The following is a 51262-nucleotide window of genomic DNA, read 5'->3' as shown; positions in this document are numbered from 1 at the left end:
CCGCGAGCTACAGACACTCCTCGCCCTCTGGGCCGGCGCCTGCCCCACCTGCCACCGCGACATACCCACACACATACGAACCTGACCAAGCACTACTAGCACGCCGTACCTGATCGCCGTGCTGGCGATCGTCTTCACCATCACCCTCGCCCTGCGCGCCGTGCCGTTCGCGGTGCTCGGCGGGCTGCGCGGTTCGGCCGTCGTACGGCAGCTGTCGGTGTGGATGCCGGTGGGCATCCTCGCCATCCTGGCCATCACCGCGCTGCACGGCACCATCACCAAGGACGGGCACGGCGCCCGTTACGCCCTGCTCGCCACCGCGGTCACCATCGGCGTCCACCTCTGTCTCGGGCGGCGCACCATCCTCAGCGTCGGCATCGGCACCGGTGTCTACGTCCTGCTGCTCAACACCCTGTGAACCGCAGCGAGGCATCCAACAGCAGCGCCATTTACGGAGCCTGAGCGGTCATGGATATCGCATCATCTGACTTTTCAGGGCTTCCTCGGCCACTACAGAAACAACCCGACTTGTCAGCCGCCGACACTCCGTAAGGTCCGGGGCATCCGCGGGGAGGGCGAAACCCGAGCCTCGCAGCGACATGGAGGAGATGCCCGGTATGAGCAATGTGGAGATCTGCCTGAAGGAGATCATGACGTCGGTGGAGGGCTCATTGGGTACCGCCCTGGTCGACTACACCAGCGGAATGGCGCTGGGAACTCTGGGCGGCGGCAAGGACCTCGACCTGACCGTCGCAGCGGCGGGCAACACGGACGTGATCCGAGCGAAGACGCGCACCATGGAACACCTCGGGCTCAAGGGCGAGATCGAGGACGTACTGATCACACTCGGCAGCCAGTACCACATCCTTCGGCCACTCAAAAGCCGTAGCGGCAACGGCTTGTTCCTCTACCTGGTTCTCGACCGGAGGAAGTCGAACCTCGCGATGGCCCGCCACCAGCTCAAGAGTATTGAGACCCAGCTGGACGTATAGAAGACCGCGTGCTTCCTGGCTCCGCATGCCCACGACTTGAAGATTTCTTCAACTGGGCACATCCGGATCAGCTCAATCCCATGGGCGTGCGGGGCCGGATGCACAAGGATCGGTGGACAAGACCGCCCGCGGTGGCACAGACAGGGCCGCCGGGCCCGGATGCAGCCCGTCCAATGCGGCAGGGAGCGAGCGATTCACCATGCAGGTCCCCCTTTACCAGGCCAAGGCCGAGTTCTTCCGCATGCTCGGACACCCGGTACGCATCCGGGTCCTGGAACTCCTGCAGAACGGCCCTGTGCCCGTACGCGAGTTGCTCAGCGAGATCGAGATCGAGCCGTCCAACCTCTCCCAGCAACTCGCCGTACTGCGCCGCTCGGGGATCGTGGTGTCCATCCGGGAGGGCTCCACCGTCAGCTACGCCCTGGCGGGCGGCGATGTGGCCGAGCTGCTGCGGGCGGCCCGGCGCATCCTGACCGAACTGATCACCGGCCAGAGCGAGTTGCTCGCCGAACTCCAGCAGGCGGATCCCCAGCCTGCCCTGCAGTCGGGGCCGTCATGACATAGGGCATGGCTGTGCGCACCCGTACTATCTCTACGCGGGGAACAGCCAGCGACAGTTGCGACTCGCCCATGACTCCATCGTGGCCGGCCAGTTCACCGCCCGGCCCCGACGCCCGTACCGCGTCACGTCATGGTCCGTGGCCCCGCCCCGAAGAAAGGCCGGCATCATGTCCGACGCCCAGAGCCCCGCCACCGAACTGACCTCGCACTACGCGGCCCAGGTGGCAGGCGACCTCGAGCGCAACGCCAAGGAACAGGACCGCGTCACCGCGGAGATCGACGCACTGCACGAACAACTGCGCGCCCTGCGACACGACCACACCGTGCTGACCAGCATGCAGCAGGCGCTCGGCGCCACGGGCACCACCCCCGAGCCCGCCGCCGACGCGACCGCGTCGCCCTCGGTACCGCAGCAGAAGACCGCCTCGAAGCCCCGCGCGGTCAAGCCGGTGCGCGCCGCGAAGAAGACCGCCGCCGCACAGGGTGGTGACGTGGTCGAGAAGCCCGCTGCCAAGAACCCCGAGGCCGCGACCAAGGCGAAGGCCGCGAAGACAAAGGCGAAGGCGAACCAGCCCACCCTCGTCGAGCTGATCCGCCGCCACCTCGTCGCGCAGAAGGAACCCCGCTCCGCGGCCGAGATCGCCGACGCGCTCGGCCAGGCGCACCCGGAACGCGGCATCAAGGCCACCGTCGTACGCACCACAGTCGAAGGGCTCGTCGCCAAGAGCCATGCCCAGCGCACCAAGCAGGGCAGCTCCGTCTACTACACCACCACCGACACGCCGGCACCGACCGCACCCGCGGCACCCCCGGCCGACGACCTGCCCGCCACGAACTGAGCACCGGGGAAAGGCTGTTGCGGACCGCACAGCGGCCGGGAACGGGCGCGCCCGCCGGGACGGAGTCCGTGGCGGGCGCGCTCGGCCGTGCGTGGCCGGTGGGGCCGGGGATCAGCCGAAGAGGTTGAAGGAGTTGAGGCCGGTGGCGCCCTTCGCCGGTGCCGCGAAGGTGCCGTTGCCGTTGCCCTTGTAGAGCCACAGCGTGCCGGAACCGGTCCGGGTGACGAGGTCGGCCCGGCCGTCCCCGTTGACGTCACCGACGGCCGCGAGAGCCGTGGCGGCCTTGAACACCGTGGTGCTCACCAGTTTGCGGCCGCCGAAGGTGTACGTACCCGTCGTGCTGCTCGGGTGGATGTACAGAGCTCCTGCCGAAGTACGGCCCACGAGGTCGGGCCGCCCGTCGCCGGTGAGGTCGCCGTGCGCGACGACCTGGGCGTAGGCGTTCCAGCCCGTGCCGAGCCCGGCTCGGCTGCCGAAGCCGCCCTTGCCGTTGCCGGGGTAGCGCCACAGGGTGCCGCCCGAGTCCACCGCCACCAGGTCGGGCAGGCCGTCGCCATTGACGTCACCGGGCGCGAGGATCTGCCGGACGCCCTGCCAGCCGGTGGCGACACGGGTGTTGACCCACTGGCCCGAGACCTTGTGCCGCCAGAACAGCGTGCCCGCGGTGGTCCGCACGACGTAGTCGAGGACGCCGTCGCGGTTCAGATCGCTCTGCAGCACCTTGTTGTAGCCGGCCCAGCCGGTCCCGGCCGAGCTGTGGGTCGTCAGCGTCGAGCCGTTGTACGTCGACGCGGCACCGCCGCTCGACTTCCTGGCGAACAGGTCGGCCCGCCCGTCGCCGGAGGCGTCCGTGTCGAAGGTCTGCGCCTGGGTCATCCCGGCGTAGGCGCTGGTCTGGGTGAACACCGGATACGTGCCCTTCACCCCGCACCACTTCTCGGTGTTGGTCACTCCCCAGGCGAAGACGCCCACGACACGGCCGCTCACGACCAGCGGAGCTCCGGCGTCACTCACGCAGGGTGTCGTGGTGCTGGTGTCGTCGTCGGTGGCGGGCTCGCCCGCGCAGGTCATCGCCGACTCCACGAAGGCGTCCTGGCCGCCGAGCGCGGTCTTCAGCGCGCTGTCACAGGTGGAGTCCGCCTGCATGGGCAGGGTCGCGGTCTTCAGTACGTCCGACTCACCGGACCCGCCGCGGGCGGTGCCGGTCACGCCCCAGCCCTGGATCGTGGCCTTGGTCCCGGCCGCGTAGAGCGCGCTGTCGCTCGCGGCGGCAAGCTTGATGGTGGTGTACGGCAGCGTGCCGTTGAGGGTGAGTACGGCGAGGTCGTGGACGACGCCCGACGGTCTGTAGGAGGGCTGCACCCACTGACGCTTGACGCCGATCTCGGTGCTGCCGTCGAGGTCGCCTCGGTAGGTCGAACCGGCCAGGATCACGGCCCTGTCCCGGTTGGTGAAGTTGCGGCCGTAGACGCACTGGGCGGCCGTCAGCACCTTGTTGGGTGCGATCAGCGCGCCGTTGCAGAACCACAGCTGGTCCGAGCCGTCCAGGTAGAAGAGCTGGACCAGGTACGGAGCCTTGCTGATGGTGGTCTCCGAGCCACCCACGATCCGTGGTGTGCCTACGCCGCTCGGGGACTTTCCGGTGCCGTTCTCGGCGGTGAGGCGGCGGATGCTGTTGTCCACCGCCCTGTCACTCACCCTGTCACTTGCGGCTGACGCGGAGTGCGTGGTCAGACCGGTGCCCACCAGTCCGAGCACGACCGCGGTCACGGTGAGGAGCCTGCGTATCCGGTGCGTCCATGGATCCCTGCCGTGCTGAGCGTGAACCACTCGACCTCCAGGCGAAGAAGACGTGCGTCTCGGAACATGACTTTCCATCAGATCACCGAAGATTTCCGATCATCGGCAGCACATGGTAACCGCACGGATTTCGCCGCTGGGGCCTCAACCAGTGGGCGGGGGCGGCGTGTTGGGCGCGGTGGAGCACGGCTTGTCACCGTCGTGGGAGCCCTGCGGGCGTGGGGGGCGCGAAGCGGGACAGCGATGATGCGGGTCCGGCCGGCCCGGACGCCGCCACGGGCCGAGCAGCCGATGCCGGAGCCGGAGGGCGTGGGCGGGCTTGAAGGTCCCCTCGCTATTGCGACGGGCGGCCGCGTGATCCGGCCCGGACGCGCTCCTCCGTCTCGTCCATCATCATGGGTCTGTAGGCGCCTCGAAGCGGTAGTCGGCCGTCCACGGCCAGGCCAGGCCGACAGGTGGGACCATCCCCCCGACCCGAGGCGAACGGCCCGCTCCGCCGCCCGCGGCAGCTACACAGGCGGCCGGGCCCCGCGCTCCCGGCGCCGGACGGGCCCCGGCCCCGGTCCGCCCCAGGAGATCCCCACGCCGATACCCCGTCTCCCCCGGCTGCGGTTCAGCGCCGTACTGGCCTGCGCCTGTCTCACAGCGCTGGTGTCCGCACCCGCCGACGCCGACCCGCCGGGCTCCGCCCCGGACCCGGCACTGCAGAGCCAACTGGAACAGCTGGTCCGCGCGCCGGGTGGCCCGCCCGGCGTCATCGCCGTCCTCCGGCGGGGGTCGACACGCGAGATCATCCGGGCCGAAGCCGCCGACCTCGACACCGACAGGCCGGTCCAACCGACCGACCACATGCGTATCGCCAGTACGGCGAAGGCGTTCAGCGGCGCGGTGGCGCTGCGGCTCGTGGACCGGGCACACTCGGGCTGGACGACACCATCGGGCGACGACTTCCCGCGCTCCCACGGGCCTGGCACGCGGTGACCCTGGCGAGTTCCTGACCAGGGCCGATCTGCATCATCGGTTCGACTCCCGGCGGCTGCTGGACTTCGTGGCCGGTGAGGATCTGCTGTTCCGCCCCGGTTCGCGCTACCAGTACTCCGACTCGGACAACATCGCCGTGGCGCTGATGGCCGAGGCTGCGACCGGGCAGCGCTACGAGGAGTTGCTGCGGCGGCTGGTCCACCGTCCGCTCGGCCTGCGCGAAACGCGCCTCCCGCAGGGCTTCGAGCTGCCCGAGCCGTATATGCGCGGCTACGACGTCCCGGTCAAGCGGTCGGCCGAGCTGGAGGACGTCAGCGAGCTGGTTGGTGCCTCGGGCGGGTGGGCGTCGGGCGGAATCGTCTCCACACCGCTGGACATGACCCGGCTTCATTCGCGGCTACGCGGGCGGTGCGCTGGTCTCCCGGAGGACGCTGGGCGAGCAGCGCCGCTGGGTCGAGGGCGCCTCGGAGCCGGCCGGGTGAACGGTCACTGACGTTGTCGCTCACCACCCAGGTGAACGAGGCCACGAAGCCGCAGCTGCTGAAGAAGCTGCGCGAGGGCGAGGGGAACCTCGTGTGCGCGCTGCTCAGAAAGTGACCAGCGCGAAGTCCGGGCGGACCCTGCCCGGCACGACGGGCGCGGTCGGTGCCACGGACGCCTGACGGCACGACGGGCACCTCGGGCCGCCCGGCGTTGCGCACGCGCGTCGGGCGTCGGGCGCCACGGATACCCGGCGGCGCGCCAAGCGCCAAAGACACCCGGCGACACGACAGCCACGTCTGACATCCGGCGACACCACAGGAGCCTCGGACGCCCGGCGGGGCGTCGGGCGTCCAGCGGGGCGTCGGGCGTCCAGCGGGGCGTCGGGCGTCCAGCGGGGCGTCGGGCGCCTCTGGCATCCGGCGGCGTGGCAGCCACGACGGACATCCGGCGGCACGGTAAACGCCTCAGGCGCCCGGCGGCACGGCAAGCGCCTCGGGCGTCCTGAGGGGCGGCAAGCGCCTCGGGCGTCCTGAGGGGCGGCAAGCGCCTCGGGCGTCCTGAGGGGTGGGACGTGTGTCAGAAAGGCATGCGGCCTCGGGTGCGGCGGCCCGCCGAGCCGCTGCGGCCCACGGCTCGGGAGCTCGATCGGAACGGCTCGCTGAACAGCCTGCCCAGGACTCCGGGGGCCTTGCTGCCGGCCCGGGAGCCGGCGCCGAGCGAACGCTGGGCGCCGCGTTCGGGGTGGCGGGACAGACGCGGGACGAAGAAGGCCAGCACGGCCAGGACCACACACAGTCCGACAACTGCGGCAATGATCATGAGTCGCCTCCGTTGACTCTCGACTGGTCGGGAGGACACGAATGCCCCGCCTCGTTCTCCCTATGTGTCCGCGTCCCGGGCGGCTTCCGCGCTCGACGACGCCGGACACACTTCGTTCCGAGTTCCCCGTTTCAGTCGGCGGACGGAGGGCAACTCGCACAAATGGGTGCATATGACGCACCTCGTCAGGAGGTCTGCCCGATGTCAGCAGGGACTCTTCTGGCGATCATCATTCCGATCGTGGTGGTGATCGCTTTGGCGGCCGTGGCGGCCTGGCTGCTCATGCGCCGTCGGCAACTGCGCGAACGCTTCGGCCCGGAGTACGGGCGAACGGTCGAGGACGCCGACAGCCGCATGGCCGCGGAACGCGAGCTGAGGGCACGTGAGAAGCGGCACGACTCACTCGACATCAAGCCGCTGGACAGCAGGACCAGGGATCGGTACGCCCAGGACTGGACCGGCGTCCAGGACGAGTTCGTGGACCGTCCGGAGGATGCCGTGCACGACGCGGACCGCCTGGTGACCTCCTTGATGCACGAGCGCGGCTACCCGACCCAGGATTTCGAGCACACCTCAAGGACCTGTCGGTCGAGCACGGCCGCACGCTCGAGCACTACCAGGCCGCCCACGACGTGAATGTCATGAGCACCCGTCACGAGGCGACCACCGAGCAACTGCGGGGTGCCATGGTGCACTACCGGAGCCTGTTCGACGAGTTGCTGTCCGACGACGGCGAATCCCGTCGCACCCCGGCCTGAACAACTCGGCGGCCAACCCGTCTCCCCCGACATCGGGAGGCCCGGGCATCCGGGAACGGAGAAGACATGCAACACGAAGACACACCGGACCACGCCGCCGCGAGCGGCCTGTCCACCGACGACCTCGCCCACCCTCGCGGCACGCACACACCGCAGGACCCGCCGAGCACCTCGGCCGACGTACCCACCTTCCCCGGCGAGAGCACGGACACGCCGGACAGGGCCTTCGAGGACGAGTCCACGGAGGCCGGTCCGGGCACGCGGGACGAGACGATGGAGGCCGAGGCCGACCCGAGCACCCCTGGGCACCGGGAAACGGAGTCGGGTGCACAGACCGACGACGAGATCCCCCAGCTCCTCACCCCGGAGGACGAGGAAGGATTCCGTGCACGCTGGCAGGAGGTGCAGAACGAGTTCGTGGACGACCCCAGGGACGCCGTGCACACCGCCGACGCCCTCGTCGCCGACGTGATGCAGAAGCTGGCCGCCACCTTCGCCGACCACAAGGAAGAGCTGGAAGGCCAGTGGAACCGGGGCGAACAGGCGGACACGGAGGACCTGCGGCTGGCGCTGCGCCACTACCGTTCGTTCTTCAATCGTCTGCTGGTCAGCTGACGCTGGCGCGGCACACCCACAGGCCCGGTCTCGGAGTCGTCTCTACCGCCGCCGGGCCTTCTTCACCTCGCGGTCGAGGGCCCAGGCGTCGGCAACCGGCCCGAGGTGGCCCAGTTTTTCGGGGTTGATCACCGAGCGGATGGTCTGGATCCGCCCCTCGAGCACGTCGAGAGCCAGGATGTGCAGCACCCTGCCGTCCCGGTCGCGGAAGATCGCTCCGGGCTGGGCGTTGATCTCGTGCGGCTCGAAGGTGATGTCGACACTGGCCATCCGGGGGAAGACAGAGGCGAGCAGCCGGGCCACGTTCTCGGCACCCATGACGGCCCGGGCCAGCTGCGGAGCCTTTCCGCCGCCGTCACCGACCATCGACACGTCGGCGGCGAGCAGCTCTTGCAGGCCGAGTACGTCGCCGTCGCGGAGGGCGTCGAAGAAGCGCGTCGCCAGTTCCTGCCGCTCCTGACGGTCCGCCGCGAACCGTGGGCGCCCGGCCCGCATGTGCCGCCTCGCCCGTACCAGTAGTTGCCGGCACGCCGACTCCGAGCGCCCCACCGCCTCGGCGACCTCGTCGAAGCCGAAGCCGAACACCTCCCGCAGCACGAACACCGACCGCTCGAGCGGGCTGAGCCGCTCCAGGAGCAGCAGCGCCGCCATCGACACCGAGTCGGCCAGTTCGGCGGCGCGTGCCGGATCCTGATAGGGATCGGCGAGCAGCGGCTCGGGGAACCACGGTCCCGCGTACTCCTCCCGCCGCACGCGTGCGGAGCGCAGTACGTCGATCGCGATCCGGGTGACCGTGGCGGACAGGAAGGCCTTGGTCGACGTCGGCCGGGTGGCCGAGCCGTCGAAGCGCAGCCAGGTCTCCTGGACCGCGTCCTCCGCCTCACCCACGCTGCCCAGGATCCGGTAGGCGATCGAGAACAACAGCGGCCGTAACTCCTCGAACTCGTCGACCTTGCTCAAAACCGACTTCCCCCTTCTGGTGATCGTCCGGCGGGCGTTCAGTGGTACTGCCCGGCCACGTAGTCGCCGGCCGGCTGCTCGGTGATGATGTTCAGCCGGTTGGCCGTGTTCATGAAGGACACCAGGAACACCAGTGCGGTGAGCTGTTCCTCGTCGTAGTGCTCGACGGCACGCGCCCACACCTCGTCACTGACCCCACCCGCCGCGTCCGCGATCCGGGTCCCCTGCTCCGCGAGTTCCAGCGCGACGCGTTCGGCCTCGGTGAATACCGTGGCCTCCCGCCACGCCGCCACCAGGTGCAGCCGTACCGACGCCTCCCCGGCAGCGGCGGCGTCCTTGGTGTGCATGTCGATGCAGGCGGCGCAGCCGTTGATCTGGCTCACGCGCAGCGCCACCAACTCCTGCGTCGTGGCCGGCAGCGGGGACTCCTTGAGCGCCCTGCCCGCCGCCATGAAGTGCTTGAGCGCCTTGCTGGGGTTCGGGCCGGCGAAGTAGTTCAGTCGCGCGTCCATCGTGTGCTCCTTGGTGGTCGTCAGGGCTTGTCGGTGGCTACACCCCTGAGACGAGGTAGCCCGACGCCCTGTGACACGCACACGTGTGACTCAGGTCTCGCTGCTGCCGTGCTCGTGGTGCGGGGCCGCGACGCCGGCCCCGCACGCACTCCCACGTCAGTTGGCGAGTGCCGAGAGCACGACCGACTTGGCTTCCTCCTGGATCCGGCGCAGATGGTCCGGGCCTTGGAAGGACTCGGCGTAGATCTTGTACACGTCCTCGGTGCCCGAAGGGCGGGCCGCGAACCAGGCGTTGGCGGTGGCGACCTTGATGCCGCCGAGGGCGGCGCCGTTGCCGGGGGCCTCGGTGAGAACCGTGGTGACCGGCTCACCGGCGAGAGTGTCGGCGGTGACCTGCTGGGGGGAGAGCTTGGCGAGCAGCGCCTTCTCCTCACGGGAGGCGGGGGCGTCGACGCGCGCGTAGGCGGGGGCGCCGAAGCGGTCGGTGAGCTCGGCGTAGTGCTGCGAGGGGGTCCTGCCGGTGACCGCGGTGATCTCGGAGGCGAGCAGGGCGAGGATGATGCCGTCCTTGTCGGTGGTCCACACCGAGCCGTCGCGGCGCAGGAAGGAGGCGCCGGCCGATTCCTCGCCGCCGAAGCCGAGCGTTCCGTCGGACAGGCCGTCGACGAACCACTTGAATCCGACGGGGACTTCGACGAGTTGCCGGTCGACGTCCGCCGCGACGCGGTCGATCATCGAGGACGACACCAGGGTCTTGCCGATCCCGGCGCCCGCCGGCCACTGCTCCCGGTGCGAGAAGAGGTAGGAGATCGCCACGGCCAGATAGTGGTTGGGGTTCATCAGGCCGCCGTCCGGGGTGACGATGCCGTGCCGGTCGGCGTCGGCGTCGTTGCCGGTGGAGATGTCGAAGCGGTCGCGCTGCTCGATGAGCGAGGCCATGGCGTACGGCGAGGAGCAGTCCATGCGGATCTTGCCGTCCCAGTCCAGCGTCATGAAGCGCCAGGTGGGGTCGGTGAGCGGGTTGACCACGGTGAGGTCGAGCCGGTGCTGTTCGGCGATCCGGCCCCAGTAGGCGATCGAGGCGCCGCCGAGCGGGTCGGCACCGATGCGTACTCCGGCGGCCCGGATCGCGTCCAGGTCGAGGACGTTCGGCAGGTCGGCCACGTAGGCGCCGAGGAAGTCGTGGCGGCCGGTGCCGGGGGCGGCCAGGGCGCGGGTGCAGGGGATGCGCCGTACGTCCTTCAGGCCGCCGGTGATGATCTCGTTGGCGCGGTCCTGGATCCAGGAGGTCGCCTCGGAGCCTGCGGGGCCCCCGTTCGGCGGGTTGTACTTGAAGCCGCCGTCGGCGGGCGGGTTGTGCGAGGGGGTGACCACCACGCCGTCGGCGAGGCCGGACGTACGGCCGCGGTTGTGGGTGAGGATGGCGTGCGAGACCGCCGGGGTGGGGGTGTAGCCGTCGGCCTGGTCGATGAGCACGGTCACGTCGTTGGCGGCGAACACCTCCAGTGCGGTGATCCGCGCGGGCTCGGACAGGGCATGGGTGTCGGCGCCGAGGAAGAGGGGGCCGTCGGTGCCCTGGGCGGTGCGGTACTCGCAGATGGCCTGGCTGGTGGCCGCGATGTGGTCCTCGTTGAAGGCCGCGGCGAGGGACGACCCCCGGTGTCCCGAGGTGCCGAAAGCCACCCGTTGCCCGGGCTCCGCCGGGTCGGGGTGCAGTGCGTAGTACGCCGTGACCAGGCGGGCCACATCGATGAGGTCCTCGGGTCCGGCGACCTGCCCCGCTCGCGCGTCCTGCATTTCCCGCTCCTCCGCAAAACCGTTGGGTACGGCCCTCATTCTCCCCCGCCCGACGCCCGGGGACGCGCACCGGGCGGCCGTTGTGGCGGGCGTGCGGCGGATGCGACGATGCGGGTCGGCCGACGAGGGGACACAGACATGAGGCACGAGGACCAACGGCCGCCCGCCGCCGTGCTGTTCGACGCACTGGGCGCCGACTACGAGAGGGCGTTCGCAGGCGCCCCCGCGCACCGACAGGCTCTGGACTGGCTCATCGAGCGGCTGCCGTCCGGCGCGCGCACGCTGGACGTGGGCAGCGGCACCGGGCGCCCCACCGCTGCCGCGCTGGTCGAGGCGGGGCACTCGGTGCTGGGCGTCGACATCTCGCCCGTCATGGTCGAACTCGCCGTACGGCAGGTCCCCGAGGCCGAGTTCCGCCATGCCGACGTCCGGGAACTCCCCCTCGAGCCTGCCTCGTTGGACGGCGTCTGCGTGTTCTTCTCGCTGCTGCAGATGACCCGCGCCGAACAGTCGGCCGTGCTGCGGCGCCTGACCCTGGCCCTGAAGCCCGGCGGCCATCTGGTGCTGGCCACAGTGCCGGCCGACGTGGAGGACGTCGAGGTGGTGTTCATGGGCCGGCCGGTCCGCGCGACGAGCTTCGCCGAGGAGGACTTCACCGGCATGGTGGAGGCCGCGGGGCTGACGGTACTGGCCCGGCACAGCATCGTGTTCACCCCGGACCACCCCAGCGCCGAGCCCGAACCCCACCTGTTCCTGCACTGCCGCCGCGCCGAATCCGGGCGCTGACGACTACTTCGCCGCCTTGGCGATCGATCTCGCCCTGCGGTCGAACTCCCGGTTGAGCAGCGGCGTCAACACACTGCCGAACCTGGCCGGCGCCCGTGTGCCCGTGTCCGGGCAGATCACGAACCGTCTGCGTTCGACACCCGCGACGATCGCCGCCGCCACCTTCTCGGCGGTCAACGGTGCACCCCACGCCGGTGTCAGTTCGGCCCGCACCTCCTCCATCAGTCCGCGTACGGCGAACTTGGCGGGCCCGTACGCGCTGTACCCGAAGACGCCGATCAGCCCCGCGGCGGAGGACACGGCGACCACGCTGCCCCGCCCTCCCGCCACCATCCCGGGGGCCACCGCCGGGCCACGAGCGATCAGCGACACCTTCGCGCCCCGCTGCGCGAGCAGCCGGGCGGTGGCCAGGCCGATGCCGCTCGACCCGCCGGTGACGATCGCATGGGCCGAACCGACGTCCAGGGAGCGCGACTTCCTCATCGTCATGCGCTGAACAGGAACGGCGCGGACGCAGTGGAGGTGTCTCCGCGCGTCGTTACCCCCCTCTCGTGGTCACCGTCTCGGTCCCGCGACGGCGTAGGCCAGGGTGCCGGTGACCGCGAGGACGGTGGCCGTCCAGGTGCCCGCCGGCGTGCCGGAGGGCAGCAGCATCCAGGTGGCCACACGCATCGGCGTACTCGTCGGGGGCGGGGCGAAGCCCGCGAACGACAGCCAGGCGAAGGGCAGGGTCCAGGCGTACGGGGCGCCCCAGAGCGCGGCACCCAGGGCGGCCAGGCCCATCAGGCCCGCGCTGTCCCGGACGGCCGACGCGGTGCCGGCCGTGTCCCCGCCCGCGGTCTGCGCGATCAGCAGCACGGTGGCGACGAGCGCGCCGGCGAGCAGTACGTGTGCCCCTCTGCGGGGCACCCAGCGGATCGCGGCGGTCCGGTCCAGCGCGAGATCCTGCCCGCTGAGCCCGACCGACGCCGCCATCACCCCCGCGGTGATGACGAGCACGGGCAGCCACGGATCGCCGGCTCTCCCGCCCGCATGGGGGGCGAGGGCCCACACCGCCACCGCGCTGATCACCATCGCGGCGAGCGACGCGGGTACCTGACGTGAGCGCGCGTACAACGTCAGCCATCTCACCGGGCCGCGCCGCCGGACAGCGCGTCGAACGGGTCGCCCTTGCAGGAGAGAGCGGCGGTGCGCATCGCGTTGATCCGCGAGAGCTGTTCGGCCGGTGGCAGCGCCCTCAGGTTCTTCCACGCCGGGCGGGCGAGGGCGCGCACCTCACTCGAAGCGGCGGAGGGACTGTCGATCGGTTCATCCTCCCCGAGGACCCAGGCCACCGCGATGCTCTGCGCGGCGACCTCCTTGAGATCGAACGACTCCCAGCCCACGGGGGCGCACCCCGGCACCATGCCCTTGACGATCAGTGCCCGGGTCAGCTCCTCGTCCTTCGCCGAGGCCACGGTGTGGTCGTCGAAGTCGAAGAGCACCGCCTCGCGGGACCAGCGCGGTGTGGAGCCGTCCGGCAGTACGGCGTGGTCCTCGCGAACGGAGACCGGCGCCTGGCCGCCCAGGGCGCCCCGCATCAGGCTCAGCGCCTTCCTGCCGGGGTCCGCGAGGTCGGCGAGTCGCGCCTGCTGCGTTCTGGTCACGCAGACCGGGCCCTCGCACACCAGCTCGGCGGCGGTCTCGTCCATGACGTAGATCCGGCGCGGGTCGGAGGGGAGGACGAGCAGTGCGATGATCCCGCCCGCCAGGACGGGCGCCAGGGCGATCACCTTGGTGCGCGGTGCTGTGGCCACCAGCAGGGCGAAGCCGGTCACGGCCATGCCGAGCAGCCAGATCGTCTGCCCCGCGTGCACGGCGGCGGAGAGGGTGAGGAGCGCGTCGCGCACCTCCTGCACCGCCGGTGACAGCAGCGAGATCCGGGTCGGCTCGGTGATCGGGAACCCCGGCGCCGTACTCGTCTCCGTCCGGCTGTGCGACTGGGACATGAGAACCGTGAACACGAAGGCGCCCATGGCCATGGCGGGCGGGGTGAGCGCGGACGGAAGTGCTCGCGCGACTCCCATGCCCAGCACGGCCCCCGCGACGAGAGAGAGTGCCCCCACCAGCGAGATCGGCAGCCAACCGAGGTGTGTGTACTCGGTGTTGGCGAGCACTTGGACCCCGCCCACCAGGACGAGGAGTGCGAAGGCCGAGGCGAGCGTGAGCGCCGTCGTGCCCGCCGACGTGGCCGCGCGATGCCAGGCCGGACGTGGCGTACTGGTCAGCAGCTCGACCGTCTTCGAGCGGTGGTCGCGCAGACCCTGCAGGGACCCGAGCCCCACGACGATCGGCCACAGGTAGAACAGGAGGGAGCGGGTCCACAGCGCCAGGGTCGTCCACTGGGCCGTCCACGCCGTTGTACCCCTCCACCACTCCGCGTCGACCAGGTACAGGAAGGCCAGCGCGGCCGTCAGGACCACGGCGCCGGCCCACGGCGCGACGGAGCGCTTCAGCTCGATGCGCAGGATTCGGATGTTCACCAAGTCCCCCTTGCCTGCTCGGGGTTGAGCAGCAGAGCGGAGTAGCCGCGCTCCAGCGGGCTGTCGCCCACGTGCTCCGGGCCGCCCATCGAGGCCAGTTCGTCCGGAGGGCCCTGGAAGACCAGCCGTCCGTCGGCGAAGAGCACCACGTCTGTGCAGGCGGCGGCGACGTCCTCGACCAGATGGGTCGAGACGAGCACGCAGGTGTCCGTGCCCAACTCCTGCAGCAGCTCGCGCAGGCGCAGCCGCTGCGCCGGATCCAGGCCGACCGTCGGTTCGTCGAGGAGGAGGATCGTCGGGTCGTTGACGATGGCCTGGGCGATACCGGCTCTGCGCACCATGCCGCCCGACAGCGCCTTCATCCTCTCGTCGGCGCGGTCCGCCAGGCCCACCCGCTCGACGGCGCGCTGCACCGCCGCGGGGATGTCCGCCTTGGGCACCTCCTTCAGCCACGCCATGTACTCGACGAACTCGCGTACCGTGAAGCGCTTGTAGTAGCCGAAGTCCTGCGGCAGGTAGCCGATCCGGCGCCGCACCGCACGGTGCTCGCCCATACCGCCCACGGACTCGCCGAGCAGCTCCAGGGTGCCTTCGGTGGGGCGCAGCACGGTGGCCAGCGCCCGGATGAGGGTGGTCTTGCCCGCGCCGTTCGGTCCGAGGAGACCGTGCACGCCGATGCCCAGCTTCAGATCGAGCCCGTCGACGGCCATCCGTTTCCTGCCGACCCTCACTTTCAGCCCGGTTGCCTGGATCTCCCAGGCGTAGGCCGTCGGTGCGATGTCGGCCGCGCTCACCGCGGACTTCATGTGGTGTCCCTCTCTGGTGGTCATTGATGGGCTCCGAGTACGGAGTACGCACCTCTGCGGGCGATCACGACACCGATGCCGAGTGCGAGGACCAGCCCCCACGCGGGCAGACCGTCCGTCCGCAGAACGAAGGTCGTACGGCTGGTGGCCAGGGTCGGTGCCACGACCACCGCGGCCCACACGGCGGCCAGGACGACGGCGGCGCGGGTGACACCGACGACGCCGCCCAGTGCCAGCGTCGTCGCCGTGAAGGCCAGACAGGGCAGCAGCCACTGGGCGACCATCACGCCCGTCGCCCAGCCGCCCACCAGCAGCGTGGGAACGACCACGACGAGTACGGAAGCGGTACGCCGCAGCACCAGTTGGAGCCCTGCCCTGGGCACCGAGGCCGTCAGTTCGTACGCGGGGTCGAGACCGCGCGCCCAGGACGCCGCGACGCCGAGCACGGGCAGGACCGGCGCGAGCAGCAGCACCCACGACACCCCGCCGGAGCCGGAGTCGGAACCCGTGTAGGCAAGGTCGAGCAGCAGTGCCAGCAGGGTCACGCCCACGGCCATGGCCAGCCACGGCAGCATCGTGGGCGTCATCCACCTCGACAGCCGGGCCGACCAACGCCTCCGGGGCGGCATCGGGGGCACCACCGCCAACTGGGGTTCGAGGGCCGACCAGACGGTGTCGACCAGCGACGCCACGGCGGGCACCTCGGCACCGACAGCGGCGGCCAGCCGGTCACGGCACACCCGGCACACCTCCAGATGTGCCTCCACGGCCCAGATCTCGTCGGCGGCGAGGTCGGTGCCGCCGCGCGCGTACCCCTCGATCATCCGCGTCGACGCGTGTTCCACCCTCATGTCAGTGCCCTCCGCATCGCGATCCGGGCCCGCCGGGCACGGGTCTTGACCGTGCCTTCGGGCAGCCCGAGCAGGACCGCGGTCTCCCGGACGGACAGTCCGTCGAGCACCATGGCCTGCAGTACCTGTCTCAACTCCGGTGCCAGGCAGCGCAGCGCGTCCCCGACATCACCACCGACGGTGGTCGCGAGCGCCTCCTCCTCGGCGGCGGGCGCCGCGTCGGGCACGGCGGCGGCCGGCGGTGGGTCGGCGTGATGCGCTCTGCGCCGGAAGGCGTCGACCAGACGGCGCGCCGCGATGGTCCACAGCCAACCGGTGGCCGACCCGCCGACCGCGGCACCGGCGAACGCGCCCGCCGCGCGCCACACCGCCAGGTAGGTCTCCTGCATGACCTCGGCGACGATCTGCTCGTCCGCACACCGGCGGCGCAGCCGCACCGCCATCCACGGCGACGTACGCCGGTACAACTCCTCGAACGCGGCACGGTCGCCTTTCGCCACGAGCCGGACGAGACCTTCCTCGTCCAGCTCGTGGGGCGGTGCCTTGACTGATCTCACACCCGATAGACGCCCGGCCCGGGACGCGGGTTTTCCCCCGGACGTGATCCCCGCCACATCCACGCCCGGCGCCGCGTACGGCTACGGGGCGCTGTTCGTCAACCCGGGCCTACTGCCCGACGATGTTCAGGTCGGTGTACAGCGCATGGTGGTCCGAGTTGGGACTGGGCTGCACCCGGTGGCTGATCGGGGCGACGCCCCGCAGGAAGACGTAGTCGAACTTGCTGTTCCAGTCGGTGGTCGCTTCACAGTTGCCGCTGAGCGAGGGGCGGCACCGGGAGTCCGTGTCGGTGGCCAGCGCCCACATCGGGGCGAGTTCGGGGGAGTCGGGCACCGCGTTGAAGTCGCCGAGAACGATGGCACGGTCGTACCGGGCGACTTCGGCGGCGAGGACCTTCACCTGGCCGGTCCGGACGTCTTCCTGGCGTCGCTGGGCGAGATGCGTGTTGAAGACCCGGACGGTCCGGCCGTCCACCGTGGTCGTGACGGCCAGGTACCCGCGGTCCTCTGACCCGCCGTCGGGGTATTCGACCCTGACGCGGTCCGTCATCGGCGCGGCCGACAGGATCGCCTGGCCGAACCCTCCGGGGTTCCACGGCACTCCTCCGCACCGGTTCCAGTTCTGGAGAACCGACCCGTACTCGACGTGGTAGACGAGCCCGTGGAGGGTTTCCAGATACTCCCGGATCCTCTCGACGTCCCGCACGCATGCTTCCTGCATGCCGATGACCTGGGGCGCGGCCTCGGCGATGTCCGCCGCCCGGTCGACGTCGCTCACATCGCAGGGGTTGCAGATGTTCCACGTCATGACCCGGTTCGGTACGACGTCCCTGACGGCGCTCACGGGCAGCGACCGGCCGAAGAGGGCATCGCCCGGTGCGCTGGGCCCGACCAGCACCAGGCAGGCCACAGTCATGGCGCCCGCGAGCAACCGCGTGACCTTTCCGAGCACTGTCGCCTCCTCACCATGGATCCGCAGGACGTCCGGCGTCTCCATGTCCGAGGTTATGGGACGGGAGTGTCGGCATCGCACACAAGGGGGGCACCGTCAGGTCCCCTACGCCGGCTCCCAGGCGAAGAGCAGGTCGAACAGCCCGCGATCGCCCTCCACCTGCAAGGCGTCCACAGGGATACGGCCGTACAGGAACAGGACCAGGTCACCGGCCGTGCCGCGGGCGGAGACGTCGGCCGCGTCCTGGTCGGCTGCGGCGGCCGGCGCGGGAAGTGGCGTGGTCCGGGCGCCGTCCGGGGAGAGCGTGAGACGCCAGGAGGGGCCCTCGGTGGCGTGGTAGTCGACGACCGCCGCCTTGTGCGGCCAGGGGGACGTCGTCGCGCAACAGGTGGACAGGAACTCGTCGACACCGTCGAGCGCCACCTCCTCCGGCAGCGGCTCCTGGGCGCCTACGGTGATCTGCGCGTCGTACGTGTGCACCGCCAGCTGCTGGAGCTGGTGCCGGGCTACGGCACCGCAGGTCTCCGGCGACTGCGACGCCTCCCACCATGTCCAGCAACCGCGATCCGGGCCGGCCTTCCGCAAGGCGTCCAGCAGTTGCTCCGTGGACTCCGCCAACCAGGCCAGCAGGGCCTCGCGCTCCCGAGGCGCAGCCGGGGCGCCCTCCGCCGCCGACTTGGCCGGAGCGGGTCCTGCGGCGACGGTGACGGCCCAGTCGCGGCGCCCCTCGCCGATGTGCTGCGCGAGATCGAACAGCGTCCACTCGGGGCAGGTCGGCACCTGTACGTCGAGGCTGGGCGCGGAGGCGACCGCGGCACGGAAGGCGTTCGAGCGGTCGTCGATCAGCCGCAGGAGATCGGGGAACTTGAGAGTCTTTTCCACTCCGGGTGTCTATCACCGCGCCCCCACGCTCGAACAGCGATTTTCCCGCGCGAACGTTTTGCCGTCTCCAGGACAAGAGCCTGATTCCTCTTGGTATTTCCTGTGAAATTTTTGTACCGAAGCGAAGATCCTCTGAAGGACCATCATGAGACGCAGCACCCTCCTGGCGGCGGCCACGGCGACCGCGCTGTCCGCCTCCCTGTTCTCGGGCCTCTTCCCGGCCCGGGCGGACAGCGCCGACGGCGGTCCCGTGCTTGTCGGGGCGGACGGCTGGACCAGCCAGCCGGGGATGTTGTTCGTCACCGCGCACTCGGACAGTCCCCTCACGCGCATCACGGCACACTTCTACCCGCTCGACGCACCGGCCGGGGACCCGGAAGCCGGGTCGACCGAGGACTTCACCCAGTACTCCGGACAGGACGCACGCTCCGGTACCTGGCGGGCGCCCGTGCACCTGGCGGATCTCGGCGACTACCGGGTGACGGTCGACCTGCAGGACGTCTCCGGGGCCACGGTGACCGGGGCCCTGTCCCCGTACACCCTGGAGTACCGGACAGTCGTCACGATCCCCGACCTGACCGCGACCCCCGGCGTGCCGGACTACCTCCACCAGAAGGTCTCCGTCAGCGGCACGGTTCTCGCCGAGGATCCCCGTCGGCCCGACGCCCCCGTCCTCGCCGCGGGCCTGCCCGTCGCCATCGAGACCGGTCGAGTCCGGCTGACGGCCACCACCGCCGCCGACGGCCGCTTCTCCACCGCCTTCGTCCCCACCGAGACGTCCGTCGAGCTGTCCGCGTCCCCTCTGGCCGCGCCCGCCTACCCCGGCGCGATCGACGTGATGACGCCCAAGCAGAACCTGCACACCGTCCAGGCGCCGGTCCGTTTCTCGGCCAGTACGCACGCCCTGGACCTCAGGCAGGGCACGACCGGCACCGTCACCGGCCGCGCGGAGATCCAGACCGCGGCCGGCTGGCAGCCGCTGCCGCACACCACGATCGCGCTCTTCGGTCTCGGCCCGGACGGTCTCGCCGCATTCCTGGTCGGCAGAACCACCACCGACAGCACCGGCTCCTACAGCCTTCGCGTCTCCTCGGAGAACGCCGCGCCGACCGCCCAACTCATGGCCGGCACCGACGGCATGCCCTTCCAGCAGCTCGCCACCGAGCCCTTCAGCCTCCACGTCGCCCACACCACCTGGACCGCGATGAGCGCGATCCTCAACGACAACGCGTCCCTCAAGGTCTCCGGCTCCGTGCACTACGAGGACGCACGCGCGCACTGGCCGACCAGACCGACCGTCACCCTGCAGTACTCCAGGGACGGCAGAAGCGGCTGGAAGGACGCCGTCACTCTCCCCGTCAGCATCCGCTACAACAAGCCCGGCTTCCCGGAGACGTTCGCCCGCACCTTCACCACACCGACCGACGACGCCTACTGGCGCGCCCGTTTCAACGGCAACCCCGACCTTGCGTCCAGCACCACCTCACCCACGCACCTCCGCCGCTACGCGACCCGCGTCACCGGCTTCCACGCCTCCCCCGACCCGGTGCGCACGTCGCGCCCGATCACCTTCTCGGGGCTGCTCCAGTACAAGGACGGCGCCACCTGGAAGCCGCTCGGCAACAGCTCGCCGGCCCTCTACTTCCGGCCCCGCGGGTCCACCATGTACCGCTTCGTCAGCGACCTCGGCACCGACGGACACGGTCACCTCGTCGGTAGGGCGACCGCCCGGCAGGACGGCACCTGGGCCGTCGCCTTCGACCGCCAGACCGGCGACCGGTACCTGCGGAGCGCCCGGGTCACCGACTACGTCGATGTCAGGTGATCACCGCCGCCGACGCCACATGTGCGAAGGCACGTTGATCGCAGGGAACCGGACGAAGCCGCCCTGCGACCACATTGAGACAGGGCGGCGCTTGGAACGCGCCAGTATGAGCGCCTCGGCTCCGCGCTGTACCGTAGATTCACTTCGATACAGAACACCCCTGAGCCACGACCCAGGAGCCGAGGAAGGTGGTGGTAGTGGACTCCCCAGTTGCTGCCTCCTACGACGAGTTGCAGTCGTTGCCGGCCCTCTTCAAGGCGGCGACCGAAGAACCCACGCCCGCACGGGGCAGTACATGGCAGGCCCTGCAGGCGCTGTTTCAGGCCATGGAAGTCGGCCTGAACAACCTCGCGGCACTCGCGGCCGAAACGGTCGACAGGCTGCGGCGCGAGCGGGAGGCGGAAGCCGTCCGCTCGCTGGAATGGATGGTCGGATTCGGTACCCTCTGGAACGAACTGGCCTGGCTGGTGCGCGAGTTGGCTCCCCTGGACGAGGATGCCGAAGGACACGCCCTCGCTGTCACAGACTCGCCCGCTTGGCGGCACCTGGCAGCCGAGGAGCGCATCCTCGCCCAGGAGTTGAAACCGCTGGCCGACCACTCCGAGGCGTCCGAGTGGAAGCAGCTCGTGCTGCGCTACGTGATGCTGCAGCGGGTGGCACTGGAGCATTCATGCGTCGGCGGAGCACCGTACGGGTATCAGGAGTTCGTGCGTCCAGAAGTCGTTCGAGCGGCTGTACGGGAGAGGCAGCTGCCGGGGGAGACGGTGTTCATGCAGTTCCGTGCCGCTCATCAGATGCCTGAGCTGCTGACACGGGCTGTCAACGACCACATCGAACGCGCTGTCGCGGAGCTGGAAGCGGGCCGGACGCAGACCGTGCCCCCTCTTCTGCTGCGCGCGGAGCGGCTTCTGGGTGTGGTGGCGCGGATGACGGATCTGCTCGTGGACACCATGGAGACCGCGGAGTACCACCGCATCCGGGACGCACTGGGCCTCACGAGCGGCAGCCATTCGGTGGGCCTGCACTTCGAACTCATGCGGGATCTGTTCCCGGCGCTGGCCCGCGCCTCCGAAGGCAAGCCCGAGGACATCAGACGGCTCACCCGGACGATCGGTCTGCACATCGACCGGTGGCGGCTCGGTCACATCAATCTGCCGCGGACGAATCTCGGTGGCGCCGGCACCGGAACACGAAGCCTGACCGGGTCACCGGACGCGCTGCGGACCGTGGCGAAGATGCGGGAAGCCGGCCGGGCGCGCGATCCGTACGCGAACGACGGCCGGGCGTTCCGGGCGACCGAATGGGATTCGGACACCCCACCCCTGGCAGAGGTCGAGAGACGGCTGTTGCGGGAGATCTCGCGCGAAACCCAGGAGCGTTTCCAGGACGTCCAGGAACGCACCGGGCGATACTCCGATCCGTCAGTTTTCACAGCACCAGCAAAGAGGTGTCCGACTCGGCCGATGTAAAGGGGGAAGGCCGTGTCAGAGTCCGACTTTCGGCGGTTTCTGAGGCGTCATTTTACAGCTGTCGATCTCTTGAAGATCATTCTTTCGCTGGCGTCCGGCTACGGCATCGCGATCCTGGTGCAGGACACCAGGATCGGTGTGGGGCTGCTGGCGCTGTGCCTGCTGGCGTCCGCGGGGGCCTTCGCCATCGACCGGCTGCGGCTGGCGACCGAGGACGAGATCACGGGCGCGCTGCAGGCGACCAAGGATCAGGTGCACGCCGATCTGGGCGTCCTCAACGACCAGGTCTCGACCCATCTCACCCGGCTGCGCGACGAGTTGGACCGGCACATCGACCGGGTCCACGCGGGCGTACGGTTCGTGCCCGACAACCAGGGCGACGACGCCTCGGGAACCGGATACAACGTGGCCACGTCGGCGGTGCGGAAGGCCCAACGCCGTATCTACGTCGTCGGTGACTACAGCCCTCCCGAGGGCGAGGGAGCCACACTCCTCGACCCGCCGGACAACCGCTCGGAATATCTCGACGCCATAGAGGAATGCCTCACCACCCGGCTTTCCCAGAACGGGGCAGCGGCACAAAACTCTCCTACCACCGGTTGATCCAAAGGCCGCCGGAGGTCTATGCCGAAATCTTCCGGCGCTCTTTCAACGGGGTCGAACTACGGCGTGACGACATGGAAGGCGATTTACAGGCGTACGAGCATCTCGCACGGGTGATGGAGATCTCCCGGCGTGCGGGGGCGAGCAGTCGGATCGACATCCAGGTACGCCTGATTCCCTTTCTCCCCAATTGCCCGTCGATTCTGCTGGTGGACAGCGAGGAGATCCAGTTCACGATTCCCACCCGGATCGATCAGCCCGGTGACCAGTTCGCCCTGCTGGGGCTGCACGGCGTGATGGTGATGGAGGACCGGGCGTCCGGCAGCCAGCTGTGCGACCACTTCGAAACCCTGTTCACGCGTCTGAAGTCGAAGTCGCTGCCCATAGTGAAGGTTCTGCCCTGAGCCGGGGTCAGAGGCCGGAGGCAGCGAGGTAGGCCAGAGCCTGTGCCCTGGCCACCTGGCCGACGGCGTCCTCCGGGGGAAGGAAGAGCGGGCTGTGCAGCGGTACGGGTTCAAAGCCCGGCGCGCCGTCCAGCCCCACGAAGGCCATCAGGGAGGGCCACCTGGTCCCGTAGCGCGCGAAGTCGTCGCCGCCGCAGGAACGCCAGGGGCGGGCGAGTGGCACGCCCGCCTGTTCGGCGATCACGCGGACGGCCCGGGTCAGGGGAGGGTCGTTGACCAGCGCCGGCTCGTCGCGCGTGGTGCGCACGGTCCCGACGCAGCCGTGGGCCGCGGCTGTCCGTTCCACCGTGGTCGCGACGATCTCCCTCAACCGTGCGTGGTCGTCCGTGTGCATGGTGCGCAGGGTGCCCAGAGCCCGCGCCGTGGAGGGGATCACGTTCTCTCCCGTGCCTGCCTGCAGCGCGCAGACGCTGAGCACCGCGGGATGCACGGGATCGACCCTGCGCCCGGTGACGGTGTGCAGTGCGACCACGACTTGCGCCAGGGCCAGTACCGGATCGTCGGTGGTGTGCGGGTAGGCGCCATGACCGGCTTTCCCCTCGACCAGGATCTCGAATCCGTAGGTGGCGGCGTTGACCGTGCCGGCGTCCGCGCCGAGGGCACCCCACGGGATTCCGGGATGGACGTGGACCCCGACGGCGGCGCGCACGGCGTGGGCCAGCCCGGCGTCGGCCAGTACCGTCCCGGCACCCGAGGGGGCCCGTTCCTCGCTGGCCTGGAACACAGCGATCAGCGGGCCGGGCAGTTCGCCGGAGAGGCGGTGTGCCGCGCGGGTCAGCGCCACCAGCGCCGCGCAGTGCACGTCGTGGCCGCAGGCGTGCATCCTGCCGTTCGCCGAGGCGTAGGGGACCTCGGTGTTCTCCGTCACCTCGATGCCGTCCAGCTCCGCCCGTACCAGGACGCCCGGTCCGTCACCGCCCACGGTGGCGACCAGGTTGGTCGTACCGGCGAGGGGGCGGGCACGGACCGGCAGGGCGGCGGCGATGAGGCGCGCGGTGGCGGTCTCCACTCCGCCCAGCTCGGGTTTCGTGTGCAGGCGCCGCCTCAGGGACACCGCGAACGCGAGTTCGCCCTCCACGGCCGACAGCAGCTTTCGCAGCACGACGCCTCCGCTCCCCCACCGTGTTTCTCCGATCGTGGCAAACTGCCGTCGGTCCGAACAGGTGGCGGCAAGAGGCCTCGGGGTCGGTTCACACCCTTCGGCGGCCGTATCGTTCGTATCGCGCGTACCCTTCGTAGGGTCTACGGCGTCACATAGCGGGCGCCAAACCACTGGAGGCAACACCCCGTGCTGATCGCTCAGCGTCCGTCCCTGACCGAAGAAGTCGTCGACGAGTTCCGCTCCCGGTTCGTCATCGAGCCGCTGGAGCCGGGCTTCGGCTACACCCTTGGCAATTCACTTCGTCGGACTCTTCTGTCCTCGATCCCGGGTGCGGCGGTCACGTCCATCCGTGTCGATGGCGTTCTGCACGAGTTCACCACCGTGCCGGGCGTCAAGGAAGACGTCACCGACCTCATCCTCAACATCAAGCAGCTGGTCGTTTCCAGCGAGCACGACGAGCCCGTCGTGATGTACCTGCGCAAGCAGGGCCCCGGGCTCGTCACCGCCGCCGACATCGCGCCGCCGGCCGGTGTCGAGGTGCACAACCCCGACCTCGTCCTCGCCACCCTCAACGGCAAGGGCAAGCTGGAGATCGAGCTGACCGTCGAGCGCGGTCGCGGTTACGTCTCCGCCGTGCAGAACAAGCAGGTCGGCCAAGAGATCGGCCGTATCCCGGTCGACTCGATCTACTCGCCGGTCCTCAAGGTCACGTACAAGGTCGAGGCCACGCGTGTCGAGCAGCGCACCGACTTCGACAAGCTGATCGTCGACGTCGAGACCAAGCAGGCGATGCGTCCCCGTGACGCCATGGCCTCCGCCGGTAAGACGCTCGTCGAGCTGTTCGGGCTCGCCCGTGAGCTCAACATCGACGCCGAGGGCATCGACATGGGCCCGTCCCCCACGGACGCCGCCCTTGCCGCCGACCTGGTGCTGCCGATCGAGGAGCTCGACCTCACCGTCCGGTCGTACAACTGCCTGAAGCGTGAGGGCGTGCACTCCGTGGGTGAGCTCGTCGCCCGCTCCGAGGCCGACCTGCTCGACATCCGCAACTTCGGTGCGAAGTCGATCGACGAGGTCAAGGCGAAGCTCGCCGACATGGGCCTGGCCCTGAAGGACAGCCCGCCCGGATTCAACCCGACCGCCGCCGCGGACGCCTTCGGCGCCGACAGCGACGCGGACGGCAGCTTCGTGGAGACCGAGCAGTACTGACGCCGCGCAGTGGCCGGTTCCCCGGGGAGCCGGCCATGCGGAGCAGCCGACGATCAAGGAGACGCCGCCGAAGGTGACGGGCGCGGTCGTGTTCCTGTGGCCCGCCACGCCATCTGTGGCACGGCGGGCCCGTGGTCGTCGGCTGCGGTGTTTCCGAGGGGGTGCGGCGCGGTACGAGAGCGTCCACGCCATGCGCTGTCGCACCTCGCCGGCATCATCCCGGACATGGCGAGACACGACAGCGACGAGGCGTACGTCCTCGATCTGTGCGACGAAGCACTCGGGGAGACCGGCCTGCGTCAGCACGGGTTCGACTGGCTGCTGGGCGATCCGGGGAGAAACGGGCGGCAGGTGAAACTGCCGGTCGACTCGTACTGGCCGGGCCTGCGCCTGGTGGTCGAGTACCGGGAGCTCCAGCACGACCGGCCGATGCCGCACTTCGACAAGCCCGACCGGCTCACCATCAGTGGCGTGCACCGGGGCGAGCAGCGGGCACGGTACGACGCCCGTCGCGACACGCTCATCCCGCGGAACGGGATACGCCTGGTGGCCATCCGCCCCGCCGAACTCGACGCCGACAGCCGGGGCCGTCTGCGCCGCAGCAGAGTGGCGGACCTGGAGGCGGTGCGCGGGCTGCTGGCGCCGACAACGCCTGCGGCCGACTCCCGCGACGCCTGACCAGCGCCCTTCGGACATGGCTGCCGGTCCGTCAATTCCCGACGCACCGGCCCCACTTGAGCGCACACCCAAGAGATTCCCCCGAAGCCGCCAAAAGTACTTCAACTTTCGATCATGATTCGGCAACCGGAGCGGAGGAACGTCGAGCCGGACATACGTTCCCCTCTGTGAACTCTGACCCCACACCTCACAGAGCCGTCCCCTCGCAGCGGACAGCATCTCCCGCCCGGCGCTCCCTCCTGCGCGCCGCGCTCACCGGGACCGCGGCAGTCGGCGCCGGCCTGACCCTCGGCGCCGAACCCGCGCTCGCCGCACCGCACATCGCCGCCCAGCGAAAGCACCCGACCACCGCCGAGGAGGCGCTGCGGGAGCTGTCGGAGGGCAACCGCCGCTGGCGTACCTTCCGGCAGCAGCACCCCGACCAGTCCCCCGAGGTCCGGCAGACGCTGACGACCGGCCAGCACCCCTTCGCCCTCATTCTCGGCTGCATCGACTCCCGGGTACCTCCGGAGCTTGTCTTCGACCAGGGCCTCGGCGATCTGATGACGATACGCAGCGCGGGCCAGGTCCTCGACGAGGCCGTGCTCGGCAGCCTCGCGTACGGCGTGCTCGAGCTGGGTATCCCGCTGCTCATGGTGCTGGGCCACCAGTCGTGCGGAGCCGTGAAGGCCACGGTCCAGGCGGACCAGTCGGGCGAGAGACTGCCCGCCCACATCCAGTATCTGGCCGACCAGATCACCCCGGCCATCGACCGCAGCAGGAACGGCGACGCGCGCATCGACGCGACGATCGACGCCAACGTGCGGCTCATACGCTCGCGCCTGGCCGCGGAACCCGACCTAGCCGCCAAGGTGGACTCGGGCGCGCTGGCCATCGTGGGCACCCGCTACGAGCTGAACACCCAGCGAGTGCACCGCATCTGCTGACCTCGCACTCCCCTCGGGCGGCCGTCGTGGACCACCACGGCGGCCGCCTTCGCGTGCCGTCCAGTCGGCGTCCCGATTGACAGCTACCGAACATGCGTCCGGAATGGTCATGGCGGATCGTCGTACGGATGAGTTTTTCCGTACATTCGGCGGCCCCGAGCCTGCCCGGATCGGCCGGACGGTAGCAAGGACAAGATCACGGGTGAACGGCGGCGACCCGCACGCGCACGACGGTTGAACCCCGCGCGTTCCCCCTGTCGGCAAGTCCGCAATCCGCATGTCCGCAACGCGCACGTCCGCACACCGCACTCCGCACGTCCTCATGTCCGCGCATTCCGAATGTCCGCGCATTCCGATCACAGGGGGCTTCATGAGATCCAGACGATTACGTGCCCGCGTCGCAGCAGCCGCAGTCACCCTCGCACTGCTCGCACTCGGCTCCGGGCAGGCGTCCGCGCACACCTCCGAGCCACCGCAGTACACCGCCGTCGACCTAGGCACCCTCGGCGGGACCGGCAGCTACGGGGTCGCACTCGACCGCGACACGGTGGTCGGCAACGCGGCCACCGCCGACGACAACGTGTGGCACGCCTTCGCGTACGACCGCTCCACGCGGGTCATGACCGACCTCGGCACCCTCGGGGGCACTTCGAGCGACGCCGTCGACGTCCAGGGCCGCTACGTCATCGGCAACTCCACGCTGGCCGACGGCGACCGGCGTGGATTCGTCTACGACCTGCGTACCGGTCACATGCAGGCACTGGGCACCTTCGACGGCACCGACAGCCAGGTCAGGGCCATCAGCGGCCACCTCGTGGTGGGCAACGCCAGGACACCGGGCAACCTCCGCAGCCACGCCTTCGTGTACGACATCCGCACGGGCGTCATGACGGATCTCGGTACCCCGGCCGGCCCGGACGGCGGCAGCGTCCCGGTCGCAATCTCCCAGGGCCGCTACGTCGTAGGGACCTGGGGCGCCCCCGGTTCGATGTACGACGGAGGCCAGCCCTTCGTCTACGACCTGCGCACCCACGTCATGACGGACGTCGGCCTCCACGGCGGCGTCTACAGCAAGGTCACCTCGGTCAGCGGCCACACGATCGTCGGCATCACCCAGCCGCAACCGACCGGCGGCACCGGCGAGTTGCCGCCCACCCACGGCTTCGCCTACGACATCCGCACCGGAGTCTGGACCGACCTCGGCGCGCAGATGTCGTACCAGCCGCGCGTCACCGGGCACACCGTCGTCGCGAGCAACCGGCCCGCCGCGTACGCCTTCGACCTCACCACCGGGACCATGACGCCCTTCGGTCCGGGCCCCCTCAGAACCGCGATCAACGGTGTCGGCGGACCCTTCGTCGTCGGGGAAGTCTTCCCCGGCTTCACCGCCTACGTCTACCGCATCGACATCCGCCGGTTCACCCAACTGCACTCCCTGGGCGGTCGCCAGGCCGCGGCGAACGACGTCGACCGGCACGGCTCCGCCACCGGCAGCAGCGCCACGGCACCGACCGACCCTTCGTCTCCCGACGGCGAGTACCACGCCACGCTCTGGACCCTCTCCGCCGACTGACACCCGAGGCTGGAAGGTTCGGCGGGCCGCGCAGAGTAGTGCCGACTCGAACGGGCACTCGTATGCCACCAGTCAACCGAGGGACGGCATACCGCTCATGGAGATATCAGGCGTCATCAGCGCGATCGTCATCGGCATCGTGATCGGTGTCCTGGGTCGATTCGTCGTACCCGGCCGCCAGCGCATCGGCATTCTCTGGACGATCGCGATCGGCATCATCGCCGCGTTCGTCGGAACCGGCATCGCCGCCGGCCTCGGCGTCGCCGACACGGACGGCGTCGACTGGGTCGAGTGGCTCGTCCAGATCGCCCTCGCCGCCCTCGGCGTAGCCGCGCTCAGCAAGGTCAAACTGCGCCACTGAACGGAGTTCACGGATACCGGGAGGCGCCCATGGGACGTCTCCCGGTTCTCGGGTGCGGGCGCGGTCAGCCCCCGCGCGTTCGGTGCGGCCGAGGCCGTGCACAGTGGCCTGCGGGAGGGGATCAGCCCCGAGAGCGCGGGGATGCTCTTCCACGCCGTACCTCGACGGGGAATCAGTCCTAGGCGGGCGACACGTCGGTCACTTTGCCCTGGGGGTCCGCCTCCAGGAAGCCGGCTCCGTAGTCGTCCGTCAGGTAGAGCGCCATCCCGAGCGGTTCGTCGCTGAGTGTGTTGGGCTGCCTCACCATCAGATAGCGGTATTTCGGGTCGGCGACGTTGAGCTTCTTGTCCGCCTCCTCTAGGAGCGCCGGAACCCGGTCCCAGTTGAAGCCGTCGAGGCGGAAGGGCTGGTTGCCGCCCGACAGGGAATTGCTGATGATGCCCCTCTCCACGCCCTTCCCCGGGCGGTAGGTGTAGGAGTCGAACTTGGTGTCGCTGCCGTTGAGCATCACATCGGCGATCGCGTAGTCCTCGTACACGGTGAAGTCGCCGAACCTGTCGCGGCCGGTGTCCTTCTTGAACGCGTCGATGACCGTGCGGATGCCGGCCGGGGTGAGCAGCGTGTCGGTTCGGGCGTCGTCGGACTTCTGGGCCGCAGGGGCGGGTGTGGACGGCGTGGACTGGGACGTGCTCGGCTGCGGGGAGAGGTTGGCGGAGGAGGTGGTGGAGGGGGTGGTGGAGGGGGTGGTGGACGTCGAGGGGCCCGCGTTTCCGTCGCCCGAGTCGCCGCCGAGCGGCAGCAGCCACCACAGCAGGACGGCGGCGAGCGTGATTCCCGGGACGCCCCAGAGGATCTTCGGACCAGGTCCGCCCCGCCGTGCCCCCGGTACGGGTGCGGTCACCGGCTGGGGCGTGATGTGTACCGGCCCCGGGAGGACTGGGGGCGGGCCGAACCCGGCCGGAACGGCAGTGCTGGGCAAGCCGGGAGCGCCGGCCCCGACGGGAGTGTCCGGCGTGGCGGGAGCGGCCGGGGGCCATGAAGCCGGCGGTGCGGTGGACGGGGACGGAGGGTTCAGCGGGTAGGAGGTGGGTTCGTCCCGCCAGGTCGTCGTGCCGGGCGGGGCCGACTCGATCTCGGCGAGCCGCCGGTCCAGCACCTCCGCGGAGAGCCGCGCCGACGGGTCCCGTACGAGCACGCTCATCAGCACCTCGCCGAGGGCTCCGGACCGCACCGGCGGCGGCACGTCGTCGTGGAGGACCGCGGCGAGGGTGGCCAGGGTGGTGCCTCGGCGCAGCGGGTGGTGGCCCTCCACGGCGGCGTACAGCATCATCGCCAGCGACCACAGGTCGGAGGCCGCTCCGCCCTCGTGCCCCGAGATGCGCTCGGGTGCCATGAAGTCGGGGGTGCCGATGATGGAGCCTGTGGCGGTGAGGCTGGTCGCCTCGCGGATCGCGGCGATGCCGAAGTCGGTCAGCACCGGTCGCCCGTCGGGCCGCAGGAGCACGTTGGCGGGCTTGACGTCCCGGTGCTGGATGCCCGCGGCGTGCGCCGCGATCAGCGCGGCCAGCACACCCCGGCCGGTCCGCGCCGCCTCGGACGGTGTCATCGGCGCGCCGGCCAGCCGGTCGGCCAGCGAGCCGCCGCTGACCAGCTCCATCACGATCCACGGGTAGGTGCCCTCACCGCCGTCGACGATGTGGTGGACGGTGACGACGTTCGGGTGGTCGATCCGGGCCAGGGCCCTGGCCTCGCGCAGCACGCGCTCGCGCAGCATCCGCGCGCCCTCGGGGTCGTACTCGGCGAGATCCCGGTCGGGCGGGCGGACCTCCTTGACGGCCACCAGCCGGTGCAGCACCAGGTCCCTGGCCCGCCAGACGGTCCCCATGCCGCCTCCACCGAGACGGGCCTCCAACTCGAAGCGCCCGTCGACGACCCGGTGTCCGGTGCCTCTGTCTGCCTCACTCATGGACGGGAGCCTAAACGGAGCCACCGACACCGCTCGCCCCACCCCGTCCGGGCGGTCGGCGAAACGCATCCCCTTGTGATGCGCCCGCTGTGGAGCGGCAGTTGGCGGCAGCGGTCCACACGCACGGCCTTGTGGCCGCCTGGCACGAGGTGATGGTGCCCACGCTGCACGCCGTGGGCGGCAAGTGGGCCTCATCCGGGGACCGTTACGTCGAGGTGGAGCATCTGCTGTCCGGGCACGTCTCCACCACCCTGCGCCGCCGTGTCCGCCCGGCGGCGGCCGATTCTGGCAGCGTGGCGGCGCCCGGGCCCGTCGTGCTGGCCTGTATGCCCGGGGAGCAGCGCACCCTGGCGTTTGGAAGCGCTCCATGCCGGGCTGAGCGAACTGGGCCTGCCCAGCCGGAGGTTCGGGGCCGCCGTCCCCGCCGAGGCGCTGACCTCGGTGGTCGACCGGCTCGGACCGGCGGCCGTCGTCCTGTGGCGCAGGCCCGCTCCACGGCCGCCCTGCCGCTGGCCCGGCGGGTCGCCGGCGCCCGGTGGGGGGGGTGAAGGGTGCGCGCCGCAACCCCTTGGTGATGCTGGGCGGCCCCGGCCGGCTCGGCCGGTCGGATGCCGGGATGCCCAGGCCCACGTCATTGGAGGACGCCCTGGTGACCCTGGGGGCGCTGTACGGCGGTGAGGCGGCGTCGGGGCGGGGGCTCAGTCGAGGCCACGCGCCCGTTTGAAGCGGGCGAGGCCGTCGGGCAGGTCGACGACGGGATCCGGGTAGTCGATGGTGGCGCGGTCCAGGCCTCGCAGTTTCCAGGGCTCGTGGACCGACGGCCCTGTCAGCGACCGCAGTTCGGGCACCCAGCGGCGTACATACGTGCCGTCGGGGTCGTATCGCTTGGACTGGGTGACGGGGTTGAGGACCCGGTTGGGCCGGGTGTCGGTTCCGGTGCCCGCCGTCCACTGCCAGTTGAGTTGGTTGTTGGCGATGTCGCCGTCCACCAGGAGGTCCAGGAAGTGCCGGGCGCCGATTCGCCAGTCGATGTACAGCGTCTTGGTGAGGAAGCTCGCGGTCAGCAGACGTCCCCGGTTGTGCATCCAGCCCTCGTGCCGCAGCTGACGCATCGCCGCGTCGATGATCGGGTAGCCGGTGCGGCCCTCCTTCCACGCCTCGACGTCCTTCCGCGCCTGTGCTCCTGAGCGCCAACTGTCGTGCCGGGTGCGGTAGTCGGAGGCGGCGACGGCCGGGCGGGCCGCGAGGACCTGGCGGTTGAAGTCGCGCCAGGCGAGCTGCCGTACGAAGGCGTCGGCGCCCGGTCCGCCCGCACGGCGGGCCCGCTGGACGAGTTCGACGGAGGACAGCGTGCCGAAGTGGAGATGCGTGGAGAGCCGGGAGGTCGCGTCGCCCGCGAGGTCGTCATGGCGGTCCTCGTACGATGCCACCCCGTCGCGCAGCCACGCGGCGACCCGTGCGCGGCCCTCGGCCTCACCGCCCGCCGCGAGGCCCGCCGAGAGGCCCGGCATGCCGCTCCGTGCGGGCAGGGGCTCGGAGCCGACACCGTCCGGAACCCGCACCTCCCGGGGCGCCCCGAGCGGATCCCGCAGCGGCTGCCGCGACCACTGCCGGAAGTACGGCGTGAACACGGCGAAGTGGTCCGAGCCGGCCGGCACCACCGCCCCGGGGGCGACGGCGACGGTCACCGTGTCGTGCACGTGCAGTCGTACGCCGTCCGCCTCCAGGGCGCGGCGCAGCCTGTCCTCCCGTCGGCGCGCGTGCCGGCTGACGTCGGCCGCCATGTGCACCTCGTCGGCCTCGGCCTCGGCGGCGACCCGGCACACCTCGCGGACGAGGTCGCCGTGGCGCACGACGAGCCGGCCGCCCCGCTCTCGCAGCCCGGTGTCGAGGTCGCGCAGACAGTCGGCGAGGAAGGCCAGCCGGTTCGGTACGGCGAACCCGGCACCGTCCACCGCCGGGTCCCGCACGAACAGCGGGACGACGGGGCGTCCGCCGTCCAGGGCGGCCCGCAGCGGCGGATGGTCGTGCAGTCGCAGGTCGGAGGTGAACAGGACGACGGAGACGTTCATGGTGCGCACTCCAGGAGCATGGAGAGGAACTGACGGGCGGTGCCCGCCGATGATCACTTACAGGCGCGGGCCCGCTGTGGATGCGCCCCGAGCATGCCGCGTTCCCAGAAAATTGCGCAAATCACCACATAGGCGGTGACAGTCATGAGGTCGCCTCCGCGACGTCACCGCTCTCTGCCTTGCGGGGCCCCCGGGTCGCACCCTCCCCCTTCCTCGCCCTCCCTACGCCTCCTCAGTGAGCCTGATCAGCAGAACAGCCGGTGTGCGCGGCAGCGACACCCGCAGCCCCTCCCCGTCCCAGACCGCCGAGCCGGCTGTCGGAGCCGAGGGGTGCAGGATCTCCGTACGGACCTCCCGGCCCGCCAAGTGCCGTATCGGGAGGTTGAGTTCGGACTCGCCGCCACGTCGCCAGACCGAGAGGTAGGAGGTACGGCCGTCCAGCGCTCGCATGCCCAGGGCCAGCCACTCGTCCGTCCATCCCGGCAGACCTGGCGGCCAGAAGGGCACGGCCTCCGCGAGATCGCCGCGGAGTGTCTTGTACACGGCCACCGCGTTCTGGACGAGTCCGAGCTGGTGCTCCGACATCCGGTCCAGATGGCCCGACAGATGGATCCGGCCCAGCAGGGCGCCGCCCAGGGTGAAGGTGATCAGGTCGTCGTCGAACGCGGGCTGCGGGTAGGCCCAGACGGCGCCCTGCTCGGGCGGGACCGCCGTCGGCGCGGCGGCGGCGATCGGGGGGCAGTTCAGCGGGTCCTGCTGGTCGCTGGTGGACTGGAGCTGGGTGACGGCCAGCGTGGCCCCGTCCATCCGCATCCCGCCCGAGGCGCAGTTCTCGATCACGAGCCCGGGGTGCCGGTCCAGCACCTCGGAGAGCCAGTCCAGGTACGCCTGGGCGTGGCCGAGGAGGCCGGCGCCCGGTGCGATGTCCCCGGGAGCGGTGGTTCCCGGGTCGACCACGATGTTGTAGTCCAGCTTGAGATAGCCGACGCCCCAGTCGCCGACGATGCGGTCCACCGTCTTGTCGAGGTGCGCCCGGGCGGCCGGGTGCCGCAGATCCAGCTGGTGGCGGCCCTGTTCGGCGATGCGTACGCCGTCCCGCTGGAAGAATGCCTCCGGGGGAAGTTCGGCCGCGACCGGGCTGCGTACGCCCACGACCTCCGGTTCCAGCCACAGGCCGGGCACCATGCCGCGTTCCCTGATCCGGTTCAGGACCGCCTGGATTCCGCCGTCGGGGAAGCGGCGCGGTGAGGGCAGCCACTCGCCGACGCTGTCCCACCAGCCCTCGGTGCTGTCGTCGTACCAGCCGGAGTCGACGCAGAAGTACTCGGCGCCGGCCTCGGCGGCCGCGTCGATCAGCGGCAGCAGTTTCTCCGTCGTCGGATCGCCCATCAGGGTGTTCATGTAGTCGTTGAAGACGACCGGCAGGGTGGTGTGGTCCGGGTGCGGGCGGCGCACGGCACGGCGGTACGAGGTCAGGGCGGCGAAGGTGTCGTCCAGGTCGGAACCCAGGGCCAGGACGCCCGGCACGGTGGTGAACTCGGCGCCGGGCGCCAGTCGGACCCGCCACTGGTGTTCCGCGTCCGTGGGTCCGTTCAGCGCCAGATACGTGCCGTGGTCGCGCTCGCCCAGGTCCCAGCGCCAGGCGGCCGGGGACTCGATCTGCCACAGCCAGGCCCGGTCGCCGCCTCGTTCGGTGAGGACGCCCATCGGAAGGTGCCCGTCGGTGGACCAACTGCCACGTCCGGTCAGGGTGAGGGCCGCCCGGCTGTCGTGCTGGTGGACGTCCACGTGGATGTCGGCGACGGTGTCGCGCAGCGGTTCGGTGTGCCAACGGCACTCCGCCAGCCAGTCGTTGCGGGCGCGGTGGACGTCGAGACGGTCCGGAGAAGGGAGGGCGCCCAGCACCAGACTGCTGACTGACTGGAGCACGAGAGGTTCCTCCCCCTCGTTGCGCAGGCGGACGCGCGAGCGCAGCACGGGCAGTCCGACGGGCGAGGACAGCTCGACGAAGGCGGTCAACGCGCTGACGGGGTCATGGAGTTCGACGGTCAGGTATGTCCAGCCGTCGGCTTCCCGGCTGCTGTGTCCCCGGTGCCGCAGTCGGGCGCCGAGGGCCGTACCGGTGAAGCGGGGGCCCGACCAGCCGCTGCCGTGACCGAGCGCGGTCAGTTCGACAAGGTGGAGGGGGGCGTCCGGGCCGCATCCGGGCCCCGGGGCGTCTGCGTCCGCTTCCCCGATGGGGAGGGTTTCGGGGTCGGGGCGGGACAGGCGTAGCAACCGCAGGGCGCCGTCGGCACCGGTGGCGAACTCGGCCTCCAGGGCGCGATGACCCCAGAGAAAGTGCTGGTCAGTGGTGGTGTGGGGGGCCGTGCCCGCCGAATCGGACGTACCGGTCAACGTCTTCCCCTCCCGATGCCGCCTGGGCCGACGGTCTGCTTCTGCCGCGTGAATTGATGGTTACGGTCTCTTGACGGCCCTCATGTGACCGGTCACAATCCTGGCATGAATGTGACCGGTCACACAAGACGCTCAGTGAGCATCCGGGATGTCGCCACCGCGGCCGGAGTCTCCTACCAGACCGTCTCCCGGGTGATCAACAACCACCCCAGCGTCAAGCCGTCGACCCGCGACAGGGTGCTCGCCGCCATCGACGAACTGGGGTTCCGGCGCAACTCCACCGCGCTCGCCCTCGCCAGCGGACGCACCCGTGCCGTGACCGTGCTCACCTCCAACACCACCCACTACGGCTACGCCTCGATCCTCCAGGGCATCGAGGAGGCCGCCCGCGCCGCCGCGTACACCGTCGGTGTCGGGGTGCTCGAATCGACCGACGTGGCCGACGAGGCCGCCATCGACGCCCAGGTACGACGGGCGGCGGACGCGGGCGGCGGACTGATCGTGATCGCATACGATCCGGCCGGTGTACGGGCCCTGGGCGCCGTTCCCGCCGAACTCCCCGTCGTCGGTGTGGTCGAGACCCCCGCGACCCCGCCCGGCGGCGACCGCCCGTGGGTGTGGGCCGACGACCGCGAGGCCGCCTACGAGGCGACCCGGCATCTGCTCTCCCTCGGCCACGAGACCGTGCACTACGTCGCCATCCCGTCCAGCACCCGCCGTACCAGCGCCCGAACGACCGGCTGGCGGCAGGCTCTCCGGGAGGCTGGAGCGCCGGAAACCCGTCCCCTACAGGGGAGTTGGGGCCCGGCGGGCGGTCATACGGCGGGCCTGAAGCTCGCGAAGGACACCGGCGTCACCGCGATCCTGTGCGGAAACGACGACCTCGCCCTCGGCGTGATCCGCGCCCTCCACGAGGCGGGGCGCGCGGTCCCGGGCGAGGTGAGCGTCGCCGGATTCGACGACGCCCCGCACTCCGCGTATCTCACCCCGTCGCTGACGACCGTACGCCTGGACTTCACCGGCCTCGGACGGTCCGCGTTCGCCCTGCTGCACGGCGTCCTGGAGGAGTCGGCGCAGATCGCCCCGCACCCCGTCTCCGTACCGGAACTGGTGGTGCGGGAGAGCTCGGGGCCGCCGCCCGGACGCGGCTGAAGCCGCGTCCGCTCGATCTGAGCCGCGCGCCGTCCGTCCACCGCCTGCTCTGCATCCACCCCCTGCCCCGCTCCCCTGGGCTCCGCTCCCCAGCTTGCTCCGCCCGTTCGCCGCTCCCCCCGTCAGCTCCGCCCCACCCGCCTCTCCACTGCCCGCCCACTCCGACCCACTCACCTCGCCACTGCCCGTCAGCTCCAGCCCACCCGCCTCGCCACTCCCCCATCAACTCCCCCACGTCACCCCTCCCTCATCTACTCCGCCTCCTCCTCTCTGCTCCGCCCGAGCCGGCCACCCGCGCCCCTCAGCCCGACCACTTCACGATCCGCCGCCTGTCTGAGCCCGTTCGCGAAAGGCACGTCATGACGAGAAGAGTCCTCCCCGCGCTGGCGTTCATATGCGCCGCCGCCCTGTCCGTCACCGCCTGCAGTGACCCGACCGCCGGCGGCTCCGATTCCTCCTCCGACTCGGGGGCCAAGCAGACGAAGGTCGACCCGACCGCCCGCCTGGACGGCGTGAAGCTGACCATGTGGACCGCGCAGAACACCCTCAACGCGCCCAAGCAGGTCATCGACGCCTTCGAGAAGGCCACCGGAGCCAAGGTCGAGACACAGGCGATCCCCGACCTGTACGAGCAGAACGTGCCGACCAAGCTCGCCTCGGGCGACAAGCCGGACCTGATGTTCTGGCAGCCGTCCATCTCCACGCTGCCCTTCATCCAGCCGAAGCAGAACCTCCTCACCCTCGACGGGGAGGAGTGGGTGTCCAAGCTGGGCGACACCGAGAAGTCGCTCGGCGTCATCGACGGCAAGCGGTACGCGGCGATCGTCACCAGCCCCGCCATGCTCGGCGTCTACTACAGCAAGGACGTCTTCAAGAAGGCCGGATTGAACGAGGCCGACTTCCCCAAGTCGTACGACCAGCTGCTGGCCCTCGGCAAGACCGTCACCGACAAGACCGACGCGGCCGGCTTCTACGAGGCAGGCGGCGACAAGTGGCCGCTCCAGTGGCAGATGCAGGTCCAGCTCACCGACCTCGACAAGCAGTGGTGGGCCGACCTCAACCAGAACAAGGTGAAGTGGACCGACCCGGTCGTGGTCGGCGCCATCAAGAAGTACAAGGAGAAGCTGCTCGACGCCGGGCTCGCGCAGAAGAACTACAAGACCGGCACCTTCACCGGCCAGGCCGACTCCCTGTGGAAGGGCGAGTCGGGCATGGTCCTCAACGTCACCTCGTTCCAGAGCCAGTTGCAGGCCAAGTACTCCACGGCCGAGATCGACAAGAAGATCGGCTGGTTCCCCATCGCCAACTCCTCCGCGACCGGCATGTACTCCCCCGACCAGACCAACGGCGTCGTCGCCTTCAAGACCGGTGACGAGAAGCGGCAGAACGCCGCCCGGCAGTTCCTGGCCTTCTGGCTCGGCCCGGACTACGCCGACTACATCAAGACGATGAAGATCCCCTCCGTCGAGCCGTCCGTGCCCACCCCCGCCGGCCTTCCCGAGGCGTCGATGGCACAGGTCAAGGCGCTGCCCACGGCCATCGGCGTCTTCCAGGCGAAGGCGATCGTCGCGCCCGACACGCACCTGTACCTCGCCGACATGCTCTACGGCAAGAAGAGTCCGCAGCAGGTGGCGCAGGCGATCGAGGACCAGTTCTCACAGGTGGCGAAGGCCCAGGGCGCACCCGGCTTCTAGGACGACGACTTCCAGAGCGGCTTGCAGACCCGGCCCCCTTACAGGCCTCGTACCGGTCTCTGTACCGGCCTCCGCACCCGGCTTCTGGATCGACCGACCCGACTGGCAAGGATTTCCCCGATGGCGGACACGGCCATACGTACGCGCACGCAGAAACCGGCGCCTGCCAAGGGCCGGGCGGGAAAGGTGGGACGGCTGCCCCGCGCCGCCGTCCATCACCCCTGGTGGTTCGCCCTCCCCGCGATCGTCTTCTTCGCGGCGTTCTTCCTGGTGCCGAACCTGCTCAACTTCTACTACCCGTTCACCAACTGGTCCTCGTACCACCCGGACATCGCCTTCACCGGCCTCGACAACTTCAGCACCATCGCCGACGACGGTTCACTGCTGCGGGCGATCCGTACGACCCTGCTGTACGCCCTGCTGGCGGCGGTGTTCCAGAACGGCTTCGGGCTGGGGCTGGCCCTGCTGCTGGAGGCGGACACCCGGTTCAACCGGTTCTTCCGCGCGGTCTTCTTCCTGCCCGTGCTCATCTCCGCGCTCGCCACCGGCTATGTCTTCCAGTCCCTGTTCAACCAGGACGGCGCGGTCAACGGCCTGCTCGGCACGGACATTCCGTGGCTCGGCTCGACGACCTGGACGCTGGTCCTGGTCACCGTCATCCACGGCTGGAAGTGGATGGGCCTGTCCATGCTGATCTATCTGGCCGGCCTCAAGGGCATCCCCGGCGAGATGCTGGAGGCCGCGAAGTGCGACGGCGCGGGTCCCTGGCGGACCTTCTGGTCGGTGCGCTGGCCGATGCTGGCGCCCGCTCTCACCTTCAACGTCACCACGGCGCTGATCGGCTCGATGAACACCTTCGACATCGTGCAGGCCACGACGGGCGGCGGGCCCGCGGGCTCCACGGAGGTCTTCAACATCTACATGTTCCGCATCTTCGGTCAGGGCCTGTACGCCCAGGCCTCCGCGATGAGCCTCGTCCTCTTCCTGGTCGTGGTCGCCGTCGCGATCCCCCTCGTCATCGGACTGCGCCGAAGGGAGCAGTTGCTGTGAGCACCGCCGTGAACCGCGCACCCGCTGTGCATCGCGCGTCCGCCGTCAACCCCGCCTGGCGCTACGGCCGTCCGGCGCTCGTCCTCCTATTGGCCGGGCTGTTCGTCGGCGTACCGCTGTGGCTGGTCGCCGTCACCTCGGCCAAGCCGCAGGCCGAGGCGATCACCCCGAACCTGGACCTGCCGCGGCACTGGCAGCCCGCCAGCAACTACGAGGGCGCCGTCAGCCAGGGCGAGATGCTGCACGGCTTCCTCAACTCCCTCCTGGTCGTGGTGCCTTCGGTCGCTCTCGTCCTCATCCTGGGGGCGGGAGCGGCCTGGGTGTTCGCGCGCCGCAAGTCGAAGCTGGTCTCGGCGGCGTACGCGATCTGCATCAGCGGACTGCTGCTGCCGCCCGCAGTCATCACCATCGTCATGGAGCTGCGGCAGCTCGGGCTCGCGGGCACCCGGCCCGGGATGATCGCCGTCTACACCGGGATGTACCTGTCCACGTCGATCTTCTTCATGACCGGCTTCATCCGGGCCATCCCGGTGGAGCTGGAGGAAGCCGCGCGGATGGACGGCGCTTCGCCGCTGCGGATCTTCCGGCAGATCATCCTTCCGCTGCTCAGGCCGGTCATCGCCACCGCGACGATCATGGTGATGCTCTACGCCTGGAGCGACATCTTCTACGCGTTCTTCGTCCTCGGCGGCGGAGACAAGGCGACCCTGCCGCTCAACCTCTACAAGGTCGCCAGCGCCCAGCTCTACCTCAACAACTGGCATCTCGTCTTCGCGTACGTCGTGGTGATGAGCCTGCCCATGGTCGCCATCTTCCTGGTGGCCCAGCGAAAGATCGTGTCCGGAATCACCAGTGGAGCCGTCAAATGACCGGAGGTCCCTCAGCGTGAGCACCCGTACCCCCACTACTACGCGAGCCGGCACCAAATCCCGTACCGCGACCGTCCTTGCCACAGCCGTACTTGGAGCAGCCGCCATGGCAGGCACCCTCCCGGCCGCGGGTCCCGCGGCAGCCGCCGGTCCGCAGCGCCTCACCGTCGATCTCGCCGCGTCCGAGGGCCCGGTGACGCTCGGCGCCAACGGCACCCTGTACGGGCTCAGCGACGACGGCGTGCCCAGTGACGCCATGCTGGCCCCCCTGAAGATCACCAGCATCTCGCAGAAGCCGGAGGGCGGCGCCCAGCACCCCAACGGCGACGCCCTCACGGTGTCCAAGTCGTTCTTCCGCAACGGCGGCGGCGAGATCAACGTGATGATGCAGGACATCTACGCGAAGTGGCCGTACGAGGACCTCGGCATCGACGACTACCTCCCCAAGGTCGACAAGATCGTCAAGGAGGTGTCGTCCGACCCGAACAGCGAGCGGTTCGTCTACATCCCCTTCAACGAGCCCGACCAGATCTGGTACAACCTCGGCACATCGAACCAGGCCCAGTACGAGGTCAACCGCGACCGGTTCTTCAAGGACTGGAAGACGGTGTACCACCGCATCCGCGCGATCGACCCGGACGCCAGGATCGCCGGCCCCAACGAGTCCGGCTACCACACCCGCCTGCTGACCGACTTCCTGGCCTTCGCCAAGCGGGAGAACGTCCTGCCCCAGGTCATGACCTGGCACGAGTTGGACTCCAGCTCGCTGAAGAACTTCCAGGGGAACTACGACAACTACCGCTCGATCGAACGTCAACTCGGCATAGCACCCCTGAAGATCAACATCGATGAGTACGCCAACCGCCGCGACCTGTCCGTCCCGGGCCAACTCGCCCAGTGGGTCGCGATGTTCGAGCGGAACAAGGTGTACGCCAACCAGGCCTACTGGGACGCGGCCGGCAACCTCGACGGCAATGTCGTACGCAGCAACATCCCCAACGGCGGTTGGTGGTACTTCCGTTGGTACGCGGGACTGACCGGCGACACGGTCCAGGTGACCCCGCCGCAGGCCAACACCATCGACACCCTCCAGGGTCTGGCCTCCTACGACAGGAAGCGCCGCCAGGCGCAGGTCCTGCTCGGCGGCTCGGCCGGTGACGCCGACGTCGTCGTACAGAACGTCTCCCGGTCCGCCTTCGGGCGTACGGTCACCGCGACCGTCGCCGAGGCCGCCTGGTCCGGCTACGAGGGGCAGCACGCGACGCCGCGCGTCCTCGCCCGTACGAAGGTGAAGGTGGCGGCCGACGGCACGGTGACCGTCCCGCTGCGCGGCCTGCACAAGATGTCCGCGTACCGGATCGTCCTCACCCCCGGCGGCTCCGGCACCCCGGCCGCCGTGTCCGTCCCCTGGTCGGCGTCGTACGAGGCCGAGGACGCGGCCATCACCGACGGCCAGGTCTACACGCAGGGCACGGTCAGCAACGCCAACGGTTACGCGGCCTCGGGGACGAAGGACGTCGGCTCCCTCAACCAGCCCACCAGCAAGGTCGACTTCACGGTGGACGTGCCCAGGGCCGGCACCTACGACCTGGCGATCCTCTACGGCAACCAGTCCGGTGTGCCGGCCACGCAGAAGCTCAGCGTCGACGGTTCGACCCCGGTCACCATCTCCTATCCCTCCACCGAGAACTGGACCTACCGCGCCAAGAAGGACGTCACCGTCGACCTCCCGGCCGGCAAGCACGTGCTGACGCTGGCCAAGGGCAACACGGAGGTCACCCTCGACCGTATCGACCTGACCGCCCGCACCTCGCCCGTGCCCTCGGCTTCGTACGAGGCCACGCTCGCGGACATCAGCGGCCGGCCGTCCTTCGACTACTCCTCGTCGGCCGGCGTCGGCACGGGGGCACTGGTCCTGCGTACGGGGGACAAGGCGACCTTCGACGTCTACGCACCGAGCGACGGCTACTACTCGGTGGTTCCGCGCTCCTCGTCGCCCGTGCGACTGGAGTTGCACGGCCAGAAGGTGACGGCGGTGCCCGGCAAGGCTCTGCGGCTGTACCTGGTCGCGGGCAACAACCGCGTCGCGCTGACGGCCAAGGCCGCCGCCGTCCGCTCCCTCGACGTCTCGGGCAACGGCTCGACCGCCGGCACGCTGTCCTACGAGGGCGCCGCGGCCACCCTGGCAGGTGGAGCCAAGCTGGTCGACTCGGTCTACGCCTCCGCCGGTTCCTACATCGGCTGGCTCGGCAACAGCGCCGCCAGCACGGCCGAGTTCACGGTGAACGCACCCAAGTCGGGCCGCTACATGCTGGTCATCAGCTACGCGCACAACGAACGCCGCGACAACGGCCACTCGTACAACACCGACATCATGTCCCGTACGGCGGACCTGACAGTCGGGGCGGCCGCTCCCCGGAAGGTCACCTTCAAGAACACCTGGGGCTGGGACGACTACTGGACGCTGGGCGTCCCCGTCGACCTTGAGGCGGGCCCCAACAAGGTGACGTTCGGCAACGCGAGCGCGTGGGCCCCGAACATCGACCGGATCGAACTGGGCCGGGTCATCGGCTAGTCGGCGAACTGCCGTCATGAACGGGCCGGGTCACGTCTTTGGGGAGACGCGACCCGGCTCCATGCTTCGGGCCCCGGGCGCGGTACGGGGAGATCGGTTCGACGTTGGAAAGCTGACTCATGACTCGCACGGTGGGAGTTCTTGCGCGGACAACAGCCCTCGAACGGTGCCGAAGGCGTCTTTCGCCGCACCGGTGAGCTGATCAACGATGACGCTGCATCCCACCCAGGTGGACCCGCACTCCTCGACCATGTTCCTGACGGCCGCAGCCTGGCTTCCGGTCTCAATCCAGTCGTCAACCAGCAGAACACGGTCTTCCGGCCCCAGCGAGGATCGCTGAAGTCGCAGCGTGTGACGAAGGCGTCGGTAGTCGGCAGACGACTGACGCACGACCTTGTCGCCTGGGAAGAGCCCCTCGCCCTTGCGGACGGGAACGAATCCGACGCCGAGCTCGACGGCCGCGGCACCGCCCAGAAGGAATCCCCGCGACTCGATCCCACAGACCGCGGTGATCTTCTTTTCCCGGAACGGTTCAACCAGCGCGGCGACCACCGCGGCCAGGGCCTTGGCATCCCGAAAGATCGCCCACACATCCGCGTGGCCGCCGATCCACCGAAAATGTTCAAGTGTCAGGTCACGCGCAGTCGAAGGCATGGGCGGAAGTCTTCCGATCGCCGAACAACGCAGCAAACCATTAACGACGCCCCTGAGGATTTGGGAGAGTACAGCTTCAACACACCTGGTTCACAGGGACTTCGCTAGGAGAACGCTCGATGAGAACCCCCGTCGCCGCTGTGGTCATGCTCGGTTCCGGAGCGTTGCTCGCCGCCTGCGGGTCGTCACACACTTCTGCTGGTGCGCCCGTCGCCCGCTCGCTCTCCTCGCCGCCTTCCACCACGAGCAGCACAGCGGGCTCAGCGGCAGGGGGCGACTGCACGATCTACCTGTACGGACACGCCGCCCGCGCCGAGGTACGCAGCAGCGGGACAGCCGATCCGGCGGACGAGTGCCACAGCCTGTCCTCGGCTCTGTCCCGGGGCGGTGACTTCTGGACGACGCAGGCCGTCGCCGTACAGGAACTCGTGCCCGAGGTGTGCGCCATGCGGAAGAGCGACGTCGTCGTCGTTGTCCGTGACACCAACGCCCAGATATACGGGCAGAGCGTGTGCAGCGCCCTTCTGCAAAGCGGCTGGGCTGAAGATGCGCAGGCCGCACAGGCCGCGCAGCAGCAGGACCAGCAGACAGTACAGGCGAGCGCCCAGGCCGGCGCGCGGGCAGCGAACCAGAGCACCGCCGAGGACGCGCTCACCTCCCTCCAAGACTCCAACAGTGCCTTCGACAACGCCAAGGCGGTGCGCGGCGACCTCACGACAGCCGAGAAGGACCTCGCCCAGTTGCGCAAGGACGCCAAGGGCGGCAACGGTGAGGACTGCTACAACGTGGAGAGCGTCGTCGGCTACGACGCGGAAAGTGTCGTCGGTTACGACGTCACGAGCTCGGCCGCCTACGACGTCGAACAGGAGCAGGAGGCCATCGACGGACTGCGTTCGCAGATCACCGTCTTGAAGGACGCTCAGGCGGCTCTCACCGCCGACGGGCAGCCGACGCTGCCCGGAGCGAGCGCGGCCATTGCCACGGCCGAGGCCCACGTCACCACCGCGATCACCACGACGAACAAGGCCATCGACGACCTGAACGCCATCCTGAAGACCGCCTACGGCATCGCCAACGCGCTCGGCACCGGTGACTGCGCCGACAGCGGCCCCGGCGAGGTACCGCAAGGGCTGTCACACATCTCCTGAATGTGGGCGGCACCGCCTCTGAGCCGTCCTCGGGCGGCCGGGCCCAGGGGCCGCCCGCCCGGGGCGCGTTCGAGGCCGCGGGTCGCATGAGCGACCGCGTCACGCCAGTGGATCGAGGAACGTCAGCACGGAGGCGTCCTCTTCGATCAGCGGAGTGAGAGCGGCGTTGAAGGGGCCCCCGTACGGGGCTTTCAGGTGGGCCTGGAAGGCGTCCTCGTCGCGGTACACCTCGAAGATCCAGAATGCGCGCGGGGCGCTTGCCCTGGTGTAGACGTCGAAGGCGATGTTGCCTTCCTCCTCGCGTACCTTCAGGGCGTATTCGCCGATCATGCGGGCGACCTCGTCCCGCGCTCCCTCACGGGCGGTGAACTCGGCGAGCAGGGTTTTCCTCATGGTCGTGTGTCCTTGTCAGCGGGGGCATTGGATGTGGGTGTCGGATTTGGTCGTGGGTTTGGTCGTCGGTTTGGTTGTCGGTTCCGGCGCCGCATCACCCGTGGGCGGAGCCGACGTGCCGGACGACGGCCCTGTCCAGCCTCACCGAGCCGTTCTCGGCGAAGACCTGCACCCCCTGGGCGGCGGGGTCCGGGAAGATCTGGTCGGTGATCACGGCTTCGCCGCTGCCGCCGAAGACCTCGACGGACGACCAGTCGACGAGTACGCGCAGCTTGATCCTGCCGTTCGCCGCCTTGAGCGGGGCGGTCTGGACGCCGGGGAAGGTGCTGTTGAAGTCCACGGCGCCGGACCGGGTCCGGTCGACGTACAGTTCCCCGGTCGTGGCGTCGTAGCCGATGACGGTCCCCTCGCCGTTCGCCCCGGTACGCACCTTCAGGCCGAAGCGGTCGGCGTCCTGGAGGGAGAAGGTCGCCTCGATGTCGAGTGCCTTGCCCTCGGCCGCGGGGCCGATCAGAGCTCGGGTGGTGTTACTGACGGTGCTGCCTGTCTCCGACACCGGGTTTTTCTGCCAGAGGGAGGCCACGTTGTTCACGGGGCGGCTGGTCAGCCGGATCCGACCGTCGATCGTCCGCAGCCCCATCTCCCGGGGGATGCTCTGCGCTCCGCGCCAGGGAGAGGTGGGTACGGCGCCGCCGTAGTCCCAGTTGTTCATCCAGCCGATCATGTAACGCTTGCCGTCGGGCGCGTCCTCCCAGGACACCGCGGCGTAGTAGTCCTTGCCGTAGTCGGCCCAGTCGGCGCGCTGCACGACGGACTTCGCGGCCGTGTCGGCGGTGGTGAACCGGTCGGCCAGGACATGGCCCCAGCCGCCGGTGTTCATGTCGACGAGCTGGATCCGCGCCTGCTTGCCGGCGTAGGGGCGCATGTCGAAGGAGGCCCAGTCCAGCATCTCGCTGTCGGAACCGGTCGCGCTGCGGACGACCTGACCGTCGACGATGAGATTGACGGAGGTCTCCTGGGAGCCGGACTGGGCCTGGAGGTCGGACAACACGATCTGGTCGGCGTTGATGTGGCCCCAGCTGCCCGTGTTGGCGTCGACCACCCTGATCTGCGCCTTCTTGCCGGTGAGGTCGCCGACATCCCAGGAGGCCGTCTCAAGCGCCTCGGCGTCCTTCCCGGTGGCACTGCGGACGACCTGACCGTCGACGAGGAGTTCGAGGGCTGTGGAATTGGCGGAGCCGACGGGGTGGTTGCCGCCGCCGATGAGGAAGTTGACGTATCGCTTGTCGAGGGTGAACTCGGGCGAGGTGAGGGTGCCGGTGGTGGCGTCGCCGTTCAGGAAGGTGTTGACCAGGCCGCTGCCCTGGAAGCCGGAGACCTGCTGCTGGCCGGGGAGGGTGCCGGTGGCCGGTGCCGCGCCGAAGGCGTCGCCGGTCGTCGTCCAGCCGCCGTAGGTGCCGCCCTCGAAGTCGGCGAGGATTTTCCCGGGCCGGTGCGGATGCCGGCCACCGCCGATCTTGAAGTTCAGGTAGGGACTGGCGACGGTGAACGCGGGCGAGGTGAGGGTGCCGGTGGTGGCGTCCCCGGAGTGGAAGCTGTTGGCGAGGCCCTTGCCGTCGAAACCGGCGACGGTCTGCTGCCCGTCGAGCGTCCCGGCCGCCGGTCCCGGGCCGAACGCGGTGCCCGTGGTCGTCCACGAACCGAAGCCGGTGCCCTCGAAGTCCTGCACGACGATCCCGGCAGGCGGCGTGTAGGTGCCGTTGTCCTCGGCGGTGAACCTCGTGCCGTCGAAGTCGCCGATGAAGTACTGGGCTGCCGAACCGCCGGCGATGCCACCGGGGTTGATGTTGACGACCAGGACCCACTTGATGTTGTTCTGGTCCCCGTCGACGGCGAGGGGGAACAGATCCGGGCACTCCCACACGCCGCCCGTCGCACCGGCCGGCCCGAACTCGCTCTGCAGCTGCCAGTCCTTGAGGTTCTTGGACGTGTAGAACCGCACCTTGTGCTCGGCGGACATCGACACCGTCATCAGCCAGCTCTTCGTGGGCGCGTACCACTGGACCTTGGGATCGCGGAAGTCCTTGGAACCGATGTCGATGACAGGATTGCCCTGGTACTTGGTCCAGGTGCGCCCGCGGTCGGTGCTGTACGCGAGTGACTGGGCCTGGACGCCCGTGTCCTTGCGCAAGCTGGTGTAGACCGCCACCATGGCCGGGTTCGTCGTGGTGCCGAACCCGGTGGAGTTGTCCCGGTCGATGACGGCGCTGCCGGAGAACACCATCTCCTTGTCGTCGTGCGAGAGGGCGAGCGGCAACTCCTGCCAGTGGACGAGATCGCTGCTCACCGCGTGCCCCCAGGACATGTCGCCCCAGGAGTTGCCGTTCGGGTTGTACTGGTAGAAGAGGTGGTACTCGCCCGCGTAGTACAGGAGACCGTTGGGGTCGTTCATCCAGTTCTTCTGCGGGGTGAAGTGGAACTGGGGCCGGTTGGTCTCGGAGTACGGCGGGGCTTCGGCGGCCGTGGCGTGTGGTGTGAGCGGGGTGCACGACAGGGCGCAGACGGCGGCCACCGCCGTGAGCACTCGTACGCGGGCATGCCGTAGTACATGTCCAGAGCTCAAGGTGCCTCCTGTCTGGTGCGTCCACTGGGCGGAGCCTGCGGCCCGTGCGTGGAGCGGCCGAGGAGTGCGCCCTGGCGGACGTCACCGTCCGGAGCGCACGCCAGGTGTCAACGTTGACTTGTGTCATCGATGACATCGAGAGGCCACGATGATGGGCGGAATCCGGCCGGTGCGTCAATGGTCCTGGCGGGATTGCCTGCGTGACCGTGACAGGGTGTCAGACCCCGTCGACGGCCGTCAGCTGCGCCAACTGGTCGCTCCACGGCGGATTCGGGCCGGCGACCGAGCAGGTCAGCGCGGCGACCTGGGTGCCGAACCGGCAGGCTTCCTCGACCTCCCCGATGCCGAGTTCGGCCAGTCGGCCACCGAGGAGGCCGAGGGTGCCGAGGTGGTGCAGGAGACCGGCGGTGAAGGAGTCCCCCGCGCCGACCGTGTCGACGACCCGCGTGGACACCGCGGGCACCCGCACCCGTTCGCCGTCGAGTGAAGCCAGTGCGCCGCCGGCGCCGAGCGTGATCACGACGAGCCGTACCCCCGCGGCATGCCAGAGGTCGCACGCCCGCTCGGGCGGGGTGCCCGGCAGCAGAAGTTCCAGGTCGTCCTCGCTCAGCCGCAGGATGTCGGCGAGGGCGCACCAGTGCGCCAGTCGGGCACGGTAGGCCTCGGGGCGCACCAGCAGTGGCCGGACGTTGGGGTCGATGCTGATGGTGGCCCGTTCCGCCGCCGTCCGCAGGAACTCCTCCACCGCTGCTCCGCCGGGTTCACGGACCAGTGCGAGCGATCCGGTGTGCACGCACACCGTTTCGGACAGCTCCGCTCGCGCCAGTTCCGCCGAAGTCCACTGCCAGTCGGCCGTGTTCTGCGCGTGGAACGAGAACGTGGCCTGCCCGGTGGCATCGAGTTCGGCCACGGCCAGCGTGCTGGGCTCGGCGGCGGCGACCGCGTACGACAGGTCGACGCCGGACGCCTCCAGGTGGGACCGGAACAGGCGGCCGAACACGTCGCCGGACAGGCGTGCTAGGAAGCGGGCCGGCGTACCGAGCCGGGCCAGGGCCACCGCCGTGTTGGCGGGTCCGCCGCCCGGCAGCACCCGCAGGGCGAGTTCGTTCGAGGCGTCTGCCGTCGGTTCGGTGAAGGCGTCCGCGACGCACTCTCCCAGAACGGTGATCTGGCGCGGGCTCATGGGCTGCTCTCCCTCGGAAAGGGCGACGACTGCGGGCGTTGCCGATTTGTGACGGGTGGAAGGCATTGACGTTGCCGGGATCCGGAGTCCATCATCCTGGCCAGGCGGTGTCAACGATGACATAAGTCAACGATGACACCTCCGGCGGCACTCTCTGATCCCAACCCCGTGCCGCCCGCCATCCCACAGGAGTCGATCATGTCTCGCACCACTCGCCTGTCCTCCTCCCTCCTCAGAGCCGCCGCGGTCACGGGCGTCGCGGCGCTCACCCTGACGGCCTGCGGATCCGGCTCCGGTTCGGGGTCGTCGAGCTCCGGTTCGGGTGAGGTCAAGGTCGGTCTGATCACCAAGACGGACACCAACCCGTTCTTCGTGAAGATGAAGGAGGGCGCGGAGAAGGCCGCCAAGGAGAGCGGCGCCCAACTGTCCACCGCAGCGGGCAAGTTCGACGGGGACAACGCCGGTCAGGTCACCGCCATCGAGAACATGGTCGCCGCCGGTGTGAAGGGCATCCTGATCACCCCGAGCGACTCCAAGGCGATCGTGCCGGCGATCGAGAAGGCCCGCGCGAAGGGTGTTCTGGTCATCGCGCTGGACACGCCGACCGAGCCGGAGAGCGCGGTCGACGCCCTTTTCGCCACCGACAACCTCAAGGCCGGTGAGCTGATCGGCGAGTACGCCAAGGCCGCGATGAAGGGCAAGACGGCGAAGATCGCCGCCCTGGATCTCGCGCCGGGCGTCTCCGTGGGCGTCCAGCGCCACGACGGTTTCCTGAAGGGCTTCGGCGCCACGGACAAGGACGTCGTGTGTGCCCAGGACACAGGTGGCGACCAGGCCAAGGGCCAGACCGCGATGGAGAACTGCCTCCAGAAGTCGCCTGACATCAACGTGGTCTACACCATCAACGAGCCGGCGGCGCTGGGCGCGTACACCGCGCTGAAGGCCAAGGGCCGAGAGAAGGACGTGCTGATCGTGTCCGTCGACGGTGGCTGCACCGGCACCCAGGCGGTCAAGGACGGCAAGATCGCCGCGACGTCGCAGCAGTACCCGCTGAAGATGGCCGCCGAGGGCGTCAAGGCCGTCGTCACGTTCGCCAAGGACGGCAAGAAGGCGTCCGGTTACACCGACACCGGCGTCACGCTGATCAGCGACAAGGCGCAGGACGGCGTCACGTCGAAGGACACCGGGTACGGCCTGGAGAACTGCTGGGGCTGAGCGGGGCGCTCCGCTGGGGGCGCGGTGTTCTGCTGCGGGCCCGGTGGGGCTGGTCGCGCCCGCGCGGCGGAGCCGCATATCGACACAGCCCCGCGCCCCTGCCGGGGGCGCTGTCGCGCCACCCGACTTCGCCAGAACCGCCTCGTTCACCCGTCCGCCGACACGGACATCTGTCTTCCGACAAGGACTTCGCATGACAGCCACGACCACGCCGTACTCGGAGCTCAAAGCACCGACGACGGTTCGCAGACTGCTCACGGCGCCGACCACCGGGCCCCTGGCCGCCCTCCTCCTGGCCTGCGCCTTCTTCTCCTTCTCGACCGACCAGTTCCTGACCGGCGGGAACTTCTCGCTGATCGTGCAGCAGGTCATGGTCGTGGGCACCCTCGCCATCGGCCAGACCCTGATCATCCTCACGGCGGGCATCGACCTGTCGTGCGGGGCGGTGATGGCGTTCGGCAGCATCGTGATCGCCAAGATGGCGGCCGAGGGCTCCGTCCCGCCGCTGGTCGCGATCGCGCTGGGCCTGGGGGTCTGCGGCGGCTTCGGGCTGCTCAACGGGCTGTTGGTGCAGAAGATCCCGCTGCCGCCGTTCATCGTGACCCTCGGCATGCTCAACGTGGCGTTCGCGCTGACCCACATCTACTCCGAGGAGCAGACGGTCACCAACCTGCCCGGCTCGCTGACCGCACTCGGGGAGACCTTCCCGCTGGGACACACGGACATCACCTACGGCTCCCTGGTCACCATCGGGCTGTTCCTCCTCCTCGCCTACGCGCTGAGCAGCACCGGGTGGGGCCGGCACGTCTACGCCCTGGGCAACAGCGCCGAGGCCGCCCGGCTGAACGGCATCCGCACCTCCCGCCTCACCATCGGCATCTACACCGTGGCCGGTCTGCTGTACGGCATCGCCGCGCTGCTGCTCATCTCCCGTACCGGGGTGGGCGATCCGCAGGCCGGGCAGACCGACAACCTCGACAGCATCACCGCGGTGGTCCTCGGCGGCACCAGCCTCTTCGGCGGCCGGGGCTCGGTGCTGGGCACCTTCATCGGCGTCCTCATCGTCGGTGTGTTCCGCAACGGCCTCCAGCTGATGGGCGTCGCCTCCATCTACCAGACCCTGATCACCGGCGTCCTGGTGATCCTCGCGGTGACCGTCGACCAGATCTCCCGGAAGAAGGCCCGATGACCGCCACCTCCTCCCCCACGCCCGTGCTGCAGGCCCGCGGTCTGGTCAAGCGGTACGGCCAGGTCACCGCCATCGACGGCGCCGACTTCGACCTGCTGCCCGGTGAGGTGCTCGCCGTCATCGGCGACAACGGCGCCGGCAAGACCAGCCTCATCAAGGCCCTCACCGGCGCGGTGACCCCCGACGCGGGCGAGATACTGCTCAACGGTGAGCCCATCACCTTCTCCGGCCCGCAGAGCGCCCGCGCCCACGGCATCGAGACGGTCTATCAGGACCTCGCCGTCGCCGCGTCCATGGACATTGCCTCAAACATGTTCCTCGGACGCGAACTGCGCCGCTCCGGCGTACTCGGCAGCGTCTTCCGCATGCTCGACAAGAAGCGCATGCGCCAGGAGGCCG

General features: G+C 69.8%; 45 protein-coding genes and 2 pseudogenes (1 of these 47 running past the window's edge). 26 read left to right on the top strand and 21 right to left on the bottom strand.

Going from position 1 to position 51262, the window contains the following annotated elements:
• The first annotated feature begins 118 nt into the window (after positions 1-118).
• From PV396_RS39445 to PV396_RS39430, 4 genes are all read left to right on the top strand, one after another.
• Positions 119-418 (top strand): branched-chain amino acid transporter permease, encoded by a 300-nt coding sequence (locus PV396_RS39445; protein ID WP_319213151.1) that lies wholly within the window; start codon positions 119-121, stop codon positions 416-418.
• Between the two features lie 199 nt (positions 419-617).
• Positions 618-992 carry a hypothetical protein gene (locus PV396_RS39440; RefSeq protein WP_319213150.1) on the top strand — a complete coding sequence of 125 codons (375 nt, stop codon included), beginning with the start codon at positions 618-620 and terminating at the stop codon, positions 990-992.
• A gap of 199 nt (positions 993-1191) precedes the next feature.
• Positions 1192-1551: a metalloregulator ArsR/SmtB family transcription factor gene (locus PV396_RS39435; protein ID WP_319213149.1), complete on the top strand. Its 360-nt coding sequence runs from the start codon at positions 1192-1194 to the stop codon at positions 1549-1551.
• Between the two features lie 169 nt (positions 1552-1720).
• Positions 1721-2392, top strand: a complete 672-nt coding sequence (locus PV396_RS39430) for a hypothetical protein (RefSeq protein WP_319213147.1) — start codon at positions 1721-1723, stop codon at positions 2390-2392.
• Positions 2393-2503: 111 nt separating this feature from the next.
• On the opposite strand, the gene PV396_RS39425 is transcribed toward PV396_RS39430, so the two are convergent.
• Complete coding sequence (locus PV396_RS39425) at positions 2504-4162, bottom strand: FG-GAP-like repeat-containing protein (protein WP_319213145.1); 1659 nt, start codon at positions 4160-4162, stop codon at positions 2504-2506.
• Between the two features lie 606 nt (positions 4163-4768).
• Here PV396_RS39425 and PV396_RS39420 point away from each other — a divergent pair.
• Positions 4769-5770, top strand: a pseudogene (locus PV396_RS39420) (serine hydrolase domain-containing protein).
• 462 nt (positions 5771-6232) lie between these two features.
• Here the strand turns inward: PV396_RS39420 and PV396_RS39415 are convergent.
• On the bottom strand, positions 6233-6475 hold the full coding sequence (locus PV396_RS39415) for a DUF6411 family protein (RefSeq protein WP_319213143.1): 243 nt from the start codon (positions 6473-6475) through the stop codon (positions 6233-6235).
• Positions 6476-6676: 201 nt separating this feature from the next.
• Between PV396_RS39415 and PV396_RS39410 the strand changes: the two are divergent.
• Both PV396_RS39410 and PV396_RS39405 read left to right on the top strand, forming a co-directional pair.
• A pseudogene (locus PV396_RS39410) lies at positions 6677-7233 on the top strand (hypothetical protein).
• Positions 7234-7299: 66 nt separating this feature from the next.
• Positions 7300-7848, top strand: coding sequence for a hypothetical protein (locus tag PV396_RS39405; RefSeq protein WP_319213141.1), 549 nt, complete (start codon positions 7300-7302; stop codon positions 7846-7848).
• A gap of 42 nt (positions 7849-7890) precedes the next feature.
• Here PV396_RS39405 and PV396_RS39400 read toward each other — a convergent pair whose 3' ends face one another.
• The 3 genes from PV396_RS39400 to pgm form a co-directional block, all read right to left on the bottom strand.
• On the bottom strand, positions 7891-8808 hold the full coding sequence (locus PV396_RS39400; protein WP_319213140.1) for an RNA polymerase sigma-70 factor: 918 nt from the start codon (positions 8806-8808) through the stop codon (positions 7891-7893).
• Between the two features lie 38 nt (positions 8809-8846).
• Positions 8847-9320, bottom strand: a complete 474-nt coding sequence (locus tag PV396_RS39395) for a carboxymuconolactone decarboxylase family protein (protein WP_319213138.1) — start codon at positions 9318-9320, stop codon at positions 8847-8849.
• A 156-nt stretch (positions 9321-9476) separates the two neighbouring features.
• A complete protein-coding gene (gene pgm, locus PV396_RS39390) occupies positions 9477-11117 on the bottom strand; it encodes a phosphoglucomutase (alpha-D-glucose-1,6-bisphosphate-dependent) (protein ID WP_319213136.1) in 1641 nt (546 codons plus the stop codon).
• A gap of 138 nt (positions 11118-11255) precedes the next feature.
• Between pgm and PV396_RS39385 the strand changes: the two genes are divergently transcribed.
• Positions 11256-11903, top strand: coding sequence for a class I SAM-dependent methyltransferase (locus PV396_RS39385; protein WP_319213134.1), 648 nt, complete (start codon positions 11256-11258; stop codon positions 11901-11903).
• 3 nt (positions 11904-11906) lie between these two features.
• Here the strand turns inward: PV396_RS39385 and PV396_RS39380 are convergent, their stop codons facing one another.
• The 8 genes from PV396_RS39380 to PV396_RS39345 all read right to left on the bottom strand — a co-directional run bounded on the left by PV396_RS39380 (position 11907) and on the right by PV396_RS39345 (position 18473).
• Positions 11907-12392, bottom strand: a complete 486-nt coding sequence (locus PV396_RS39380; RefSeq protein WP_319213132.1) for an SDR family NAD(P)-dependent oxidoreductase — start codon at positions 12390-12392, stop codon at positions 11907-11909.
• A 66-nt stretch (positions 12393-12458) separates the two neighbouring features.
• Positions 12459-13034: a hypothetical protein gene (locus PV396_RS39375; protein ID WP_319213130.1), complete on the bottom strand. Its 576-nt coding sequence runs from the start codon at positions 13032-13034 to the stop codon at positions 12459-12461.
• On the bottom strand, positions 13031-14425 hold the full coding sequence (locus PV396_RS39370) for a hypothetical protein (protein ID WP_319213128.1): 1395 nt from the start codon (positions 14423-14425) through the stop codon (positions 13031-13033). The genes PV396_RS39375 and PV396_RS39370 overlap by 4 nt, the downstream gene beginning before the upstream one ends.
• On the bottom strand, positions 14422-15255 hold the full coding sequence (locus tag PV396_RS39365) for an ABC transporter ATP-binding protein (RefSeq protein ID WP_319213127.1): 834 nt from the start codon (positions 15253-15255) through the stop codon (positions 14422-14424). The genes PV396_RS39370 and PV396_RS39365 overlap by 4 nt, the downstream gene beginning before the upstream one ends.
• Positions 15252-16082 (bottom strand): zf-HC2 domain-containing protein, encoded by an 831-nt coding sequence (locus PV396_RS39360; protein WP_319213125.1) that lies wholly within the window; start codon positions 16080-16082, stop codon positions 15252-15254. The genes PV396_RS39365 and PV396_RS39360 overlap by 4 nt, the downstream gene beginning before the upstream one ends.
• Positions 16079-16639 carry an RNA polymerase sigma factor gene (locus tag PV396_RS39355; protein WP_319213123.1) on the bottom strand — a complete coding sequence of 187 codons (561 nt, stop codon included), beginning with the start codon at positions 16637-16639 and terminating at the stop codon, positions 16079-16081. Before PV396_RS39355 ends, PV396_RS39360 begins: the two co-directional genes overlap by 4 nt.
• Before the next feature lie 109 nt (positions 16640-16748).
• On the bottom strand, positions 16749-17636 hold the full coding sequence (locus tag PV396_RS39350) for an endonuclease/exonuclease/phosphatase family protein (RefSeq protein WP_319213121.1): 888 nt from the start codon (positions 17634-17636) through the stop codon (positions 16749-16751).
• Positions 17637-17696: 60 nt separating this feature from the next.
• The gene (locus tag PV396_RS39345; protein WP_319213119.1) at positions 17697-18473 is read right to left on the bottom strand and encodes a maleylpyruvate isomerase family mycothiol-dependent enzyme; all 777 of its coding nucleotides are present in this window, start codon (positions 18471-18473) and stop codon (positions 17697-17699) included.
• Positions 18474-18618: 145 nt separating this feature from the next.
• On the opposite strand from PV396_RS39345, the gene PV396_RS39340 reads away from it, so the two are divergent.
• From PV396_RS39340 to PV396_RS39325, 4 genes are all read left to right on the top strand, one after another.
• A complete protein-coding gene (locus tag PV396_RS39340; protein ID WP_319213117.1) occupies positions 18619-20298 on the top strand; it encodes a hypothetical protein in 1680 nt (559 codons plus the stop codon).
• A gap of 197 nt (positions 20299-20495) precedes the next feature.
• The gene (locus tag PV396_RS39335) at positions 20496-21767 is read left to right on the top strand and encodes a hypothetical protein (protein ID WP_319213115.1); all 1272 of its coding nucleotides are present in this window, start codon (positions 20496-20498) and stop codon (positions 21765-21767) included.
• 69 nt (positions 21768-21836) lie between these two features.
• Positions 21837-22370 (top strand): hypothetical protein, encoded by a 534-nt coding sequence (locus PV396_RS39330; protein ID WP_319213113.1) that lies wholly within the window; start codon positions 21837-21839, stop codon positions 22368-22370.
• Positions 22367-22774, top strand: a complete 408-nt coding sequence (locus PV396_RS39325) for a hypothetical protein (protein ID WP_319213111.1) — start codon at positions 22367-22369, stop codon at positions 22772-22774. The genes PV396_RS39330 and PV396_RS39325 overlap by 4 nt, the downstream gene beginning before the upstream one ends.
• A 7-nt stretch (positions 22775-22781) precedes the next feature.
• On the opposite strand, the gene PV396_RS39320 is transcribed toward PV396_RS39325, so the two are convergent.
• A complete protein-coding gene (locus PV396_RS39320; RefSeq protein ID WP_319213109.1) occupies positions 22782-23936 on the bottom strand; it encodes a M20 family metallopeptidase in 1155 nt (384 codons plus the stop codon).
• Between the two features lie 186 nt (positions 23937-24122).
• On the opposite strand from PV396_RS39320, the gene PV396_RS39315 reads away from it, so the two are divergent.
• The 5 genes from PV396_RS39315 (at position 24123) to PV396_RS39295 (ending at position 28683) form a co-directional block, all read left to right on the top strand.
• Positions 24123-25145: a DNA-directed RNA polymerase subunit alpha gene (locus tag PV396_RS39315; RefSeq protein WP_319213107.1), complete on the top strand. Its 1023-nt coding sequence runs from the start codon at positions 24123-24125 to the stop codon at positions 25143-25145.
• A gap of 225 nt (positions 25146-25370) precedes the next feature.
• Complete coding sequence (locus tag PV396_RS39310; protein ID WP_319213105.1) at positions 25371-25823, top strand: hypothetical protein; 453 nt, start codon at positions 25371-25373, stop codon at positions 25821-25823.
• A gap of 167 nt (positions 25824-25990) precedes the next feature.
• Positions 25991-26749 carry a carbonic anhydrase gene (locus PV396_RS39305; protein ID WP_319213103.1) on the top strand — a complete coding sequence of 253 codons (759 nt, stop codon included), beginning with the start codon at positions 25991-25993 and terminating at the stop codon, positions 26747-26749.
• Between the two features lie 370 nt (positions 26750-27119).
• Positions 27120-28322: a hypothetical protein gene (locus PV396_RS39300; protein WP_319213102.1), complete on the top strand. Its 1203-nt coding sequence runs from the start codon at positions 27120-27122 to the stop codon at positions 28320-28322.
• 97 nt (positions 28323-28419) lie between these two features.
• On the top strand, positions 28420-28683 hold the full coding sequence (locus PV396_RS39295) for a GlsB/YeaQ/YmgE family stress response membrane protein (RefSeq protein WP_319213100.1): 264 nt from the start codon (positions 28420-28422) through the stop codon (positions 28681-28683).
• A 178-nt stretch (positions 28684-28861) separates the two neighbouring features.
• Here PV396_RS39295 and PV396_RS39290 read toward each other — a convergent pair whose 3' ends face one another.
• The 3 genes from PV396_RS39290 to PV396_RS39275 form a co-directional block, all read right to left on the bottom strand.
• Positions 28862-30649: a serine/threonine-protein kinase gene (locus PV396_RS39290; protein ID WP_319213098.1), complete on the bottom strand. Its 1788-nt coding sequence runs from the start codon at positions 30647-30649 to the stop codon at positions 28862-28864.
• A 698-nt stretch (positions 30650-31347) separates the two neighbouring features.
• Positions 31348-32721: a deoxyribodipyrimidine photo-lyase gene (locus PV396_RS39280; RefSeq protein WP_319213154.1), complete on the bottom strand. Its 1374-nt coding sequence runs from the start codon at positions 32719-32721 to the stop codon at positions 31348-31350.
• Positions 32722-32943: 222 nt separating this feature from the next.
• Positions 32944-35118, bottom strand: coding sequence for a glycoside hydrolase family 36 protein (locus PV396_RS39275; RefSeq protein ID WP_319213096.1), 2175 nt, complete (start codon positions 35116-35118; stop codon positions 32944-32946).
• A 105-nt stretch (positions 35119-35223) separates the two neighbouring features.
• Here PV396_RS39275 and PV396_RS39270 point away from each other — a divergent pair, with 105 nt between their 5' ends.
• The 5 genes from PV396_RS39270 (at position 35224) to PV396_RS39250 (ending at position 42458) form a co-directional block, all read left to right on the top strand.
• Positions 35224-36270, top strand: coding sequence for a LacI family DNA-binding transcriptional regulator (locus tag PV396_RS39270; protein WP_319213094.1), 1047 nt, complete (start codon positions 35224-35226; stop codon positions 36268-36270).
• Positions 36271-36629: 359 nt separating this feature from the next.
• Complete coding sequence (locus PV396_RS39265) at positions 36630-37964, top strand: ABC transporter substrate-binding protein (protein ID WP_319213092.1); 1335 nt, start codon at positions 36630-36632, stop codon at positions 37962-37964.
• Positions 37965-38084: 120 nt separating this feature from the next.
• On the top strand, positions 38085-39014 hold the full coding sequence (locus PV396_RS39260) for a sugar ABC transporter permease (protein WP_319213090.1): 930 nt from the start codon (positions 38085-38087) through the stop codon (positions 39012-39014).
• Positions 39011-39883, top strand: a complete 873-nt coding sequence (locus tag PV396_RS39255; RefSeq protein ID WP_416071562.1) for a carbohydrate ABC transporter permease — start codon at positions 39011-39013, stop codon at positions 39881-39883. Before PV396_RS39260 ends, PV396_RS39255 begins: the two co-directional genes overlap by 4 nt.
• A gap of 106 nt (positions 39884-39989) precedes the next feature.
• Positions 39990-42458: a CBM35 domain-containing protein gene (locus PV396_RS39250; protein ID WP_319213088.1), complete on the top strand. Its 2469-nt coding sequence runs from the start codon at positions 39990-39992 to the stop codon at positions 42456-42458.
• A 117-nt stretch (positions 42459-42575) separates the two neighbouring features.
• On the opposite strand, the gene PV396_RS39245 is transcribed toward PV396_RS39250, so the two are convergent.
• Positions 42576-43112 (bottom strand): phosphoribosyltransferase family protein, encoded by a 537-nt coding sequence (locus PV396_RS39245; protein ID WP_319213087.1) that lies wholly within the window; start codon positions 43110-43112, stop codon positions 42576-42578.
• Between the two features lie 119 nt (positions 43113-43231).
• Here PV396_RS39245 and PV396_RS39240 point away from each other — a divergent pair, with 119 nt between their 5' ends.
• Positions 43232-44260, top strand: a complete 1029-nt coding sequence (locus PV396_RS39240; RefSeq protein WP_319213085.1) for a hypothetical protein — start codon at positions 43232-43234, stop codon at positions 44258-44260.
• A 99-nt stretch (positions 44261-44359) separates the two neighbouring features.
• On the opposite strand, the gene PV396_RS39235 is transcribed toward PV396_RS39240, so the two are convergent.
• The 3 genes from PV396_RS39235 to PV396_RS39225 form a co-directional block, all read right to left on the bottom strand.
• On the bottom strand, positions 44360-44653 hold the full coding sequence (locus PV396_RS39235) for a putative quinol monooxygenase (protein WP_319213083.1): 294 nt from the start codon (positions 44651-44653) through the stop codon (positions 44360-44362).
• Positions 44654-44747: 94 nt separating this feature from the next.
• Positions 44748-47276, bottom strand: a complete 2529-nt coding sequence (locus PV396_RS39230) for a GH32 C-terminal domain-containing protein (protein WP_319213081.1) — start codon at positions 47274-47276, stop codon at positions 44748-44750.
• 217 nt (positions 47277-47493) lie between these two features.
• Complete coding sequence (locus PV396_RS39225; protein WP_319213079.1) at positions 47494-48459, bottom strand: carbohydrate kinase; 966 nt, start codon at positions 48457-48459, stop codon at positions 47494-47496.
• A 198-nt stretch (positions 48460-48657) separates the two neighbouring features.
• On the opposite strand from PV396_RS39225, the gene PV396_RS39220 reads away from it, so the two are divergent.
• The 3 genes from PV396_RS39220 to PV396_RS39210 form a co-directional block, all read left to right on the top strand.
• On the top strand, positions 48658-49674 hold the full coding sequence (locus tag PV396_RS39220; RefSeq protein WP_319213077.1) for a sugar ABC transporter substrate-binding protein: 1017 nt from the start codon (positions 48658-48660) through the stop codon (positions 49672-49674).
• 193 nt (positions 49675-49867) lie between these two features.
• Complete coding sequence (locus PV396_RS39215; protein ID WP_319213075.1) at positions 49868-50863, top strand: ABC transporter permease; 996 nt, start codon at positions 49868-49870, stop codon at positions 50861-50863.
• A protein-coding gene (locus tag PV396_RS39210) for an ATP-binding cassette domain-containing protein (RefSeq protein WP_319213073.1) crosses the window boundary here: on the top strand, positions 50860-51262 show its start. 434 nt of this gene lie beyond the right edge of the window; only the first 403 of its 837 coding nucleotides appear in the window; its start codon is at positions 50860-50862; its stop codon lies off the right edge, out of view. The genes PV396_RS39215 and PV396_RS39210 overlap by 4 nt, the downstream gene beginning before the upstream one ends.

The organism is Streptomyces sp. ME02-8801-2C, from assembly GCF_033793965.1.
Lineage (GTDB): Bacteria > Actinomycetota > Actinomycetes > Streptomycetales > Streptomycetaceae > Streptomyces.
The sequence above is the reverse complement of the archived record's forward strand: the minus strand, read 5'-3'. Positions and strand labels throughout refer to the sequence as shown.

Coding starts and splice junctions, on each gene's coding strand:
- PV396_RS39270 (WP_319213094.1), top strand. CDS start 35,224: ATGAATGTGACCGGTCACACAAGACGCTCAGTGAGCATCCGGGATGTC.
- PV396_RS39240 (WP_319213085.1), top strand. CDS start 43,232: ATGAGAACCCCCGTCGCCGCTGTGGTCATGCTCGGTTCCGGAGCGTTG.
- PV396_RS39350 (WP_319213121.1), bottom strand. CDS start 17,636: ATGGAGACGCCGGACGTCCTGCGGATCCATGGTGAGGAGGCGACAGTG.
- PV396_RS39440 (WP_319213150.1), top strand. CDS start 618: ATGAGCAATGTGGAGATCTGCCTGAAGGAGATCATGACGTCGGTGGAG.
- PV396_RS39405 (WP_319213141.1), top strand. CDS start 7,300: ATGCAACACGAAGACACACCGGACCACGCCGCCGCGAGCGGCCTGTCC.
- PV396_RS39310 (WP_319213105.1), top strand. CDS start 25,371: ATGGCGAGACACGACAGCGACGAGGCGTACGTCCTCGATCTGTGCGAC.
- PV396_RS39250 (WP_319213088.1), top strand. CDS start 39,990: ATGGCAGGCACCCTCCCGGCCGCGGGTCCCGCGGCAGCCGCCGGTCCG.
- PV396_RS39430 (WP_319213147.1), top strand. CDS start 1,721: ATGTCCGACGCCCAGAGCCCCGCCACCGAACTGACCTCGCACTACGCG.
- PV396_RS39215 (WP_319213075.1), top strand. CDS start 49,868: ATGACAGCCACGACCACGCCGTACTCGGAGCTCAAAGCACCGACGACG.
- PV396_RS39280 (WP_319213154.1), bottom strand. CDS start 32,721: ATGAACGTCTCCGTCGTCCTGTTCACCTCCGACCTGCGACTGCACGAC.
- PV396_RS39415 (WP_319213143.1), bottom strand. CDS start 6,475: ATGATCATTGCCGCAGTTGTCGGACTGTGTGTGGTCCTGGCCGTGCTG.
- PV396_RS39435 (WP_319213149.1), top strand. CDS start 1,192: ATGCAGGTCCCCCTTTACCAGGCCAAGGCCGAGTTCTTCCGCATGCTC.
- PV396_RS39360 (WP_319213125.1), bottom strand. CDS start 16,082: ATGAGGGTGGAACACGCGTCGACGCGGATGATCGAGGGGTACGCGCGC.
- PV396_RS39260 (WP_319213090.1), top strand. CDS start 38,085: ATGGCGGACACGGCCATACGTACGCGCACGCAGAAACCGGCGCCTGCC.
- PV396_RS39395 (WP_319213138.1), bottom strand. CDS start 9,320: ATGGACGCGCGACTGAACTACTTCGCCGGCCCGAACCCCAGCAAGGCG.
- PV396_RS39340 (WP_319213117.1), top strand. CDS start 18,619: ATGAGACGCAGCACCCTCCTGGCGGCGGCCACGGCGACCGCGCTGTCC.
- PV396_RS39235 (WP_319213083.1), bottom strand. CDS start 44,653: ATGAGGAAAACCCTGCTCGCCGAGTTCACCGCCCGTGAGGGAGCGCGG.
- PV396_RS39380 (WP_319213132.1), bottom strand. CDS start 12,392: ATGACGATGAGGAAGTCGCGCTCCCTGGACGTCGGTTCGGCCCATGCG.
- PV396_RS39225 (WP_319213079.1), bottom strand. CDS start 48,459: ATGAGCCCGCGCCAGATCACCGTTCTGGGAGAGTGCGTCGCGGACGCC.
- PV396_RS39245 (WP_319213087.1), bottom strand. CDS start 43,112: ATGCCTTCGACTGCGCGTGACCTGACACTTGAACATTTTCGGTGGATC.
- pgm (WP_319213136.1), bottom strand. CDS start 11,117: ATGCAGGACGCGCGAGCGGGGCAGGTCGCCGGACCCGAGGACCTCATC.
- PV396_RS39365 (WP_319213127.1), bottom strand. CDS start 15,255: ATGACCACCAGAGAGGGACACCACATGAAGTCCGCGGTGAGCGCGGCC.
- PV396_RS39220 (WP_319213077.1), top strand. CDS start 48,658: ATGTCTCGCACCACTCGCCTGTCCTCCTCCCTCCTCAGAGCCGCCGCG.
- PV396_RS39265 (WP_319213092.1), top strand. CDS start 36,630: ATGACGAGAAGAGTCCTCCCCGCGCTGGCGTTCATATGCGCCGCCGCC.
- PV396_RS39300 (WP_319213102.1), top strand. CDS start 27,120: ATGAGATCCAGACGATTACGTGCCCGCGTCGCAGCAGCCGCAGTCACC.
- PV396_RS39295 (WP_319213100.1), top strand. CDS start 28,420: ATGGAGATATCAGGCGTCATCAGCGCGATCGTCATCGGCATCGTGATC.
- PV396_RS39385 (WP_319213134.1), top strand. CDS start 11,256: ATGAGGCACGAGGACCAACGGCCGCCCGCCGCCGTGCTGTTCGACGCA.
- PV396_RS39290 (WP_319213098.1), bottom strand. CDS start 30,649: ATGAGTGAGGCAGACAGAGGCACCGGACACCGGGTCGTCGACGGGCGC.